The following is a 40,583-nucleotide window of genomic DNA, read 5'->3' as shown; positions in this document are numbered from 1 at the left end:
TAGGCGGTGCGGATGGGTCCCTTGAGGGAGACCTGGGCGCCGGTGGATTTGGTCCAGAGGATCGCGCCGCCCTGGTAATCCTGGTACTTGCCGCCGCCGGGGATGGTGACTTCGCCGCTGGTGGGGTAGCCGAGGGCACCGGATTCGAAGCCCTGTTTCTGGTAGGCGGTGCGGATGGGTCCCTTGAGGGAGACCTGGGCGCCGGTGGATTTGGTCCAGAGGATCGCGCCGCCCTGGTAATCCTGGTACTTGCCGCCGCCGGGGATGGTGACTTCGCCGCTGGTGGGGTAGCCGAGGGCACCGGATTCGAAGCCCTGTTTCTGGTAGGCGGTGCGGATGGGTCCCTTGAGGGAGACCTGGGCGCCGGTGGATTTGGTCCAGAGGATCGCGCCGCCCTGGTAATCCTGGTACTTGCCGCCGCCGGGGATGGTGACTTCGCCGCTGGTGGGGTAGCCGAGGGCACCGGATTCGAAGCCCTGGCTCTGGTAGGCGGTGCGGATGGGTCCCTTGAGGGAGACCTGGGCGCCGGTGGATTTGGTCCAGAGGATCGCGCCGCCCTGGTAATCCTGGTACTTGCCGCCGCCGGGGATGGTGACTTCGCCGCTGGTGGGGTAGCCGAGGGCACCGGATTCGAAGCCCTGGCTCTGGTAGGCGGTGCGGATGGGTCCATTGAGGGAAACCCGGGCACCGGTGGATTTGGTCCACAGAACCGCGCCGCCCTGGAAGTTCTGATACGCCCCCGAGTCCCGGATCCCGTAGACAACCGGGGAAGTGGCCGAGCCGAGTGCCGGGTTTGACGCGCGGGCGTCAGCAATCGCACCGGATGCCGTGTCTCCCGTAATCGTGATGGAGGCCGAGGACGCGCTGACTGAATTGATCCGTACTTGGGTTCCGGTGTGCGTCGTAAAGGTCTGCCCCGCCTGCCACGCATGGTTGCTGTTGTAATAACCGGCGAAGGGTCGGGTGGAGGGCGGAATGATGAGGGAGAAAATGGACCACGTGTTGACTGCGTCAGCCTTAACGATTTTGACGCCGCGGTTTCCGGACGGTCCCCACTGGAGGTACTGGTCGTAGCCGGCCGGTTGGCGCAGTTCCAGGTAGTAGACCTCACCGGATAAGGGATCGGTGAACCTGACCGCACGGTTCGCGCCCGTTCCTCCCCAGGGCCGGAGGGTGAACGTCCTGGAACCGGTTATCCGGCCGGCGTTCAATACCTCGTTGCCGGCACCGAACCTGCCCACATCCCAGAAGTAGGAATTAATCACCGGCTGGTTGTACTGGGCTGAGCCCATCAGATCCGTGGTGTCGCCATATTCACGGCTGCTGCAGGCTCCGTCGCTCCAGCGCCCATTCGCGGCCCGGCTGACGTCTGACCTCCCGTTGGTGCACTGCAGGCTGTTGGCATGCAGCAGCCCGAGTACATGCCCCACCTCGTGGGTGACAACGTTGTTGGTGAAAGCGGACGGAGCGGGCATCAGAATCCGGCCCGCAGTACCGCCGACGGTCCAGCCGCCTCCGAGAATCCCGCCGTAGCCGCCGGATTTCAGATCCGCAGTCGGCACGAACACCACCAGTGCGGTGTAGGGGTTATCCACCCACTTCAGCTCACGGGCAATCTTGTTCATCATGGTGGCGTAATCGTCGTTGGCGTATGCCGAGGCACTGTAGTGCACCTTCTCCGACGCGATCGACATGGACAGCCGGTTATTGGACATGGCCTGCCAATAGGAACTGGCACTTGAAATAGAGTTCCTCGCGGCAGCCAAATCCACCAGGCTCCCGTTGCCGTGCACCGTGGCCCGGACGAGAGTCACCTTGATGTTTCCGGCCCTGGCCACTGCCGAGAGCATGCTGGCCGGACCCTCCGCGCTACGGGCAGACGGTGTGTGCTCATTCTCCCCGGATTCAACGGCAGGGTGAACGCTTCCGTCCGCTTCGGTAATCAAGGGGGAGTCTGGGCCGGGAACGACGTGGCCCTCACCGACGGGAACATATTCGTACCCGTCATCCTCCGCTTCGCCGGAACTCTCGGCGGACTCTGACGGGACGGCCGCTTCCACCGGAGGAAGGGAAACCTCAGGTGAGGGCAGAACCGTCGCTTCGGGGATTGCCTCCGGCTCGCTGACCGCAGAGGGCAGGGACTGCAGCGGCGCTGACTGATCCTCCGCAGGCACCGGATCGCTTCCCGGCTCCTCGGCCACCGGGGAGACCGACGGCTGTACCGGCTCCTCCGCAGCCGCGGCCGGCGGTACCAGGCTGCCGAGGGTGAGCGCGGACAGCAGTGCCGCAAGAAGGGCGAGTTTTCCGGTTTTCATGGCGGTCCTTGCCTAGCGTGTTGACTCCGGTTCCGGGGGCGGCAGCGTGGCCGGAACCCTCCAACGAAGGCGGTGCCGGGTTGAGCCCGGTCCCAGCGAAACTACCTGCACTCTCTGTTATCGGCAGCCATCGCGTCGGTGTTACCGGTTTGGAGCGCACTGTGGCAAAAAAGCTAGGCTTGATGTGGCAGTGCCTCTCACGACCTTCCAATGAACGGAACACCAATGCGCGTCCACATCGCTACCGACCATGCCGGACTCGAGCTCTCAGCTCACCTGCAGGAACACCTCGCCGCCAAGGGCTACGAAGTCGTAGACCACGGGCCCCGGGAGTATGACGCGGAAGACGATTACCCGGCGTTCTGCATTAATGCGGCGGCCGCCGTCGTCGTTGACCAGGAATCCGGAGTCAGCGCGCTGGGGATCGTCCTGGGCGGTTCCGGCAACGGCGAACAGATTGCAGCCAATAAGGTCCGGGGCGTCCGGGCCGCACTTGCCTGGAACCTGGACACTGCGCGGCTGGCCCGCCAGCACAACGACGCCAATGTTGTAGCCGTGGGCGGCCGCCAGCATTCCCTGGCGGAGGCAACGGAAATCATTGACGCCTTCCTGGAAGAGCCCTTCAGCGAGGCCGAACGGCACATCCGCCGCATCGCCCAGATCGCTGAGTACGAAGTTACCGGCGCCATCGCGGCAAGCTGATGCCCGAAGGCCATTCCATCCACCGCCTCGCCCGGCAATTCACCTCGGTGTTTGCCGGGCAGCGGCTGTCCGTCTCCAGCCCGCAGGGCAGGTTCGCTGCCGGTGCGGCGCAGCTGGACGGGCAGACTCTCGTGGGTGCCGCCGCCCACGGAAAACAGCTGTTCCTGGAATTCGACAATGAGCTTTTCCTGCGGATCCATCTGGGGCTCTACGGTGCGTTCGACTTCGGCGGCGATGAGACATTCCGCGGCGCTTCCAGTATCGGTGCCCCGCGCCGGGTGGGGGAGCGGGAAATAGCGGACGACGGCGAGGCGGCCTACGCGGGCCCGCCCCCGCCCAAGGGTGCCGTCCGGGTCCGCCTGGTCTCCAACCACGGCTGGGCGGACCTCCGCGGCCCGACCGCCTGCGAGGTTATTACACCGGGGGAGCAGCGGGCCATCCTGGCGAAGCTGGGGCCGGACCCGCTGCAGCCGGAGGCCGATCCGGAAGAGTTCGTGCGGCGCCTGAATGCGCGGTCCTCTCCCGTCGGCCTGCTGCTCATGAACCAGGAGGTGCTGGCCGGCGTCGGCAACGTCTATCGGGCTGAAGTGCTTTTCCGCCGCCAGGTCTCACCATGGCGGGCCGGGAAGGCGCTGGACAGGGACCAGACGCTTCAGCTGTGGAACGACGTCGTGTCCGTTATGGCGGACGGCGTTGCTGCCGGACGGATTATTACAACCCTTCCGGAACACCGCAACGATGCCTCCACACCGGTTCCCACCGCCGAAGCCCACTACGTGTACAAGCGCCAGGGACTGCCGTGCCGGATCTGCGGTACGGAGATTGCCGTGACTGACATGGCCGCCCGGAAACTCTACTGGTGTGCTTCCTGCCAGGACCGATAGGCCGGACACACAGAAAGTCCCGGACCACCTCTGAGCTATTACTCATAGAGGTGGTCCGGGACCTTTGGTGGTTTTTCCGCGGAGGGGATGACGGGAATCGAACCCGCGTAATCAGTTTGGAAGACTGAGGCTCTACCATTGAGCTACATCCCCGGCGCCGTAAGGCAGGATCTACGTTAGCACGGCTTTTCGGCGGATGAATAATCGGTGGCATCACCACCGGTATCAGGCGTTATTCAGGGGTTCGTCATCCCGGAATTGTGCATCGGACTTGTAATGCCGGTAGGCTGTCAGGTGCACTGACGGGGTGTAGCTCAGCTTGGAAGAGCGCCTGCTTTGGGAGCAGGAAGTCGCAGGTTCAAATCCTGTCACCCCGACTCTGTATAAACGACGGTGCAGATCAACCCCAGACCCCTCAGGAGAACTAACGCTGTGAAGAGCGCTGTAGAAAACCTCACACCCACGCGGGTAAAGCTCAACGTTGAAGTTCCGCTTGAGGAACTGAAGCCGAGCATCGACGAGGCCTACAAGACCATCGCCACCCAGGTGCAGGTGCCGGGCTTCCGCAAGGGCAAGGTCCCCAACCAGCTCATCGATCAGCGCGTTGGCCGTGGCTACGTCCTGGAAACCGCCATCAATGACGGCCTCAACGGCTTCTACCAGGCAGCGGTACAGGAAACGGGCATCCGCCCGCTCAGCCGCCCCGAGGTGGAAATCAGCGAAGTGCCGGATCCCACGTCCAACGAGGGTCAGCTGGTCTTCAACGTCGAGCTGGACATCCGCCCTGAGATCGAGCTCCCGGACTACGCCGGCATCGAGGTCACCGTCGAGGCCGCAGAAGCCGGCGACGCCGACGTTGAGAAGGCACTTGATGAACTGCGCGGCCGCTTCGGCACGCTGAAGTCCGTTGACCGTCCCGCCGCCGAGAACGACTTCCTCACCATGGACCTGGTTGCCAAGGTTGACGGCGAAGAGGTTGATTCCGCCGCGGACCTGTCCTACCAGGTTGGCGCCGGCACCATGCTCGAAGGCATGGACGAGGCCGTTACCGGTCTGTCCACCGGTGAGTCCGCGACCTTCAACACCAAGCTCGCCGGCGGCGAGCATGCAGGGTCCGACGCCGAGGTCACCGTCACCGTCAAGGCCGTCAAGGAGCGCGAACTTCCGGAAGCCAACGACGATTTCGCCCAGCTTGCCAGCGAATTCGACACCATCGCTGAACTCCGCGAAGACCTCGCCAAGCGCGCCGCTGAATCCAAGGTGATGGAGCAGGGCGTTGAAGCCCGCGACAAGGTCCTCGAGAAGCTTCTGGAAATGATCGAGGTTCCGGTTCCGGAGTCAGTCGTCGAAGAGCAGCTCGAGCAGCACTTCAACTCCGAATCGGCCCACACGGCCGGCGAGGACCACGACACCGAAGAGCACCGTGCCGAGATCCGCGAGAACACGGAGCAGGCATTCAAGAACGAAATCATCCTTGACGCTGTTGCGGACAAGGAAGAGGTCGGAGTCAACCAGAACGAACTCATCGACTACATCGTGTCCATGGCCAGCCAGTACGGCATGGATCCGAACCAGTTCGCCCAGCTGATCGATCAGGGTGGCCAGGTTCCGATGATGGTTGGCGAAGTCCGCCGCCGCAAGGCACTTGCCAAGGTGCTGGAACTGGCTAAGGTCACCGACACCACCGGTGCCGAGGTGGACCTCAGCGCGTTCGTACGCCCGGAAGGCGAAGAAGAGGCAGCCGGCGCTGCTGATTCCGCCGATGAGGCCGCAGAAGAGACCACCGAGGACAAGGCCTAGCCTTTCCCCGCCCGGCATGTCCGGGCACAACGCGCCGCAGCCGTTTGGTTGCGGCGCTTTGTGCTTTAAGCCGCAGGCGGGTGCGGTGCTGCCGACGGTCCTCCAGCCGCGGCGGCCACCGTGCGCCGTCAGCGAACAGCGGACGTAACGGGAGCAAAAGCCGCGCTGGAGAGGTTAGTGTCCAAGGAGAGATAAACGGCGGAGACCGGTCCGGTGCACAGCGGGCCCGTTTACCGCCAGAGCGAGAGGTCACTCAGTATGGCAAATGCACCCAGCACACCCACTATGGCTACTGTGGACCCGGCCAGCCGGGATGACTACATCTACAACCGGCTGCTGAAGGAACGGATCATCTGGCTCGGCTCGGAAGTCCGGGACGACAACGCCAATGCAATCTGCTCCCAGCTCCTGCTCCTCTCCGCAGAGGATCCCGAAAAGGACATCTTCCTCTACATCAACTCTCCCGGTGGTTCGGTGACCGCCGGCATGGCGATCTACGACACGATGCAGTTCATCCCCAACGACGTCGTCACCGTGGCCACCGGCCTGGCTGCCTCGATGGGGCAGTTCCTCCTCTCTTCCGGCACCAAGGGGAAGCGCTACGCCACCCCGCACGCCCGCATCCTGATGCACCAGCCCTCCGGCGGCATCGGCGGCACCGCCTCTGACATCCGCATCCAGGCCGAGCTGATCCTGCACATGAAGCAGGTTATGGCCGAGCTGACGGCGGAGCAGACCGGCCAGAGCGTCGAAACCATCCTGAAGGATAACGACCGTGACAAGTGGTTCACCGCAGAAGAAGGCCTTGCATACGGCTTCTTCGACAAGATTTCGGCTCACGCCGGCGGCGTCACCGGCGGCGGCGGAACCAACCAGGACCAGGACGGCGAGCAGGAATAACCTGCCGCTTCAGTCCAGCGCACCTCAGACTTCAGGAGTAAAGCAATGAACCACAATTTTGGAACCCCGGGCAGCGTGGCCGCGCAGATGCCGTCCAGCCGCTATGTGCTGCCGCAGTTTGAAGAACGCACGCCTTACGGCTTCAAGCGCCAGGACCCGTACACCAAGCTCTTCGAGGACCGCATCATCTTCCTCGGCGTCCAGGTTGACGACGCGTCGGCGGACGATGTTATGGCCCAGCTGCTGGTTCTGGAATCCACGGATCCGGACCGGGACATCACCCTGTACATCAACTCACCCGGCGGATCGTTCACGGCCATGACGGCTATTTACGACACCATGCAGTACATCCGCCCGGAGATCCAGACCGTCTGCCTGGGTCAGGCCGCCAGCGCGGCCGCCGTCCTGCTCGCTGCCGGTACGCCTGGCAAGCGGCTGGCGCTTCCGAACGCACGCGTGCTCATCCACCAGCCGGCGCTTGGCGGCGGAGAGCGTGGACAGGCCTCAGACCTGGAGATCCAGGCCGCCGAGGTTATGCGCATGCGTACCTGGCTGGAAGACACCCTGGCCCTGCACTCGAACAAAACGTCCGAGGAAGTGAACCGGGACATCGAGCGGGACAAGATCCTCACCGCTGCCGGTGCCCTGGAATACGGACTGATCGACCAGGTGCTGGATTCGCGGAAGATCAAGACCCCGGCAATCAACAAGGGCTAATGAGGTTCCGCCGCTCCTTCGACCTCTCTGCCGGTCGGAGCAGCGGCACTCACCCCGGACTGCACCGCTTACCCCGGGCTGCACCACTTACCCCGGACTGCACTGAGGAAGCCCGTGGCGCGGAAAAACCGCACCACGGGCTTCCGGGTTGCTGAATACCTCATCCAAGTGTCCTAGAGTGGAACATGGTCGACTGGCACGCTTTTCCTTCCGGCACGTCATTCGTACGAGAACCGCTGATGAAGGACCATCTAAAGGGGACAGAATTATGGCTCGCATTGGTGAGAGCGCAGATCTGCTCAAGTGCTCTTTCTGCGGAAAGAGCCAGAAGCAGGTGCGCAAGCTCATCGCCGGCCCCGGCGTTTATATCTGCGATGAGTGCATCGAACTCTGTAACGAGATCATCGAGGAAGAGCTTTCCGAAGTCGCTGAGGGCGACTCCTTTGTTCTGCCCAAGCCCCGCGAGATTTTCGACTCGCTGCAGGAATACGTCATTGGCCAGGAACCGGCCAAACGTTCCCTCGCCGTCGCCGTGTACAACCACTACAAGCGCATCCAGTCCGGTCACGCCAGCCGCGGGCCCGGCAACCTTGCCGACACCGTAGGCACCGAAGATGTGGAAATCGGTAAATCGAACATCCTCCTGATCGGCCCGACCGGGTGCGGTAAGACCTATCTGGCCCAGACCCTGGCCCGCCGCCTGAACGTCCCGTTCGCCGTCGCCGATGCCACCGCGCTGACCGAAGCAGGCTACGTCGGCGAGGACGTGGAGAACATCCTGCTCAAGCTGATCCAGGCCGCAGACTACGACGTCAAGAAGGCTGAGCAGGGGATCATTTACATCGACGAGATCGACAAGATTTCGCGGAAGAGTGAAAACCCCTCCATCACCCGGGACGTTTCCGGTGAGGGCGTGCAGCAGGCGCTGCTGAAAATCTTGGAAGGAACCGTTGCTTCCGTTCCGCCGCAGGGCGGGCGCAAGCATCCGCATCAGGAGTTCATCCAGATCGATACAACGAATGTGCTCTTCATCGTTGCCGGTGCCTTCGCCGGCCTGGAGGAAATCATTGGTTCCCGTTCCGGGCGCAAGGGAATCGGCTTTGGCGCGCCGCTGAACGAAACCAGTAAGGGCACCGATTCCTACGCGGACGTTATGCCGGAAGACCTGCTGAAGTTCGGCCTCATCCCGGAATTCATTGGCCGGCTGCCCGTGATCACCACCGTCTCCAACCTGGACCGGGCCGCGTTGATCCGGATCCTCACGGAGCCCAAAAACTCCCTGGTCAAGCAGTTCCAAAAGATGTTCCAGCTGGACGGCATCGAACTGGCATTTGACCCTGAAGCGCTGGAAGCCATCGCGGACCAGGCACTCGAGCGGGGCACCGGAGCCCGTGGACTGCGCGCCATCCTCGAAGAGGTGCTCCTGCCCGTTATGTTCGATCTGCCCAGCCGTGAGGACATTGCCCGGGTTGTCATCAGCCGTGAAGCCGTGACCGAGAAGGCCGAACCTACCCTGATATCGCACGACGTGATTGTTAAACGGCGCAACAAGTCCGCCTAGCTCCGCCGCGCATCAAAGACCCTGTACGACCATTTCTAGGAGTGACCCCGTGCCTGAAAACACTGCCACAGCCGATTTCTGGTTCGATCCGACCTGCCCGTTTGCGTGGGTAACCTCCCGCTGGATGGGGGAGGTCGAGCTGGTGCGAGATGTTCGTACCAACTGGCATGTGATGAGCCTGGCCGTCCTCAACGAGGGACGCGACCTGCCCCCGGCTTACCGGGAACGCGTTGACCGTGCCTGGGGTCCAGTGCGCGTGATCACTGCGGCTGCGGAACTGCACGGCACGGAGTACATCAAGAAGCTCTACGACGCGATGGGCACCCGGATCCACGACCAGGGCATCACGGACTATCAGGAAGTGATTACCAAGTCCCTGGCCGAAGTGGACCTGCCCGCAGACCTGGCCTCGTTCGCTGACAGCGACCAGTACGATACCCAGCTCCGCGCCTCACATCAGGAAGCGATCGACAAGGTGGGCGACGACGTCGGAACCCCCGTGGTTGCGTTCAACGGCACCGCGTTCTTCGGCCCGGTCCTCACCCGCATCCCGCGCGGAGAGGAAGCAGGCAAGATGTTCGACGGAGCCCTGCTGCTGGCCTCCAACCCGCACTTCTTCGAAATCAAGCGCAGCCGGACTGAGGCGCCCGCCTTCGAATAATCGAAGGGCGGGCTGCCCGTCGCTGAACAGGAACAAGGGAGGGCCCGGGCCCTCCCTTGACTGTTTTTCTGCCTCCCTCACGGGGCCTGGCGGGTTCCCTCCCGGATGATCTCCGCCATCCGGGTGAAGCCCAAACGTTCTGCGTTCTCCAGCGCTGTCCGTCCCTGCGGGTCCCTGATATTTGGGTCGGCTCCGGCCGCCAGTAGCTGACCCAGGACATCCTGCTGGCGGGCGCCACCGTCGTTGAGCAGGATGGCTTCCTGCATGGCTGTCCAGCCCAGGTTGTTGACGTGGTTTACCGGCACACCGGCAGCGATGAGGATCCGCACAGTCTCGGTATGGCCGTGTTCACTGGCAGGAATCAGCGCGGTCCCGCCGTAGCGGTTGGTGCTGGTCACGTCTGCTCCGGCCGCGAGGGTCAGCTGCAGTACTTCGTTGAAGCCCTCCGCTCCGGCGTAAAGGAATGCTGAGTCCTGCAGGGAATCCTTGGCGTTAACGTCCGCGCCCGCGCTGATGAGCTCGGCGGACCGGGCGGCGTCGTTAGCCTTGGCCGCCAGGATGAGCTCCGCGTCCAGCGCGGCCTGCTGCTCGGGGGACAGAGCCGCCACGGACGGCGAAGCCGGCGGCGGTCCGGCTGGTGCTGGGGCGGGCGGCACGGGTTCGGTCGGCGCTGGTGAGGCCTCCGGTGTTGGTTCGGGTGCTGCGGATGCGTTTTCTTCCACTTCCTGCGTCCCGGCGGATCCCGGCTGCGATGAGCGAGGTTCCGGCGTGCCCTGGCTGCAGGCCGAAACCGCGATCAGTAACGTGAGCACGGCGCCGCAGCACAGGATGAACGTCCGGATGTTCCTGCTGAAGGACATAACGCTCCTACTTCTCGATGCTGTTCGCGCCGGCGGCAGCCCCGGCGATGGTTTCGGCTCCGGCTGCCGCGCAGGATTCATCCAGCATGCCATCCGGGGCACCTCCCACGCCTATTCCGGCAACGGAAACCCCGTCAACCTTCAACGGCACTCCGCCGGCCAGGAACAGCGTCCCTGGCAGGTCGGCGATGCCGGGACCGCTGCCGGTCACCCGCTGTGACAGCTCGCTGGTCGGTGCTCCGAAGGCGGCGGCCGTGTAGGCCTTCTGCTGGGCGGCTTCGATGGTGTGTTCAGCGGCGTTGTCCCCGCGGAGGAGGGCCTGCACCGTGCCGAAACGGTCAACCAGCGCCACAGTCACGAACGGCAGGTTGTCGCTCACGCACCTGCTTAGTGCTGCCTGAACCGCGGCTGCTGAGGCCGTGGCGGTGATGCGGTTCTGGGCAACCGTCGTCTCCGGAGCCGGCTGAATATCGACTACGGACACCGCTGCCGCCGCCATGGGTGCTGAGCCCGTGCCGGCGGCCGTGACAGGGGTGTCCACCGCGTTCACTGCCGCCGTCAGTGCTCCAGTCAGCAACAACGCCCCGGCGACGGCGGTGGTGGTGATCTTGGCTGATTTGTTCACGGGTTCTCCTTCAGAGGCTGTGCCGCCCGCAGCGGAATCGCCCGGGCTCTGGTTCCATAATTCCCGGCGGCGGAGCGGGGGACATCGGGCCTTAGCCTGCCGTTGCCTCCGCCAAACAGCCGGCCATGTCAGCCAAAAGGCTGAGGAAGGTCCGGCAGTGTGGGCAATAGGATGAAAAAGAGCACTTCGTCCACCGGAACCGGAACCTATGCCTTCGTCTACAGCCGCCCCGCGGCAGCCCGCAGCTGCCACCTCCATCCCCGGAACCGGTACCCTCGGCCGGATCGACGCCGTCGTGCATCTGGGGTTTGCCGTGCTGCTGGTGGCGTCCGCGGTCCGTTATGTGATGCGGCACAGCCCGGCAGACAATGTGGGGGTGCTGGTGCTTGCCGCGGCTGCCTGCGGGCTCTATGCCCTGATCGCGGTGCTGGCACGGCGGCGCCGGCCGTGGGCCCTCTGGCTGTTTGTCCTGGTGGGACTCTGGGCGCTGCTGGTGGTGGCGGCCCCGAGCTTCACCTGGGGTTCCTTCGCGGTATTCTTCCTGTGCCGAACGGCTTTTACCGGATGGGTCTCCTATGTCACCGGCGGTGCGACGGCGGCAGCAACGGCCGCCGGACTGTTCCGGCTCAGCGGCGGCAGTGACGTTGCCATGCTCCTGGGTCCGCTGGTGGTGGGCGTTATGCTGACGCTCATCTACGACCGCATTGAGCACGACGCCGCCGAGCAGCGCCGGCTGCACGCGGCAGTCTCCCAGGCGCAGGCCAGGCTTGCCGCCACGGAGCGCCGGGCCGGGAGCATTGAAGAACGTGCACGGGTGTCACGCGAAATCCACGATACGGTGACGCAGGGCCTGGCGAGCAGCCTCCTGCTTCTTGAAGCCGCCCACCGGTCCTGGCCCGAGCCGGCGGCCCGCGCAGAGGTGCGCAGCGCCAGCGACATGCTGCGCCAAAACCTTGCCGACACCCGCAGCCTGGTCCATGAACTCGCGTCCCCCGGGCTGGAGAGTGCGTCCCTTTCGGACGCCCTGCACAAAGCAGCTTCGCAGTATGTGCCATCGGTCCGGCTGTGTGTCACCGGTGAACCCCGGGAGGTTGCTGCCGACGTCCGGCACACCCTGCTGCGGATGGTGCAAAGTGCCGCTGCCAATACTGCGCTGCATGCCTCCGCGGCCAGCGCCACGCTCACCCTGGGGTTCCTGCCCGAAACCGTCACGCTCGATTTCCATGACGACGGCGCGGGCTTCGATCCGGAGTCGGTGCCGCCTCCGTCCGACGCCGGAGGTTACGGACTGCGGGCAATGCGGCAGCGGGTGGAACAGCTGGGCGGCGACTTTTCGCTGGAAAGCAGTCCGGGGGCGGGAACCGTCGTCGCTGCTGCCCTTCCCTCCGGGATCACTCGATGAACCCGATTACCGTGCTGCTTGTGGATGATCATCTGGTGGTCCGCAGCGGCCTGACGGCGCTGCTGGCAACGCAGCCTGACCTGAAAGTGGTGGCCGGGGCTGCAACGGGGGAGGAAGCCCTTGCTCAGGTGGAAAAGCACTCCCCTGCGGTGGTCATCATGGACCTCGCAATGGGTGCCGGAATGGACGGAATCGAAGCCATCCGGCAACTGCGCCGGCGCAACAGTGCCCAGGCAATTATTGTCTTCACCACGTATGACTCCGATGCCGACATTGTCCGTGCCGTGGACGCCGGAGCCATGGGCTACCTGCTCAAGGACGCCTCACCTGAAGAGATTTTTGCGGCCGTGAGGGGTGCTGTGCAGGGCCGGAGCATCATGAGCCCACCGGTGGCTTCGCGGCTGTTCCAGCAGCTGCGCAACCCGGAAGCGGTGCTGACCCCGCGCGAGGCAGAACTGCTGAGTCTGCTCACCGAGGGGCTCAGTAACCGGGACCTGGGCCGGCGCCTGTCCATCTCCGAAGCCACCGTGAAGACGCACCTGGCGCACATTTACGCGAAACTGGGGGTCGAGACCCGGGCAGCAGCGATCTCCACCGCCATCCGCCGGGAGGGCATGCGCTGACCTCCCTCCCGGCGGACTGTGTCCGGAGCCCTGCCCCGCGGCGTTGTACTGGCTAGTTGTACTGCCTAAGGGGCGGCTTAGCCGGCGAGGGCTGCCAGCGCCGGGTAGGAGGACTGCGCGCCCGGCAGCGTCGCAGCCAGCGCCCCGGCCCGGGCGGCAAACCCGGCCGCGGCGGGCAGGGAGTCGCCGGCCGCGAGCCGGGCGGCGGTCGCCGCCGTGAACGCATCGCCGCAGCCGGTGGTGTCCACCGCGGTCACCCGGGTGGGGGCAACCGGCACGATGCGGTCTTCACCGGAAGCCGTGCCGTCCAGGACAACGGCGCCGTCCCCGCCCAGGGTGATGACAGCGCGGTCAATGCCCAGGCGCGCAAAAGCCCCGATGACCGCCTCCCAATCAGCGGCAGGATCGGCCACGCCGCTGACCTGCGCGGCTTCATGTGCATTGACCAGGAGCACATCGGTGAGCGCCAGCAGCGCGGCCGGGACCTCACGGTACGGCGAGAGGTTCAGCAGCACGGTGGCGCCGGCGTCGTGCCCTGCCTGTGCCGCGGCAGCCACTGTCTCCAGCGGAACTTCCAGGCTCAGACAGAGCACGGCTGCGTCGTCGAACAGGTCAGCCGGAAGGTCGCTGCCGCGGAGCGTTCCGTTGGCTCCGGGGGAAACAATGATGGTGTTTTCCCCGGCAGCATCCACCACGATCATGGCCGTGCCCGTTGCGGTGTCCGCACGGCGCAGCACGCGGGAGGCGTCCACGCCGGCGTCGGCCGCCGCCTTGAGCAACAGATCCCCGTGTCCATCGGCCCCGACAGCCCCGAAGAGCCGTACGCCGGCGCCCAGGATGGCGGCTGCGGCCGCCTGATTCGCGCTCTTGCCGCCGGGGACAATAACCAGTTCCGAGCCATTGAGCGTCTCCCCGGGGGAGGGGAAACGCTCGGTGCGGACCGTCAGGTCAGCGTTCAGTGAGCCGACAACTACAACTTTTCCGGCGGACATGCGCAGGACTCTCCTTTGTGGGGGGATCAGCGGGTGGCGGTGGCGGTTTCGGCGTCTACTTCAGCGTCGACCGGCTTGGGAATCAGGAAGGACGCAGCCAGAGCCAGTCCCAGGATGACCAGACCGGTAATGATACCGCCGTAATAACCCTCGGTGCCGGAGCCATCCGCCGCGGTGGTGGCGGTTTTGACCGCATAGATCACCGCGAAGCTCAGGCCGGCACCCAGGTTGAACGCGCCCGCGTTCAGGCCCGGAAGGAACCCGGGGTTCTCCTTGGGGGAGAGCACAATTCCCAGGCCGTTGAGCATGATGTTGCCGATGCCGGCGTAGGTGATGCCGATCAGGACGGACACGCCCAGCAGTCCGAGCCGGGAGTCGCTGCCCACCACCAGCAGCATCAGTGCCAGCGCAATCACGGAGCCGATCATGCCGATCCGGAGCACCTTGCCGTACCCCCAGGTGGCGGCGAGGCGCCCGGCAATCGGTCCCATCACCAGGCCGGCGATGGCATACGGAGTGAGGGTCCACCAGGCGGACTCTTCGGCGCCCAGGCCAAAACCGATGACGCCGTCCTGCGCCAGTGCCGGAATGATGCCGTTCATCACGGCAAACACACCGGTCATGGTCAGGAGCGTGGTCAGCAGCAGTGACCAAGTGGAGCGCTGCTTCAGCAGGTGAGTGGCCACGAGCGGATGGTCACTGCGGTTTTCCACCTTCCAGAACACCGCAAAAGCGATGACGGCGATGATAATGAGTCCGATGACCAGCGGCCAGTTGGCGTCCGCGAGTTTGCCGGCCTCGTTGAAAGCGGTGAGCAGGGTACCCACCGAGATAACCAGGGGAAGCACACCCACCCAGTCCATCTTTTCCTTCTTCTCCGCGGTGGACTCCGGGGCCAGCGCAAGCAGCAGGACCGAGGCGATGGCCCCCACAACAGCCATGGCCCAGAAGACCGAGGCGAAGCCGTGGTTCTGCGCCAGGTAACCTCCGGCGAGGGCATCGACGCCGGCGATGCCGCCGTTGACGGCGGTGATAACGCCCATCAGGGTGCCGTAGAGCTTGGGTTCGCGGATTTCCACGCGCAGCATGATCAGGGCCAGCGGAACCACCGGACCTGACACGCCCTGGATCAGGCGGGCAATAAAGAGCACTTCAATGCTCGGCGCCAGCGCCGCAACCACGGAACCGATGGTCAGGATCACCAGCATGCCGCCGAGGACCTTCTTGCGGCCAATGATGTCGCCGAGCCGCGGCAGGAACAGGGAGAACAGCGCCGCGGACGTGAAGAACGCCGTCTGGCTCAAGCCGACTGCCGCCGACGTCGTGTTCAGCTCTTCCTCGATGGTGACCAGGGCAGGGGAGAGCATGGAAGCGTTTAACTGGAAAGCCACACAGGCTGCCAGCAGTGCTGTCATCAGCACCCCTACGTTGACGCGGCGCTGGGAAGTTACGCTCACAGGTCCACCTCGCCAATCCGCTCCAGGGCGTCCACAACCAGGTCCCAGAACTTCTGCTGATCCAGTGTGACGGCCACGGAGGTTGTGCAGTCAGCGGGCGCCGGCGCACGGAAGTCTGCCACCGTCATGCCCAGGGTCAGGGTGCCGGTCAGCTCCACGTCCAGCGGAACCCGCTGGGTGGTCATCACTGAAGGATCAATCACGTAGGCAACGGCGCACGGGTCATGGACCGGCGGGAAGTCGAAGCCCTGCGCGTCCTTGTACGTCTGGCCGAAGAACTCCAGCAGCTCGCCGACGAACTTGGCCGGCTTGGTGCCGACGGCGGCGATGCGGGCGGCCACCTCGTCAGTGGCCAGTGCCTGGTGTGTGAGGTCCAGGCCGACCATGGTCAGCGGCCACTTCTCGTTGAAGACAATGTGTGCGGCTTCGGGATCGATCTTGATGTTGAACTCTGCCACAGCGGACCAGTTACCCACGTGGTATCCGCCGCCCATCAGGACAACTTCCTTCACGCGTTCGGCGATGCGGGGTTCCTTGCGCACGGCCAGCGCGATGTTGGTCAGCCCGCCGGTGGGGACCAGGGTGACGGTGCCCGGTTCATGCGCCATGACCGTGTCAATAATCAGGTCCACGGCGTGACGGGGATCCAGCTCGATGGCGGGCTCCGGCAGTTCAGGGCCGTCCATGCCTGATTCGCCGTGAATGTCCGGAGCGTTTTCGATGGTCCGCACCAGCGGACGGTCACAGCCGGCGGCGAACGGCACACCTGTGATATTTGCGACACGGGCAATTGCCAGCGCGTTGCGGGTTACCTTTGCCAGGGTCTGGTTTCCGACGACGGTGGTCACCGCCAGAAGATCGATCTCCGGGCTGCCGTGTGCCAGCAGCAGGGCGACCGCATCATCATGGCCGGGGTCGCAGTCCAGGATGATTTTGGTGGGCATAACTTCTCCGCTTCGTTGAGGTTCCAGCTGGGGGACCCGTAGGCCCCGTGGTGCAGTGCCCCGTCCTGGCGTCCGGTTCCGGGCCGCAGCGGTGCGGTACAGGCCGGGCCACGGCGGAGTGCAGCACGCGGCGGAACGGGATCAGGCCGGAGCCGGAAGACAGTTCGGAGGGCGGCACTGGCCCCTGGCGGGGCGGGCACTGTCTTAAAGATAGCGACGTTTCTTACGCCGGATTTCACCCTGCTGTCCGGACGGTCCGGGTCGATTTGTCACCGGCACGGGGGAGGCTTAACCTGTCCGCTGCAGCTTGCCGGGCCGGTGTCACGTGCCTGGCCCGCACCGGTTCCGTGGCCGGCGCCTGTCCCGTGTGCCGGGCCCGGCGCTGGTTCCATCTGTCCGGACCCATCTGTCCGATTCCAGGTGCGGCAGACAGCAAAGCCCCCGACTGGATCCATCGATCCTGCCGGGGGCTGCGCTGGTGTGGCTAGTTCACTGCTATTCCGCGGGAGCCAGCTCTACGCCGCTCACGGTGAGTTCGCCGTCGGCGGCCACCAGATCCAGGTTGCGGACGTTGCCGGCCGCCAGCAGATCCGGGAGGCCGGCACGGAGGCGTTCCACCTGCGCTGCGGGAGCGCTCACCGTGGCGGTGAGCACCTCGGTGCGCTGCTTGACCTTGGCTTCGGACTTGGCCTTGCGGATGCCGCCCAGTGCCTGGGCAACGGTTCCAAGAATGGCCGCATCGGCGCCGGCTGCGCTGCCGCCCAGGCCGTCAGCCGAAGGCCACGCGGCGCGGTGCACGGAACCTGCACGCCACCAGCTCCAGACCTCTTCGGTGGCGAAGGGCAGGAACGGTGCGAACAGGCGAAGCAGGGAATCCAGGGTCGTCGCCAGCGTTGCCAGGACGGAATCCTTTTCGGCGTCCCCTGCCGCTCCATAGGCGCGGTCCTTGATCAGCTCCACGTAATCGTCCGTGAAGGACCAGAAGAAGGACTCGGTGATCTGCAGGGCCCGGGCGTAGTCGTAGCTCTCGAACGCCTTGGTGGCGTTGTTGATGACGTCCACCAGCTGGATCAGCAGTGACTTGTCCAGCGGGTTCGTGATCACGGCACTGTCACCGGTGACCACGTTGGCTTCCGTGGCGCCCAGGTTCAGGACGAACTTCGAGGCGTTGAGCAGCTTGATGGCCAGGCGGCGGCCGATCTTCATCTGCGCGATCTCGTAGGCCGTGTCAGCACCCAGCTTGGCGGACGCTGCCCAGTAGCGGACGGCGTCGGACCCGTAGTCGTTGAGCACGTCGGTGGGAACCACCACGTTGCCCTTGGACTTGGACATCTTCTTGCGGTCCGGGTCCAGGATCCAGCCGGAGATTGCGGCATGCTTCCACGGAGCGGCGTGCTGCAGGGCATCTGCGCGGACCACTGAGGAGAACAGCCAGGTCCGGATGATGTCATGGCCCTGCGGGCGCAGGTCGAACGGGAAGACCTTGGAGAACAGGTCCTCATCCACGCCCCAGCCGCCCACGATCTGCGGGGTCAGGGAAGAGGTGGCCCAGGTGTCCAGCACATCGGCGTCACCGATAAAGCCGCCGGGCTGGTTGCGCTGGGACTCCTCATAGCCCGGTGCCGGTTCCGCTGCCGGATCAGCCGGCAGGGACTCGAAGGAGGGCAGGATCGGGTTGTCATAGTCCGGGTTGCCGGAGGCATCCAGCGGGTACCAGACGGGGACGGGCACACCGAAGAAGCGCTGGCGGGAAACCAGCCAGTCGCCGTTCAGGCCCTCAATCCAGTTTTCGTAGCGGGAGCGCATAAACGCCGGATGGAAGTCGATTTCCTTGCCGCGGGCGATCAGGGCCTCCCGGCGGTCGGCGTCGCGTCCGCCGTTGCGGATGTACCACTGGCGGCTGGTGACGACCTCAAGGGGCTTGTCGCCCTTTTCGAAGAAGTTCACCGGGTGGGTGATCGGCTTCGGCTCGCCGTCCAGGTCGCCGCTGCTGCGCAGCATCTCAACCACGGCTTCCTTGGCGCTGAAGACGGTCTTCCCGGCGATGGCGGCGTAGTTCTCCTTGGCCGCCGGCGTGGCGATCCACTCCGGGGTGTCGGCCAGGATGCGGCCGTCACGGCCGATCACGGCGCGGGTCGGCAGGTTCAATTCACGCCACCAGGTGACGTCGGTGAGGTCGCCGAACGTGCAGATCATGGCGATGCCCGAGCCCTTGTCGGGCTTCGCCAGCGGGTGCGCCTTGACCTCGACCTCGACGTCGAACAGCGGGGACTTCACCGTGGTGCCGAACAGGCGCTGGTAACGCTCGTCGTCGGGGTGGGCTACGAGAGCCACGCAGGCCGGGAGCAGCTCCGGGCGGGTGGTTTCGATCAGGACCTTCTCGCCGTCCGGGGCGTGGAAGCTGATCCGGTGGTACGCGCCGGGCTGCTCGCGGTCCTCAAGCTCGGCCTGAGCGACGGCGGTGCGGAAGGTGACGTCCCAAAGGGTCGGGGCTTCGGCCATGTAGGCGTCGCCGGCCTGCAGGTTCTCCAGGAACGCGCGCTGGCTGACGGCGCGGGAGTGGTCGTCGATGGTCCGGTACGTCCGGTTCCAGTCCACGGACAGGCCCAGGGTGGAGAAGAGGTTCTCGAAGACCTTCTCGTCCTCCACGGCCAGCTCTTCGCACAGTTCGATGAAGTTGCGGCGCGAGACGACGTCGAAGTCGCGCTGGTTCTTCGGTGCGGTGGCCGGCGGGCGGTAGTCCGGATCGTACGGCTTGGTCGGGTCGCAGCGGACACCGTAGTAGTTCTGCACGCGCCGCTCGGTGGGCAGGCCGTTGTCATCCCAGCCCATCGGGTAGAAGACGTTCTTGCCCTTCATCCGCTGGTAGCGGGCCAGGACATCGGTCTGCGTGTAGGAGAACATGTGTCCCACGTGCAGCGAGCCGGACGCCGTCGGCGGGGGAGTGTCGATCGAGTAGACCTCGTCCCGGACGGTGTCCGGGTTGAAGGCGTAGGTTCCCTCTTCACGCCAGCGGCGGCTCAGGGACTCTTCCAGCCCTTCCAGGGCGGGCTTGTCAGGAACGGAAACGGTGACGGGTGCGGGCGTGTCTGTGCCCGGGGTATTTTCAGCCATGGTGCCTATTGTCCCATGTGCGGCCCTGCACGCGGCATCTGTGTCAGCGGCCGTGAACTGCCTTTCCGTCCCGTGCCCGGCTACCACCCGGTGTATGGCCGAAGGCAGTTCGAATGTCCGGATCCGGCGGGTCTCTGCGGAGCCCGACGCCGGCTGCCGGGTTTTGGTGGACCGGCTCTGGCCCCGCGGAGTCTCCAAACGGGCGCACCTCGACGAGTGGCTCAAGGGTGCGGCTTCCGGCACAGGCTGCGCCGGTGGTCCGGGCACCGGTGCAACCTAGTGTTGGGACGGGTTTGCTGAGTGGTATCTGCAGGAACTGGGGCACCGCTGGTTGGGTCCTCTACTGCGCAGTGCCGGTCCCGCCGGCCGGGCCGGGTGTGCATGCAGTCCTCCACCGGGCGGCGGGGGCAGCGGAGACATCGGAGTTATTCACAAACTGGACCCGCCCCGGCACAGGCTCTCAGGGCTGACCAAAAGTGTTCCTTATGGACCGAGTCGAGGCGTTTGTCCGTGCGCATCACGGCGTCATCCGACATAAAGTCTTCGCCGCAAATGGTTTTAAGCGTGCCGAGATCCAGCGGGCGGTGCACTTGGGTGTTATCCGCCATGTCGGCCGGGGAACGTATGCAGTAGAGGGCGCGCCAGAGGAGTTACTGGCTGCGGCTCGGATGGGTGTCTCGCTGACCTGCGCGTCTGCGGCGTACGTCCTTGGGTGGTGGGTCTTGGAACGCCCGGACAGAATTCACGTCTGCATCGATGCCGGGAGGGCCGTCCCCGGCGTGGTGGCCCACCGGGGGCCAAGGCTCGCCGTTCGCCTCATTGCTCCCCGGCAACAGGTGGTAGTTGCAGCTATTCGATGTCTGCCGCCTATCCAGGCACTGGTTATTGCGGAGTCGGCCCTCGCCAGGAACCAGGTGCGTTTGGGTGAACTGAGAGAGGCTTTCCACGGGCCCAAGGATTGGAAGATCAGGGGTCTGCTGGAACAGGTAAGGGGAAATGCGTCCTCGCCGCTGGAAGTCTGCGCTGAATACTGGTTACGGACAACTGGTCTCACAGCTGAGTCTGAGGTATTCCTGCCGGGCATCGGCCGTGTGGACTTCCTGGTTGAGGGTCGTCTGATCCTGGAAATCGACGGCTACAGCTTTCACAGCAGCCGTGAACACTACCGCCGTGACCGTAGACGCTGGAACGCGGCGACATCGTCAGGATATGAGACCCTGCGGGTGACAGCGGAGTTGGTGCTTTACCAGCCGGAGCAATTCCTGCAACTGGTCCGGGCGGCCCTCAGGGCAGGAGACCCGAGGTAAGCGCGTGTCGTGTGACTGCACCGGAGGCGACTCAGGGTGGCAGGACTCCAGAGAGTGGCGGGAATGCCGGCCGCTCTCTGGAGTCCGTCATCCGTCCTAAAGGTTGTGGTTTTGCTGGGGTTTGGGGTTGCCTTCAGCATGCCGGGCGACACGGGTTCCCACTGTTTGTTATCTGGAGTGGCGGGTGTGACCTCATCTGTCACAGAAGGCTACATAGAGTGGGAACGCGTGTCGGGGCAGGGGCATGGGCGTGAACGTGGGTGCGGACGTGGACCGTCCTGAAGTCCTGCCCGCCGCCGCCCCGGCGCCGCCTCAGCTCGTGCCGCCCGCCGGCGCCCCAGCCCACCCCGTCCAGCTCGTGCCGCCCGCCGTCGCCCCAGCCCACCCCCGTCCAGCTCGCGCAGCCCGCCGCCTCGCCCCCGGCGCCCTCACCCCCAACCAACAACCAGACGCCGGACGCAACACCACGACTCCGGGTTCAGGCCAGGAAAAGCCGAACGGATAGTCTGACGCCATGACGAAAAAGCGCGTGGTCGTGACCGGAGCCAGCTCGGGAATTGGTGCAGCGGCGGTGCGTGCCCTGAAGAAAAGTGGATGGGACGTGGTCGCGGTGGCCCGGCGGGAAGATCGGCTTCGGGAACTGGCGGAAGAGACCGGCGCCGAAACCATAACCTGTGACATCACGGACAAAGCCTCCGTGGACGCCATGGCGCAGAAGGTCCTGGCCGGTGGGGGAGTGGATGCCCTGGTAAACAACGCCGGAGGCGCGTTCGGCATGGACTCCGTGGGCAGGGGCAACCCCGAAGACTGGACCCGCATGTACAACGTCAACGTGCTGGGCACGCTCTACGTGACCCAGGCGTTCCTGCCCTCGCTCCGGGAAAACGGCCACGGCTCGATCCTGATGCTCACCTCCACCGCCGCGCTCGCCGCCTACGAAGGGGGAGCCGGGTACTGCGCCGCGAAGGCCGGTGAAGAAGCCATGACCCAGGCGCTGCGCCTCGAAGAAGCTGAGAACAATGTGCGGGTCATCGAGATCCTGCCGGGCATGGTGAAGACGGAAGAGTTCGCCGTAAACCGCCTCGGCGACGGCGCGGCTGCCGCAAAGATCTACGCGGGAGTCGAAAAACCGCTCACGGCAGAGGACGTCGCCGATGTAATGGCCTACGCCCTCAATGCCCCGCACCACGTCAACCTGGACCAGGTGGTCATCCGTCCCGTCGCCCAGGCGGCACAGCACAAGGTGATCCGCCGCTAGCGGAACGCGCCGGCCCGCGCCACCACCCGCCGCCACTCAGCCCGCACCACCCACCCACCCCCACGCCCCCCGCCCCGTGCCGGCTTCGACATCCGGCCCGGGGGTGGCCTAAACTGGCCCAAGCAGCTTAGACCCGGCTATCACCGGCGAGCTTCCGGAAGAAAAGTGCCGCCGGCCGTACGGACAGGGCGGCACCCAGTAGAACCGGACGGGTAAGCCCGTCACAGCAGTCAACGAGCGGCAGCTGTCGCGCGCACCAGCAGTCTCAGGGCGCACGACGGCGGCAAGCGAGGTGGTACCGCGGTTTCCTCCGGCGTCAGCCGGGCTGGAGGCTCGCCCTCGCATCCTGTATTACACGAGCCAGATTCACTTGCCGCTACCAGGATGACGAATATGCCACAGATCTACCCCAAGGCCTCCACCGGCGATGCCGCCGAAGCTGCAGCATCCTCACCGAAGTTTCCGGAACTCGAAGAACGGGTTCTGAAGTACTGGGAGAAGGACGGCACTTTCCAGGCCTCCATTGACGCCCGCCCCGCCGGGCAGGACGGCTCCAACGAGTTCGTCTTCTACGACGGCCCGCCCTTCGCCAACGGCCTGCCGCACTACGGGCATCTGCTCACCGGCTATGTCAAAGACCTGGTGGCCCGCTACCAGACCCAGCGCGGACACCGCGTGGAGCGCCGCTTCGGCTGGGATACCCACGGCCTGCCCGCCGAGCTCGAAGCCATGAAGCAGCTGGGCATGAGCGACAAGGTCCAGATCGAGAAGATGGGCATCGACAAGTTCAACGATGCCTGCCGCGCCTCGGTCATGAAGTACGCCGGCGAATGGCAGGACTACGTCACCCGCCAGGCCCGCTGGGTGGACTTCGAGAACGACTACAAGACGCTCAACGTCGAGTACATGGAATCGGTCATCTGGGCCTTCAAGACCCTGCACGAGAAGGGCCTGACCTACAGCGGCTTCCGGGTGCTCCCGTACTGCTGGAAGGACGAGACCCCGCTCTCCAACCACGAACTGCGCATGGACGACGACGTCTACAAGATGCGCCAGGACCAGACCGTCACCGTGACGTTCCCGATCATCGCCGGAGACAACACGCTCTCCGCGGAGCTTGAGGGCGTCAAGGCCATCGCCTGGACCACCACGCCCTGGACCCTGCCCACCAACCTGGCCCTCGCCGTCGGGCCGGACGTGCGCTACGCCGTCGTGCCCGCCGGCCCCAACGGCACCGCAGCAGGGGAGGGCCGCTTCCTCCTCGCCGAGGACCTGGTTGCCTCCTACGCCAAGGACCTGGGGTACGACGACGCCGACTCGGCACGTGCCGCCGTCACCTCCGTGCACACGGGCAAGGAACTTGAAGGCCTGCGTTACGAGCCGCTGTGGAACTACTACGCCGACGCCGAGAAGTGGGGCACGGAGAACGCCTGGCGGATCGTCGTGGCGGACTATGTGACCACCACCGACGGCACCGGCATCGTCCACCAGGCTCCCGCCTACGGCGAGGACGACCAGAAGATCTGTGAAGCCAACGGCATCCCGGTGATCCTTTCCGTGGACGAGGGCGGCAAGTTCCTGCCCATGTTCGGTGAGGGCCCGCTGTCCGAGATCGCCGGCCTGCAGGTCTTCGACGCCAACAAGCCCATCACCCGCGAGCTCAAGGCCGAGGGCCGGCTGCTGCGCCAGGCCAGCTACGAGCACAGCTACCCGCACTGCTGGCGCTGCCGGAACCCGCTGATCTACAAGGCGGTTTCCTCCTGGTTCGTGGAGGTCACCAAGATCAAGGACCGCATGGTCGAACTCAACCAGGAAATCAACTGGATCCCGGAGAACGTCAAGGACGGCCAGTTCGGCAAGTGGCTGGAAAACGCCCGTGACTGGTCAATCAGCCGCAACCGGTACTGGGGCAGCCCGATCCCGGTGTGGGTGTCGGACGACCCCAATTACCCGCGCACTGACGTCTACGGTTCGCTCGCGGAAATGGAAGCGGACTTCGGCCGCCTGCCCCTGAACAAGGAAGGCAAGCCGGACCTGCACCGCCCGTTCATCGACGAGCTCACCCGGCCGAACCCGGACGACCCCCGCACCCCGGAAGAGGGCCAGTCCACCATGCGCCGCGTGGAGGACGTCCTGGATGTCTGGTTCGACTCCGGTTCCATGCCGTACGCCCAGGTGCACTACCCGCATGAGAACGCTGACTGGTTCGAGCACCACAACCCGGGCGACTTCATTGTGGAGTACATCGGCCAGACCCGCGGCTGGTTCTACACACTGCACGTGCTGGCCACGGCGCTCTTTGACCGGCCGGCGTTCCGCAACGTCATCAGCCACGGGATCGTCCTGGGTTCCGACGGACAGAAGATGTCCAAGTCGCTGCAGAACTACCCGAATGTTTCCGAGGTCCTGGACCGTGACGGTTCCGACGCCATGCGCTGGTTCCTGATGGCTTCCCCCATCCTGCGCGGCGGCAACCTGATCGTCACCGAGCAGGGCATCCGCGACGGCGTCCGGCAGGTCATCCTGCCGCTCTGGAACGTCTGGCACTTCTTCACCCTCTACACCAACGCCGCCAACAACGGCGCCGGCTACGAGGCGACGCTGCGCCACGAATCCACCGAGCCGCTGGACCAGTACATGCTGGCCGCCACCGGGGACCTGATCCGGAACATGACGACGGCGCTGGATACCTATGACGTGTCCGTCGCCTGCGAGATGCTGCGGGCGTACATGGACACGCTGACCAACTGGTACGTCCGCCGCAGCCGCACGCGCTTCTTTGACGAAGACACCCAGGCCTTCGACGTGCTCTACACCTGCCTGGAGAGCGTCTGCCGGGTGGCAGCTCCGCTGCTGCCGCTGGTCTCGGAGGAGATCTGGCGCGGCCTGACCGGCGGGCGCTCCGTGCACCTGACCGACTGGCCCGAGGCCGGAGCCTTCCCGCGGGATGCGGACCTGGTGGCCCGCATGGACCTCACCCGCAAGATCGCCTCCGTCGGCTCCTCGCTGCGCAAGGGTGCCAACCTCCGGGTCCGCCTGCCGCTTTCCGGTATGACAGTGGTGGCTCCGGACGCGGAAAAGCTGGAAGGGCACTTCGCGGGCATCATCGCCGACGAATTGAACCTGAAGTCCGTCCGGCTGATCGACGCCGGTGCTGCAGATCCAGCCGAGTTCGGCATCACGCAGAAGCTGGTCGTCAACGCCCGGGCCGCCGGCCCGCGCCTGGGCAAGAATGTGCAGACGGCCATCAAGGCGGCTAAGTCCGGTGACTGGTCAGTGGCCGACGACGGCGCCGTCACCGCCGGAGGCCTGGGGCTGGAACCGCACGAATACACCCTGGAAACCGTGGTGGAGTCCGGCGACGGCGAATCCTCCAAGGCTGTGGCCGTCCTGCCGGGCGGCGGTTTCCTGGTCCTGAACACCGAAGTCACCCCGGAACTGGCAGCGGAGGGCACCGCACGCGATGCCATCCGTGCGATCCAGCAGGCCCGCCGCGACGCAGACCTGCATATCAGCGACCGCATCCGGACCACGGTCTCCACCGGGGCTGAGGAAGCTGCTGCACTGGAAGCCAACGCGGACCTGGTCAAGGCTGAAACCCTCACCGATGACCTGACTGTCACCGTTGCCGCCGGCACAGAAAACGCCGAGGCATTTGCCGTAGCCGTGGAGAAAATCTGATGAACAACGAAGACAGCCCTTCAGGGTCCATTGACGACTTCTCGGTGGAGAGTGTCTACGCGGAACTGCTCAGCCGGGCACCGGAAAACAAGATGGAGCCGCGCATGGCTCCGCTGTTCCGGGCCATGGAACTCCTGGGTGAGCCGAACAAGGCCTTCCCGATCATCCACATCACCGGAACCAACGGCAAAACGTCGACGGCGCGGCTGATCGAGGGCGGTCTGCAGGCCTACGGGCTGCGTACCGGCCGCTACACCAGCCCGCACCTGAGCAAAGTCACCGAACGCATCAGCATTGACGGCGAACCGGTAACGGACGAGACCTTTGTTCGGATCTGGGATGAAATCCACCCGTACCTGGAGATGGTCGACGCCGAACTGGACGCCGCGGGGGAGCCCCGGCTGACGTACTTCGAGTGCGTGACCATCCTGGCGTTCGCCGTCTTCGCCGACGAACCCGTGGACGTGGCCGTGATTGAAGTTGGCCTCGGCGGAATTACCGATGCCACGAACGTGGGCGACGGCCAGGTCTCGGTGATCACTCCCATTTCCCTGGACCACACCGAGCTGCTGGGCGACGACGTCGCCGACATCGCGCTGGAGAAGGCCGGGATCATCAAGGAAAACGGTTTCCTGATCAGCGCCGCACAGCCCGTGGAGGCCGCCCAGGTGCTCCTGGAGAAAGCCCACGAGGCCGGTGTTCCCTTCCGGTTTGAGGGGGTGGAATTCGGCATCGAGTCCCGCACCATGGCCGTGGGCGGGCAGATGGTGACCGTCAACGGTCTCGCCGGCCGCTACGAGGACCTGCTGGTGCCGCTGCACGGGGCACATCAGGCAGAGAATGCTGCCCTCGCCGTCGCCGCCCTGGAAGCTTTCATCGGGGGCGGCACCAAGGAGCTGGACGTGGAACTGCTCCGCACCGGCTTCCAGACGGTGACCTCTCCCGGCCGGCTTGAGGTGGTCCGTACGGCTCCGACCATCATTGTCGACGCCGCGCACAACCCCGCCGGGGCAAAGGCCAGTGCGCAGGCAGTGCTGGAAGCCTTCAACCTCTCATCGCTGGTCATCGTGGCCGGGATCCTGGCGGAGAAGGACGCCGTCGGTATCCTCACTGAGCTTCAGGAAACGCTTGGCGACATTGTCTCGGGTATCTGCCTGACGCAGTCCAGTTCACCGCGCGCCATCCCGGCCGAAGAGCTCGTCCAGGATGCAGTGGACGCCGGCTTCGCCGATGAGGACATCCAGGTAGAGCCCGCACTCGACAACGCGATCGAATGGGCGGTTGCCAAGGCTGAGGAGAACAACGACCTCGCCGGCGGCGTGCTCATCATCGGCTCCATCACGGTGGTCGCGGAAGCGCGCACCCTTCTCGGAAAGTAAGCACATGGCTCGAATGACTAAGGCCCAGCGCGAGTGGCGCCCGGGGATGCCCAAAAAGCGCCGTTCGGTCCGCGTAATGTTCGCGTCCACTGTCCTGAGCCTGGAAGCCTTTGTGGTGCTGTTCGGCACCCTGGCGGTCTTTGGCCTGCAGCGGGACCGGGTGGCACCGCTGGTGATCCTGGCCGGGGGCATCCTCCTGGCCGCAGCCCTGGTGGCGGCGTGTGCTTTCCTGTCCAAGCCGGCCGGTCCGTGGATTGGCTGGATCCTGCAGCTGGCGATCATCGCGACGGGGTTCCTGGAACCGATGATGTTCCTGGTCGGCGCTCTCTTTGCCGGCACCTGGTGGTACGCCCTGCGTACCGGAGCCCGGCTGGATCGGGAAAACCGGCAGCGTGACCGGGAGCAGGCCGAGTGGGAGGCAACCCATGCAGCGGAAAACAATGCCGTGGACAGCGACGGAGCGGATACCGGCCGGCAGGAACCAGGCGAAGCCAGCAGCTAGGCTTATGTGCAGTTATTCCTGATCAACCCCAACTTCAAGGAGATACCAAGCGTGAGCACCGAGCGCACACTCGTCCTGATCAAGCCCGACGGCGTCAAGCGGAACCTTACCGGCGCCATCCTGGCCCGGATTGAGGCCAAGGGGTACACCCTGGCTGAACTGAAGAAAATGGATGCGACCCGGGAACTGCTCGAGGCGCACTACGAAGAGCACGTCGGCAAGCCGTTCTACGAGCCGCTGGTTGAGTTTATGCTCAGCGGCCCGATCGTGGCAGCGGTCTTCGAAGGCCAGCGGGTCATCGAAGGCTTCCGTTCCCTGGCCGGTGCCACCGAACCGACAACTGCCGCTCCGGGCACCATCCGCGGTGATTTCGGCCGCGACTGGGGTACCAAGGTTCAGCAGAACCTGGTTCACGGTTCCGACTCGGCTGAGTCTGCCGAGCGCGAGATCGGTATCTGGTTCGGCAACTAGTCCGGATCCAACGCGTGACGCCGGGAAGCCGGCACCCTCTACGGGTGCCGGCTTCCTGTGTCATTGGCTCCTGTGTCTTTGCGCTTCCTGTGCCCTAGGCTTTGGTTCATGGCACGTATCTACAGCGCCGAGCTGCGCCCCGGAAAAATGGACCTTATCTCCCAGTGGCTGCCGAAAGCTTCCTGGTTCCCGGACGACGGGCCGGTTGAGGCGGAACCGCTGGGGGCATACCGCTTTGACGATCCGGCCGGGCAGGTCGGCATCGAAACGCATCTGGTGCAGGCCGGTTCCCACACTGTCCAGGTTCCCCTGACCTACCGGGGAGAGCCGCTGGCCGGAGCGGATGATTCTCTGGTCGGGACCATGGAGCATTCGGTCCTTGGCAGGCGCTGGGTCTACGACGCCTGCGGAGATCCGTTGTACGCCCAGGCCTTCGCAGCTGCGGTCATCGACGGAGTGGACCAGGCTCCGCTCTATACCGTGGAAGACGGGGCGCGGCACGAACTGGCGCCGAGCATGGAACTTGTGGGCAGCGGAATGCCGGACGGCGAAGAACTGGTGGAGGCACCCGCTCACGAACCCCAAGGATGGGTAACCTCCACTCTGCGCCACGGGGACTGGGAACTGTCCGTTGTGCGGTTGGTGGACCTTGGGGGACGGGCAGCACCGCCGCCCTCGCTGGCCGGCCTCTGGAAGGGACAGCGGGAACCTGTTGTGCTGGGCTGGGCACTGCCTCTGGGGTAGGGCAGGGCTAACTGCCTGCTTACCTAGCTGCCCAGGAACGAATTCATAAAGCGAAAGAAAATCGAAGCGGCTACGCTCACCCAGAGCAGGGCAGTAATGGCCCAGGCCCACTCCGAGACAAAGCTGACCAGGCGCTTGGGCGCGGGGATCACTCCGTGCGCCATATTCCGGACCGTCGTAAAGACGAACATGGGGATCATCGCCGCCCAGACGACGATGCAGTAGAGGCACAGGACATAGATGTCGAAGAGCGCCTGGCTCCAGAGCCACACCACAAAGCCCATGCCCACGGTTACTCCGGTCTGGACAGCAATCCAGTACCAGCGGGAGAACTTCGCGCCGGCCAGTATCGACATGGCCACGGTGATGGTTACCGAAAAGGCGACGATGCCCAGCAGCGGATTGGGGAAGCCGAAAATAGCGGCCTGCCAGGTCTGGAAGACAGTTCCGCAGGAAACCCAGGGACTGATGTCGCAGCTGGTGACATAATTGGAATCTTCATAAACGTGCAGCCGCTCGAGCACAAGGATGCCCGAAGCAAGCCACCCCACCACTGAGGTAATAAGCAGCAGCAGCGCGAAGGGGCGCTGGCGGGCGGAACGCACCAGTCCGGCCTCGCCGTCGGCGGCGGTTGACTCTGCTCGGTCGGACGGGCGAGTGGCGCTGGAAGGCACGCGTTGCTCCTTTGGACGGGTGTTGATGGTCCGATTCTATGCCGTGTAAAGGTCCGGAATTGACCTCCGTGTGAGATAATGGCTGTGGCCGGTGGCGGAACCACATTCCGTCAACGGTCCAGCGACAGGCTTCCGGTGCTGTCGGCGATGCTTCCCAGGTAGGAAATACCCATCAATCCGGATGGGGCAGGGGAATCCGCCGATCAGCCCTACCACAGCCCAAACGTATAGCCGTTCCGAGCAGGTAGCAGGAAAAGCGCCGCTGGTCTTGCGAGTGATGCCGTGCCCTCACGATGGTGCGACCTCGAATGACATTTAGACGACTTCCGGCTGGCGCAGGCTGCGATGCCCCGTACAGCCGATACATTGCCCTCCGGGCATTGGAATGTGGCCAGTGCCGCGGGGGCCGGAGCATAGCTTTATATGAATACTGAACGCACAACAGAAGAAGCAGCAGAAGCCGCCCCGGCGGTGGAAGCAGTACCGGAATCGGTGGCTTCCGTCCCCGGCGGCGCAGCTGAAGAAACCGGCGCAGCTGAAGAAACCGGCGCAGCGCCGGAACCTGCTGCCAAAGCGCCGGTCAGGCGGGCCACCCGGACCCGGCGGAAGCCTGCAGCAGAACCTGTGGCAGATTCGGGCAGTTCGGTTGACGCTGCCGACACCCCCGCCGCGGAGTCTTCGGCTCCTGAGCCGGCGGAAAAGCCCAAGCGGACCCGCGCACCCCGGCGCAAGCCGGCCGTGGAAGCGGTTACCGACACAGCAGTGGACAGCAATCCTGCCGATGCCGGCGTTCCGGCTGCAGCCGGTGGCTCCGCAGAAGCGGACGCTGCCGCCGAAGCGCCCGAAGCGCCCGAAGCATCTGAAGCACCCGCAGCCGCGCCTGCGAAGGCCGTCCGGCGCCGCCGTGCACCCGCCAAGAAGACCGCGGTTAACGCAGATGCCGATTCCCCGGCCGCAGAATCGGTGGAGGCAGTTCCTGCTGCCGATTCCGCACAGGCACCTGATCCCACGCAGGCAGCTGATGCCGCACCGGCAGCTGATCCCACGCAGGCTCCCGCAAAGGCTGCACCGCGTACCCGCCGCCGTGCCACGGCCAAAGCCCAGGCTCCCGCTGCAGCAGCTCCTGAAGCGGCTGCACCTGCGGAAGGCGCTGAAGCTGACGCCGCCGCACCCGCGGAAACTACGGAAGCCAGCGCCGCCGCACCCGCGGAAACTAAGGACGCCAGCGCTGCTGCACCCGCGTCCGCCGCATCCGCCGGAACCGCGAAGGATGAGCCGGCCCCGGTGGAGAAGTCCTCAGCGCTGAACCCCTTCGCAATTCCGGAGTCCCCGACTTCGGTGCTCTTCCACGCCCCGGACCTCACGGCGGTCAAACCCGTAGTGGAGGCCGAGGCCGATTCGGAGTCTGAGGACGATGAGAGCCATGACGGCGGCCGCTCCCGCCGGAGCCGGCGCCGCAGCCGCGGACGCACCAAGGGTGAAGCCACCACTGAGGATGCAGAGAATGGTGAAGCTGCTGCGGCGGATGAAAACGCTGAGGGAGTCACCTCGCGCCGCCGCCGTCGCCGCCGCCGCGGAGATGCCGACCTCGAACTGACCGGTGGTTCGGACGACGATCCGCCCAACACGGTCACCCGCGTCCGCGCTCCGCGGGCGCACGCCGAGGCGCCGGTGAACGACCGCGTGACAAGTGTTAAGGGCTCGACCCGCCTGGAGGCGAAGAAGCAGCGCCGCCGCGAATCCCGCGAGTCCGGCCGCCGCCGCCACGTGATCACCGAAGCCGAGTTCCTGGCCCGCCGCGAATCCGTTGACCGCCAGATGATCGTGCGCCAGCGCGATGACAGGATCCAGATCGGCGTCCTGGAAGACGGTGTCCTCGCCGAGCACTTCGTCTCCAACACCCAGCAGGATTCCCTGATCGGCAACGTGTACGTGGGCAAGGTCCAGAACGTGCTCCCGAGCATGGAGGCTGCCTTCGTCGACATCGGACGCGGCCGCAACGCTGTCCTGTACGCCGGTGAAGTCAACTGGGACGCCGCCGGCCTGGACGGTCAGCCGCGCCGCATCGAACTGGCCCTGAAATCCGGAGACTCTGTCCTGGTTCAGGTCACCAAGGATCCGGTTGGCCACAAGGGCGCCCGCCTGACCAGCCAGATCTCCCTGCCCGGCCGCTACCTGGTCTACGTCCCGGGTGGCTCCATGACCGGTATTTCCCGCAAGCTCCCCGATGTGGAGCGCAACCGGCTCAAGAAGATCCTCAAGGACCACCTGCCGCAGAACGCCGGCGTGATCGTCCGCACCGCAGCCGAGGGTGCCTCGGAAGAGGAGCTGATGAATGACATCAACCGGCTCCGCGCGCAGTGGGAAAACATCGAGGCCAAGGCCAAGTCCACCAAGACGCTCCCGCCGGAGCTGCTCTACGGGGAACCTGACCTGACCATCAAGGTGGTCCGCGACGTCTTCAATGAGGACTTCTCGAAGCTGATTGTTTCCGGCGAAGAGGCATGGGACACCATCGAGGCCTACGTCACCTACGTGGCTCCGGACCTGGTGGGCCGGCTGGAGAAGTGGACCAAGGATGAGGACATCTTTGCTGCCAGCCGCATTGACGAGCAGATCGCCAAGGCACTGGACCGCAAGGTCTTCCTGCCCTCGGGCGGCTCGCTGGTCATTGACCGCACCGAGGCCATGACCGTGGTGGACGTGAATACCGGCAAGTTCACCGGAAGCGGCGGCAACCTCGAGGAAACCGTTACCAAGAACAACCTGGAAGCAGCGGAGGAAGTTGTCCGCCAGCTGCGGCTCCGGGACATTGGCGGCATCATCGTCATCGACTTCATTGACATGGTGCTGGAAGCCAACCGCGACCTCGTGCTCCGCCGTCTGGTTGAGTGCCTGGGCCGCGACCGCACCAAGCACCAGGTCGCTGAGGTGACATCGCTGGGACTGGTCCAGATGACGCGTAAGCGGATGGGCACCGGCCTTCTGGAGGTGTTCGGGGAGAACTGTGAGCACTGTGATGGCCGCGGCGTCATCACGCACGACGTCCCCGTGGAGCACCGGCGCAGCACCAGCCACGCCGGTCATGCCGTCTCCGACGATAACCACTCCCAGCACCTCAAGCAGGAGAAGCAGTCCCGGGGTGAGCGCAAGCGCCGCAACCGGAACCAAAACTCGAACCAGGCCCAGCAGCAGCAGGCCCCTGCGCCCGTGGAGCCGGCCAAGGTAGAGGAAACGCAGCCTGACGACGCCGAGCGCGCAGCGAAGGCGGAAGCCGCCCGGGCGGCGCTGGCGACCATCGCGGCGGCCACGGCCGCTGCACACGGTGCCGGGGAGAATCCGGAGACCGAAGCAGCTCCTGCAGCTGCCAAGGAGGCACCTGCCGCGCCGGAGGAAAAGCACCTCATCAAGGAGCCGCACGACGATGTACCTGAGGAAGCCGGGGCCATCCTGCGGATTCAGGGTGAAACTGTCGTCGTTCCGCGCCGGGAGCGCCGCCGTCCGGTCCGCCAGGAAGCTCAGCTGACCCTGGAGAGCCTGACCGAAGCGTTCAACGAAGTTTCTCCGGTAGCCTCCGGTGAATCAGCATCCGGTGGGTCGGGATCCGGGGAGCAGACCGCGGGATCATCACGCCAGGAAGGTACCTCCGGCGGCACCGGGGTCTCCGCACCCAGCCCGGCGCCGGCTGCCGGCCAGTCCTCAGCTTCCGCGCCCAGCGGCGGCGAAGCTCCACAGGGTCCGCGGCGGCGCCGTGCCGCCCGCAGCCCGCAGGGCTCCGCAGATGCCCAGATCATCAAGGCAGAGGCCGCCCAGGCTCCCGCCCAGGGGAGCACGACGGCGGTATCCGCCCAGGCGCCCGTGAAACCGCGCACCGAAGCGGCCGCTCCGGTGATCCTCGGCGTCGGGGTTCCTGCTTCGGATCTCTAAGCAGGAACGAGCAGGATCCAGGCCCGGTCCTGGTGATCGGTCCCGGTGAAGCTGGCTGAAGGCCAGTGCAGCAGGCTGCCGTCCGTTACGGACGGCAGCCTGCTGCCGTTTACGACGGCGTACAAGCCCCGCGGCGGCCAGACAGCGGCAGGCGAGTCCGGGCGCAACGGGGCGCTGGGATGTTATAAAGTAGTCATAGCGCAGTGACGTCCGATGACGTTCGAGGTGGAGAAACGCTGGAAACAACCGTGCATTTGCGGCTTATGGGTCCCTTAGCGTAACCTTGAACTTCGGTGCGAACGCCTTCGAAGCCGTTCTTCGGTACAGGGCGTGACTGCATGGCGCAAGCCGGACACATTTCTGATCCGGGTAGTGCGCATCCAAGTATTAAACGTCGAGAGAAGTGAGTTCCCAAGTGGTGTACGCGATTGTCCGCGCTGGCGGCCGCCAAGAAAAGGTTTCCGTTGGAGACCTCGTAACCCTGGACCGCGTCCCCGGTGGAGCCGGCAGCACTTTTGAGCTGCCTGCCCTGCTTTTGGTTGATGGCGACAAGGTCACCTCTGCCGCTGCGGACCTGGCAAAGGTTACGGTTACGGCAGAAGTTATCGAGAACTTCCGTGGTCCGAAGATTGTTATCCAGAAGTTCAAGAACAAGACCGGTTACAAGAAGCGTCAGGGCTACCGCTCCTCGCTGACCAAGGTCAAGGTCACCTCCATCAACTCCTGATTCCTACGTGCCGGCTTCAGCAGTGGAGCCGGTAACCGCGGGATTGCCCGCACCTTAGGCATCAACATCAGTCAGAGCAAAGGCAGGATTAGAAAATGGCACATAAGAAAGGTGCGAGCTCTACTCGCAACGGCCGCGACTCCAACGCGCAGTACCTCGGCGTGAAGCGCTTCGGTGGCCAGGTTGTCAAGGCAGGCGAAATCATCGTTCGCCAGCGTGGCACCCACTTCCACCCCGGCGCAGGCGTTGGCCGCGGCGGAGATGACACGCTGTTCGCCCTCGAGGCTGGAGCTGTCGAGTTCGGCAGCCGCCGTGGACGCCGCGTCGTGAACATCGTCGCAGCAGCAGCCGAGTAATTTCCGGCAAATAGCTTTTCCGGTGGGGTGGGCCATGATGGCCCGCCCCACTGTTTTTTAAGCCGAGTAGACTTGGCTTGATCCAAATTTTTCAACAAGGAGAACCATGGCCAGCTTTATAGACCGTGTTGTACTGCATGTTTCGGGCGGTGCCGGCGGCCATGGGTGTGTGTCCGTAAAGCGCGAAAAGTTCAAACCGCTGGGCGGCCCCGACGGCGGAAACGGCGGCGACGGCGGCGACGTCATCCTGCGCGTGGACGGACAGACGACCACCCTGCTGGATTACCACCATGCACCGCACCGTCACGCCGGCAACGGCGGACCGGGCATGGGTGACTGGCGCGCCGGCAAGACGGGGGAGACCCTGGTCCTTTCGGTGCCGGAAGGCACCGTGGTCAAGTCCAAGGACGGCGAAGTGCTGGCCGACCTGGTGGGCATGGGCGCCGAGTATGTGGCTGCCGCAGGCGGCCAGGGCGGGCTGGGTAACTCCTCGCTCTCCTCACAGAAGCGCAAGGCCCCCGGATTTGCCCTGCTCGGCACTCCGGGAGATGAGCGGGACATCGTCCTGGAGCTCAAGTCCATCGCCGACATCGCACTGGTCGGTTTCCCGTCTGCAGGCAAGTCCTCCCTGATCGCGGCCATGTCAGCCGCCAGGCCCAAGATTGCCGACTACCCCTTCACCACCCTGATCCCGAACCTCGGTGTGGTGCAGGCCGGCGACGTCCGCTTCACGGTCGCCGACGTTCCGGGCCTGATCGAAGGTGCCTCCGAGGGCAAGGGACTGGGACACCACTTCCTCCGTCACGTGGAGCGCTGCGCCGCGCTGGTCCATGTTCTGGACTGCGCGGCCCTGGAAGCGGACCGTGACCCGCTCAGCGACCTCGATATCATCGAGGCCGAGCTGGAAAAGTACGAAGTGGACATGAGCTACGCAGGCGCCGACGGAGACGTTGTGCCCCTGAACCAGCGTCCCCGCCTGGTGGCGCTGAACAAGGTCGATGTTCCTGACGGACGCGACATGGCCGAGTTCGTCCGCCCCGAACTGGAGAAGCGCGGCTACCGCGTCTTCGAAGTCTCCGCCTCGAGCCACGAGGGCCTGCGTGAGCTCGGCTTTGCCATGGCGGCCATTGTTTCCGAGGCACGCAAGGCCGTAGAGACCGCGCCGCCGCGGGTTGCTGCCCCCGTGCTGCGTCCCCGGTCCGTCAACGGCAAGGGCGGATTCACCATTCGCCGTGAAGAGCGCAACCTGGAGCCGCTGTTCCGCGTTATCGGCGAGAAGCCGGTGCGCTGGGTCCAGCAGACCGATTTCACCAACGACGAGGCCGTGGGCTACCTGGCTGACCGGCTGGCGAAGCTCGGCGTTGAAGATCAGCTATTCAAGGCCGGTGCCAAGCCCGGCGACGCCGTGGTCATCGGCGAGGGCGACGGCGTCGTGTTCGACTGGGAGCCGACCATGATCGGCGGCGCCGAGCTCCTCGCCGCTTCACCGCGTGGATCGGACATCCGGATCGAAGAGTTCTCCCGCCCGACCCGCAGCGAAAAACGCGAGGATCACCAGCAGCGCAAGGACGCCCGTGCCGCGGCCCGCGCTGAGCTGGAAGCCGAGCGCAAGGCCGGAATCTGGACCGAATCGGTCAACTACAAGCATTCGGCCCCTCCGGCAGCGGAAGAGGACTAATCCGTTCATAGAAGCGGAGCAGGAGGGAACTTAGACATAGGGTGGATCCGTCATGAGTGAAGAAATCGAAGTACAGATCCCTCCCGTTCCCAAACGTCCGCTGAAGTCGCGGGCCGGGCTGGCCCGCGCCCGCCGCATCGTGGTGAAGGTTGGCTCCTCATCGTTGACGTCCGTCGCCGGCGGCATCTCCGATGAGGCGCTGACCTCCCTTGCCAACGTCCTGGCCGCCCGGCGGCGGCAGGGAACCGAAATTATCCTGGTCTCCTCCGGTGCCATCTCGGCCGGCCTGGCGCCCCTGGGCCTGTCCAAGCGGCCCGCCCAGCTGTCCACCCAGCAGGCGGCCGCCAGCGTGGGCCAGGGCCTGCTCATGGCACGGTATACCGAGGCCTTTGGTGCGCACGGAGTCACCGTCAGCCAGGTCCTGCTCACCGTGGAAGACCTGATGCGCAGGACGCACCATGCCAACGCCCACCGGGCCATGGAGCGGCTGCTGAACTTCGGCGTGGTGCCCATCGTGAATGAAAACGACACCGTTGCCAGCCATGAGATCCGGTTCGGTGACAATGACCGGCTGGCGGCGCTCGTTGCGCACCTGGTCAAAGCGGACGCCCTGATACTGCTTTCCGACGTCGACGCTCTCTATGACGGTCCGCCGTCGGCCGGCGCCCGCCGGATCCCGGAAGTTACGGGTCTGAAAGACCTTGAGGACGTGCGGATCGGCAAGGTCGGCAAAGCCGGTGTCGGCACCGGCGGCATGGTCACCAAGGTCGAGGCCGCCACCATCGCGGCGCAGTCCGGCATTCCCGCCCTGGTAACCTCCACGGAAAATGCCGCCGCGGCCCTGGCCGGCGAGGACGTCGGCACCTGGTTTGCCACCCGTGGCGTGCGGCAGCCGATCCGTCTGCTCTGGCTGGCCCACCTCGCCAGGATCCAGGGCAGCCTGGTGCTCGACGACGGCGCGGCACGGGCCGTGGGGGAGCGGCGCCGGTCGCTGCTGCCCGCCGGCATCGTGGCGGTGGAGGGTCACTTCGAACCCGGGGACCCCGTGGCCCTGCGTGATACCTCTGGACGCGTTCTGGCCCACGGCCTGACAAACTACGCCTCTGATGAGCTGCCCCAGATGCTCGGCCGCTCCACCCGGGAACTGGCCCGCGAACTCGGCCGCGGCTATGAGCGCTCGGTGGTGCACGTCAACGATCTGGTGATCCTGCAGCCCCGGTCCGCCGGAGCGGATGCCGGACCCCTGCCGTCACGTTCCGGGCAGGCAGACGGGGCCGCCGCTACACTGAGAGCATGACCGCAGTGAACACCACCTCCGCCACGTCCGCCGACCGCACCGCCGGTGAGTCGCCGTCGCCGGAGGACGTCGAAGCCGGAGTGCACCGCATCGCCGACCGGGCCAGGACCGCTGCCCGGCGGATGGCCCGTGCCAACCGCGCCTGGAAGGACCTCGCCCTGGAGCGGATCGCCCAGGATATTGTCGCCCGGCGGGACATCGTCCTGGCCGCAAACGCGGAGGACGTCCAGCGCGGCCGGGACAACGGTACATCTGAGGCGCTGCTGGACCGGCTGACGCTGACTCCCGAACGCATTGACGGGCTGGCTGACGCCCTGCGGAACCTGGCCGGACTCCCGGACCCCGTGGGATCGGTCGCCCGCGGGCAGACCCTGCCCAACGGGCTTCGCCTGAGGCAGGTCCATGTTCCCCTGGGAGTGGTGGGTGCCATTTACGAGGCCCGCCCCAACGTGACCGTGGATATCGCGGGCCTGGCGCTGAAGAGCGGGAACGCGGTAATCCTGCGCGGCGGCAGTGCCGCCGCTTCGACCAACACCGTGCTGGTGGACCTGATCCGCGATGCCCTGGACACTGTGGGACTTCCCTCGGATGCCGTCCAGAGCATCGACGGCTACGGCCGGGCCGGCGCGAACGTCCTGATGAAGGCACGCGGACGGGTGGATGTCCTGATTCCCCGCGGCGGCCGGTCACTGATTCAGAACGTCGTCACCAACGCAGCCGTGCCGGTCATTGAAACCGGCGAAGGCAACGTCCACATCTTCCTGGATGAGACCGCCCCCGAAGAGATGGCCGTTGACATCCTGCTCAACGCCAAGACCCAGCGGCCGAGTGTGTGCAACACGGTGGAAACCCTGCTGGTGCACAGCGGCAGTGAAGCAGCCCGTGAAGTCCTGGCGGCCCTCGCGGCCTCGGGCGTGCGGCTGCACGTGGATGAACGGATCCGGGGCATCCTGCCCGAGGACGTTGATGCCTCCGCAGCGACGGACGAGGACTGGGGCCGGGAGTACATGGACCTTGACCTGGCGGTGGCGATGGTTGATTCCATGGACGAAGCCCTCGAGCACATCCGCCGCTGGACCACCGGGCATACCGAAGCCATCATCACCAACGACCTCGCCAATGCCGATCGCTTTATCGCCGAGATCGACTCCGCTGCCGTGATCGTTAATGCCTCCACCCGCTTCACCGACGGGGGCGAACTCGGCCTTGGCGCGGAGGTGGGCATCTCGACACAAAAGATGCATGCGCGGGGCCCGATGGGCCTGAAGGAACTGACGACCACCAAATGGATCATCCAGGGCGAGGGGCAGGTCCGGGGCTAACGCCCTTTCCCCTCCAGGCCCGGACTGCGCCGTTCGGGCCCGCGACGCGTACCATTGATCTAGAAACGATGCTCTGCCGGTTCTTCGGCAGTTGATTTAGGGAGATTCATGCTGATCCAGCTTTCCAGTGCTGCATTGATGGCGGCCGAAGTTGCCGAAGAACATGCCGAGGGTACTCCGGCTCTCGTCTATGGAGCTGTCATTTTTGGCATTTTCATGGTCCTGATGTTCGCCACCATGGCCTTCACCAGCCTGGGCCACCGCCACGAAGCAGTAACCGAGCACGTGGATCCGCAGCGTCAGTACCCTAACAAGCACGACCACGGACAGGGCATCTCCGAATAAGGTCCCGCCCCAGGGGAACCGCGGATACCGCACGCATGAACACAACAGAAGACCTGGCTGAGGCACGCCGCCCCTACCGCCTTGGCGTTATGGGCGGCACCTTTGATCCAATTCACCACGGGCACCTTGTGGCGGCCAGTGAAGTGGCAGCGGTATTCAACCTTGACGAAGTGGTTTTTGTGCCCACCGGGGAACCCTGGCACAAACCCGCCCAGCAGGTCACTCCGGCGGAGCACCGTTACCTGATGACGGTGATTGCCACGGCGTCCAATCCCCGCTTCAAGGTCAGCCGGGTGGATATTGACCGGCCCGGACCAACCTACACAATTGATACGCTTAGGGATCTGCGGCGCGCGCGTCCGGACGCCGAACTGTTCTTTATTACGGGAGCGGACGCCATGGCGCAGATCCTTTCGTGGAAGGACGTCCAGGAACTCTGGACACTGGCCCACTTTGTGGGAGTGACCCGGCCCGGGCACGAACTGCAGAATATGGGCCGTGACGATGTCAGCCTCCTGGAGGTTCCGGCGATGGCCATTTCATCAACGGACTGCCGCCAGCGGGTCGCGGCGTCGGAGCCGGTCTGGTACCTGGTACCTGACGGGGTGGTGCAGTACATCGCCAAACACAATCTGTACACGCCTTCGCAGCAGCAGATGCAGCAGCAGGCCTAGGCTGCCGGAACTGAACCGGCACCTGAGCGATCAATACCGGATGGGTAGGAAATGACTAACGGTCCAGAGTCCGCAGACGCACCTCGACGCAGCCGCCGCGCGGCCGGCTCGACGGCGGATGCGGGGCACCAGGAACGGGAGTCCCAGCAGCGTGCACGGGACCGGGAAACTCTTCGTGCCTACAAAGCGCTCACCGACAACCAGCCGCGGCCGGAGGAATCCAGCGCCAACCCACCCACCCGCCGGCAACTGCGGATAGCCCAGCAGCAGGCTCAGCAGGCTGCGCGGGAAAAGGCCGGGGGAGAGCAGCAGGGCCGCAAGCCGGACACCTCTGTCCCTCCAGTTTCCCCGCCCGCCGGCGCTGCCTCTGCCGCCCGCAGCGAGGCAGAAGTTCCGGGCAAGGCCTCCGGGGTCCAGGGGCCCGCTGATAGTTCCGGCCGCCGTGCCGGGCCTGCCGCAGCATCATCGAATCGGTCCGGTGATCCGGCACCTCAGCTCTCAAGCCGCCGGGAACGACGGCGCCGGGCTGCCGAAGAGCAGCAGGCACCTGTTATTAAGCCGGTCACTCCGGCACCCAGCCGCGCGCCCTCAGTTAAAGCTCCCGTCGACGCCAAAGCACCTGTCGCTACCAAAGCCCCTGGTGATGCCAAGGCGCCCGTCGATACCAAGGCGCCCGCCGGTGCC

At 65.2% G+C, this 40,583-nt stretch carries 32 protein-coding genes, 2 tRNA genes and 2 pseudogenes (1 of these 36 cut by a window edge); 27 read left to right on the top strand and 9 right to left on the bottom strand.

Going from position 1 to position 40,583, the window contains the following annotated elements; all coding sequences use genetic code 11:
* Nucleotides 1-2,315 (bottom strand): annotated as a pseudogene (locus H9639_RS03630) (zinc-dependent metalloprotease family protein); the annotation flags it as partial.
* Nucleotides 2,316-2,540: 225 nt separating this feature from the next.
* Here H9639_RS03630 and H9639_RS03625 point away from each other — a divergent pair.
* Both H9639_RS03625 and H9639_RS03620 read left to right on the top strand, forming a co-directional pair.
* Nucleotides 2,541-3,017, top strand: a complete 477-nt coding sequence (locus tag H9639_RS03625) for a ribose-5-phosphate isomerase (RefSeq protein ID WP_191806900.1) — start codon at nucleotides 2,541-2,543, stop codon at nucleotides 3,015-3,017.
* Complete coding sequence (locus H9639_RS03620; protein WP_191806720.1) at nucleotides 3,017-3,901, top strand: Fpg/Nei family DNA glycosylase; 885 nt, start codon at nucleotides 3,017-3,019, stop codon at nucleotides 3,899-3,901. The genes H9639_RS03625 and H9639_RS03620 overlap by 1 nt, the downstream gene beginning before the upstream one ends.
* A gap of 82 nt (nucleotides 3,902-3,983) precedes the next feature.
* On the opposite strand, the gene H9639_RS03615 is transcribed toward H9639_RS03620, so the two are convergent.
* Nucleotides 3,984-4,054, bottom strand: a tRNA-Gly gene (locus tag H9639_RS03615).
* A gap of 150 nt (nucleotides 4,055-4,204) precedes the next feature.
* On the opposite strand from H9639_RS03615, the gene H9639_RS03610 reads away from it, so the two are divergent.
* The 6 genes from H9639_RS03610 to H9639_RS03585 all read left to right on the top strand — a co-directional run bounded on the left by H9639_RS03610 (nucleotide 4,205) and on the right by H9639_RS03585 (nucleotide 9,540).
* A tRNA-Pro gene (locus H9639_RS03610) sits at nucleotides 4,205-4,278 on the top strand.
* A gap of 55 nt (nucleotides 4,279-4,333) precedes the next feature.
* Nucleotides 4,334-5,701: a trigger factor gene (gene tig / locus H9639_RS03605; RefSeq protein WP_191806719.1), complete on the top strand. Its 1,368-nt coding sequence runs from the start codon at nucleotides 4,334-4,336 to the stop codon at nucleotides 5,699-5,701.
* 285 nt (nucleotides 5,702-5,986) lie between these two features.
* A complete protein-coding gene (locus H9639_RS03600; RefSeq protein ID WP_191806718.1) occupies nucleotides 5,987-6,601 on the top strand; it encodes an ATP-dependent Clp protease proteolytic subunit in 615 nt (204 codons plus the stop codon).
* Between the two features lie 45 nt (nucleotides 6,602-6,646).
* Nucleotides 6,647-7,318 (top strand): ATP-dependent Clp protease proteolytic subunit, encoded by a 672-nt coding sequence (locus H9639_RS03595; RefSeq protein WP_191806717.1) that lies wholly within the window; start codon nucleotides 6,647-6,649, stop codon nucleotides 7,316-7,318.
* A gap of 268 nt (nucleotides 7,319-7,586) precedes the next feature.
* Nucleotides 7,587-8,879: an ATP-dependent Clp protease ATP-binding subunit ClpX gene (gene clpX, locus H9639_RS03590; RefSeq protein ID WP_191806716.1), complete on the top strand. Its 1,293-nt coding sequence runs from the start codon at nucleotides 7,587-7,589 to the stop codon at nucleotides 8,877-8,879.
* 49 nt (nucleotides 8,880-8,928) lie between these two features.
* Nucleotides 8,929-9,540 (top strand): mycothiol-dependent nitroreductase Rv2466c family protein, encoded by a 612-nt coding sequence (locus tag H9639_RS03585; RefSeq protein WP_191806715.1) that lies wholly within the window; start codon nucleotides 8,929-8,931, stop codon nucleotides 9,538-9,540.
* A gap of 77 nt (nucleotides 9,541-9,617) precedes the next feature.
* Here H9639_RS03585 and H9639_RS03580 read toward each other — a convergent pair whose 3' ends face one another.
* On the bottom strand, nucleotides 9,618-10,400 hold the full coding sequence (locus H9639_RS03580; RefSeq protein WP_225219088.1) for an ankyrin repeat domain-containing protein: 783 nt from the start codon (nucleotides 10,398-10,400) through the stop codon (nucleotides 9,618-9,620).
* 7 nt (nucleotides 10,401-10,407) lie between these two features.
* Nucleotides 10,408-11,025 (bottom strand): GlcG/HbpS family heme-binding protein, encoded by a 618-nt coding sequence (locus H9639_RS03575; RefSeq protein WP_191806714.1) that lies wholly within the window; start codon nucleotides 11,023-11,025, stop codon nucleotides 10,408-10,410.
* A gap of 208 nt (nucleotides 11,026-11,233) precedes the next feature.
* Here H9639_RS03575 and H9639_RS03570 point away from each other — a divergent pair, with 208 nt between their 5' ends.
* Nucleotides 11,234-12,427 (top strand): sensor histidine kinase, encoded by a 1,194-nt coding sequence (locus H9639_RS03570; RefSeq protein ID WP_191806713.1) that lies wholly within the window; start codon nucleotides 11,234-11,236, stop codon nucleotides 12,425-12,427.
* On the top strand, nucleotides 12,424-13,050 hold the full coding sequence (locus H9639_RS03565) for a response regulator (protein ID WP_191806712.1): 627 nt from the start codon (nucleotides 12,424-12,426) through the stop codon (nucleotides 13,048-13,050). Before H9639_RS03570 ends, H9639_RS03565 begins: the two co-directional genes overlap by 4 nt.
* Nucleotides 13,051-13,127: 77 nt before the next feature.
* Here H9639_RS03565 and H9639_RS03560 read toward each other — a convergent pair whose 3' ends face one another.
* The 4 genes from H9639_RS03560 to valS all read right to left on the bottom strand — a co-directional run bounded on the left by H9639_RS03560 (nucleotide 13,128) and on the right by valS (nucleotide 19,557).
* Complete coding sequence (locus H9639_RS03560) at nucleotides 13,128-14,042, bottom strand: ribokinase (protein ID WP_191806711.1); 915 nt, start codon at nucleotides 14,040-14,042, stop codon at nucleotides 13,128-13,130.
* A gap of 26 nt (nucleotides 14,043-14,068) precedes the next feature.
* Nucleotides 14,069-15,499: a uridine transporter UriT gene (uriT, locus tag H9639_RS03555; RefSeq protein ID WP_449657878.1), complete on the bottom strand. Its 1,431-nt coding sequence runs from the start codon at nucleotides 15,497-15,499 to the stop codon at nucleotides 14,069-14,071.
* Nucleotides 15,496-16,443 carry a uridine-preferring nucleoside hydrolase UriH gene (gene uriH / locus H9639_RS03550; RefSeq protein WP_191806710.1) on the bottom strand — a complete coding sequence of 316 codons (948 nt, stop codon included), beginning with the start codon at nucleotides 16,441-16,443 and terminating at the stop codon, nucleotides 15,496-15,498. The genes uriT and uriH overlap by 4 nt, the downstream gene beginning before the upstream one ends.
* A gap of 495 nt (nucleotides 16,444-16,938) precedes the next feature.
* A complete protein-coding gene (gene valS / locus H9639_RS03545) occupies nucleotides 16,939-19,557 on the bottom strand; it encodes a valine--tRNA ligase (protein WP_191806709.1) in 2,619 nt (872 codons plus the stop codon).
* Nucleotides 19,558-19,651: 94 nt separating this feature from the next.
* On the opposite strand from valS, the pseudogene H9639_RS03540 reads away from it, so the two are divergent.
* The 8 genes and pseudogenes from H9639_RS03540 to H9639_RS03505 all read left to right on the top strand — a co-directional run.
* Nucleotides 19,652-19,792 (top strand): annotated as a pseudogene (locus H9639_RS03540) (DUF488 family protein, N3 subclade); the annotation flags it as partial.
* 250 nt (nucleotides 19,793-20,042) lie between these two features.
* On the top strand, nucleotides 20,043-20,864 hold the full coding sequence (locus H9639_RS03535; RefSeq protein WP_191806708.1) for a DUF559 domain-containing protein: 822 nt from the start codon (nucleotides 20,043-20,045) through the stop codon (nucleotides 20,862-20,864).
* 514 nt (nucleotides 20,865-21,378) lie between these two features.
* Nucleotides 21,379-22,122 carry an SDR family oxidoreductase gene (locus H9639_RS03530; protein WP_191806707.1) on the top strand — a complete coding sequence of 248 codons (744 nt, stop codon included), beginning with the start codon at nucleotides 21,379-21,381 and terminating at the stop codon, nucleotides 22,120-22,122.
* A gap of 393 nt (nucleotides 22,123-22,515) precedes the next feature.
* Entirely contained in the window at nucleotides 22,516-25,803 is a 3,288-nt protein-coding gene (ileS, locus tag H9639_RS03525; protein ID WP_404799710.1) for an isoleucine--tRNA ligase, read from the top strand.
* A complete protein-coding gene (locus H9639_RS03520) occupies nucleotides 25,803-27,182 on the top strand; it encodes a bifunctional folylpolyglutamate synthase/dihydrofolate synthase (protein ID WP_191806705.1) in 1,380 nt (459 codons plus the stop codon). Before ileS ends, H9639_RS03520 begins: the two co-directional genes overlap by 1 nt.
* 4 nt (nucleotides 27,183-27,186) lie before the next feature.
* Entirely contained in the window at nucleotides 27,187-27,684 is a 498-nt protein-coding gene (locus H9639_RS03515) for a DUF4233 domain-containing protein (protein ID WP_191806704.1), read from the top strand.
* A 51-nt stretch (nucleotides 27,685-27,735) separates the two neighbouring features.
* Entirely contained in the window at nucleotides 27,736-28,155 is a 420-nt protein-coding gene (ndk, locus tag H9639_RS03510) for a nucleoside-diphosphate kinase (RefSeq protein WP_191806703.1), read from the top strand.
* A 108-nt stretch (nucleotides 28,156-28,263) separates the two neighbouring features.
* Nucleotides 28,264-28,899: a CG0192-related protein gene (locus tag H9639_RS03505; protein ID WP_191806702.1), complete on the top strand. Its 636-nt coding sequence runs from the start codon at nucleotides 28,264-28,266 to the stop codon at nucleotides 28,897-28,899.
* Between the two features lie 23 nt (nucleotides 28,900-28,922).
* On the opposite strand, the gene H9639_RS03500 is transcribed toward H9639_RS03505, so the two are convergent.
* Nucleotides 28,923-29,573, bottom strand: a complete 651-nt coding sequence (locus H9639_RS03500; RefSeq protein ID WP_318241967.1) for a vitamin K epoxide reductase family protein — start codon at nucleotides 29,571-29,573, stop codon at nucleotides 28,923-28,925.
* A gap of 423 nt (nucleotides 29,574-29,996) precedes the next feature.
* Here H9639_RS03500 and H9639_RS03495 point away from each other — a divergent pair, with 423 nt between their 5' ends.
* The 9 genes from H9639_RS03495 to H9639_RS03455 all read left to right on the top strand — a co-directional run.
* Nucleotides 29,997-33,500: an Rne/Rng family ribonuclease gene (locus H9639_RS03495; protein WP_191806701.1), complete on the top strand. Its 3,504-nt coding sequence runs from the start codon at nucleotides 29,997-29,999 to the stop codon at nucleotides 33,498-33,500.
* A 415-nt stretch (nucleotides 33,501-33,915) separates the two neighbouring features.
* Complete coding sequence (gene rplU, locus H9639_RS03490) at nucleotides 33,916-34,227, top strand: 50S ribosomal protein L21 (RefSeq protein WP_066297243.1); 312 nt, start codon at nucleotides 33,916-33,918, stop codon at nucleotides 34,225-34,227.
* Nucleotides 34,228-34,322: 95 nt separating this feature from the next.
* The gene (gene rpmA, locus H9639_RS03485; protein WP_191746414.1) at nucleotides 34,323-34,583 is read left to right on the top strand and encodes a 50S ribosomal protein L27; all 261 of its coding nucleotides are present in this window, start codon (nucleotides 34,323-34,325) and stop codon (nucleotides 34,581-34,583) included.
* Nucleotides 34,584-34,689: 106 nt separating this feature from the next.
* Nucleotides 34,690-36,261: a GTPase ObgE gene (gene obgE / locus H9639_RS03480; RefSeq protein WP_191806700.1), complete on the top strand. Its 1,572-nt coding sequence runs from the start codon at nucleotides 34,690-34,692 to the stop codon at nucleotides 36,259-36,261.
* Between the two features lie 52 nt (nucleotides 36,262-36,313).
* Nucleotides 36,314-37,558: a glutamate 5-kinase gene (gene proB / locus H9639_RS03475; protein ID WP_191806699.1), complete on the top strand. Its 1,245-nt coding sequence runs from the start codon at nucleotides 36,314-36,316 to the stop codon at nucleotides 37,556-37,558.
* Nucleotides 37,555-38,880 (top strand): glutamate-5-semialdehyde dehydrogenase, encoded by a 1,326-nt coding sequence (locus tag H9639_RS03470; protein ID WP_191806698.1) that lies wholly within the window; start codon nucleotides 37,555-37,557, stop codon nucleotides 38,878-38,880. Before proB ends, H9639_RS03470 begins: the two co-directional genes overlap by 4 nt.
* A gap of 108 nt (nucleotides 38,881-38,988) precedes the next feature.
* A complete protein-coding gene (locus H9639_RS03465) occupies nucleotides 38,989-39,225 on the top strand; it encodes a hypothetical protein (protein ID WP_191806697.1) in 237 nt (78 codons plus the stop codon).
* A gap of 35 nt (nucleotides 39,226-39,260) precedes the next feature.
* Nucleotides 39,261-39,899: a nicotinate-nucleotide adenylyltransferase gene (gene nadD / locus H9639_RS03460; protein ID WP_191806696.1), complete on the top strand. Its 639-nt coding sequence runs from the start codon at nucleotides 39,261-39,263 to the stop codon at nucleotides 39,897-39,899.
* Between the two features lie 51 nt (nucleotides 39,900-39,950).
* A protein-coding gene (locus H9639_RS03455; protein ID WP_191806695.1) for a hypothetical protein crosses the window boundary here: on the top strand, nucleotides 39,951-40,583 show its start. 873 nt of this gene lie beyond the right edge of the window; 633 of the gene's 1,506 nt are visible here — the first part of the coding sequence; the start codon lies at nucleotides 39,951-39,953; its stop codon lies beyond the right edge, outside the window.

Source organism: Arthrobacter gallicola, from assembly GCF_014836775.1.
GTDB classification, from domain to species: Bacteria; Actinomycetota; Actinomycetes; order Actinomycetales; family Micrococcaceae; genus Arthrobacter_B; species Arthrobacter_B gallicola.
The sequence above is the reverse complement of the archived record's forward strand: the minus strand, read 5'-3'. Positions and strand labels throughout refer to the sequence as shown.

Bases quoted from the DNA above. Each gene is read 5' to 3' on its own strand.
- H9639_RS03625 (WP_191806900.1), top strand. From the start codon at position 2,541: ATGCGCGTCCACATCGCTACCGACCATGCCGGACTCGAGCTCTCAGCT.
- H9639_RS03620 (WP_191806720.1), top strand. From the start codon at position 3,017: ATGCCCGAAGGCCATTCCATCCACCGCCTCGCCCGGCAATTCACCTCG.
- H9639_RS03600 (WP_191806718.1), top strand. From the start codon at position 5,987: ATGGCTACTGTGGACCCGGCCAGCCGGGATGACTACATCTACAACCGG.
- H9639_RS03595 (WP_191806717.1), top strand. From the start codon at position 6,647: ATGAACCACAATTTTGGAACCCCGGGCAGCGTGGCCGCGCAGATGCCG.
- clpX (WP_191806716.1), top strand. From the start codon at position 7,587: ATGGCTCGCATTGGTGAGAGCGCAGATCTGCTCAAGTGCTCTTTCTGC.
- H9639_RS03580 (WP_225219088.1), bottom strand. From the start codon at position 10,400: ATGTCCTTCAGCAGGAACATCCGGACGTTCATCCTGTGCTGCGGCGCC.
- H9639_RS03570 (WP_191806713.1), top strand. From the start codon at position 11,234: ATGCCTTCGTCTACAGCCGCCCCGCGGCAGCCCGCAGCTGCCACCTCC.
- H9639_RS03565 (WP_191806712.1), top strand. From the start codon at position 12,424: ATGAACCCGATTACCGTGCTGCTTGTGGATGATCATCTGGTGGTCCGC.
- H9639_RS03560 (WP_191806711.1), bottom strand. From the start codon at position 14,042: ATGTCCGCCGGAAAAGTTGTAGTTGTCGGCTCACTGAACGCTGACCTG.
- uriH (WP_191806710.1), bottom strand. From the start codon at position 16,443: ATGCCCACCAAAATCATCCTGGACTGCGACCCCGGCCATGATGATGCG.
- valS (WP_191806709.1), bottom strand. From the start codon at position 19,557: ATGGCTGAAAATACCCCGGGCACAGACACGCCCGCACCCGTCACCGTT.
- H9639_RS03535 (WP_191806708.1), top strand. From the start codon at position 20,043: ATGGACCGAGTCGAGGCGTTTGTCCGTGCGCATCACGGCGTCATCCGA.
- H9639_RS03530 (WP_191806707.1), top strand. From the start codon at position 21,379: ATGACGAAAAAGCGCGTGGTCGTGACCGGAGCCAGCTCGGGAATTGGT.
- ileS (WP_404799710.1), top strand. From the start codon at position 22,516: ATGCCACAGATCTACCCCAAGGCCTCCACCGGCGATGCCGCCGAAGCT.
- H9639_RS03520 (WP_191806705.1), top strand. From the start codon at position 25,803: ATGAACAACGAAGACAGCCCTTCAGGGTCCATTGACGACTTCTCGGTG.
- H9639_RS03515 (WP_191806704.1), top strand. From the start codon at position 27,187: ATGGCTCGAATGACTAAGGCCCAGCGCGAGTGGCGCCCGGGGATGCCC.
- H9639_RS03505 (WP_191806702.1), top strand. From the start codon at position 28,264: ATGGCACGTATCTACAGCGCCGAGCTGCGCCCCGGAAAAATGGACCTT.
- H9639_RS03495 (WP_191806701.1), top strand. From the start codon at position 29,997: ATGAATACTGAACGCACAACAGAAGAAGCAGCAGAAGCCGCCCCGGCG.
- rpmA (WP_191746414.1), top strand. From the start codon at position 34,323: ATGGCACATAAGAAAGGTGCGAGCTCTACTCGCAACGGCCGCGACTCC.
- obgE (WP_191806700.1), top strand. From the start codon at position 34,690: ATGGCCAGCTTTATAGACCGTGTTGTACTGCATGTTTCGGGCGGTGCC.
- proB (WP_191806699.1), top strand. From the start codon at position 36,314: ATGAGTGAAGAAATCGAAGTACAGATCCCTCCCGTTCCCAAACGTCCG.
- H9639_RS03470 (WP_191806698.1), top strand. From the start codon at position 37,555: ATGACCGCAGTGAACACCACCTCCGCCACGTCCGCCGACCGCACCGCC.
- H9639_RS03465 (WP_191806697.1), top strand. From the start codon at position 38,989: ATGCTGATCCAGCTTTCCAGTGCTGCATTGATGGCGGCCGAAGTTGCC.
- nadD (WP_191806696.1), top strand. From the start codon at position 39,261: ATGAACACAACAGAAGACCTGGCTGAGGCACGCCGCCCCTACCGCCTT.